The organism is Cellvibrio sp. QJXJ (assembly GCF_024452345.1).
In the GTDB taxonomy this organism is placed as follows: Bacteria; Pseudomonadota; Gammaproteobacteria; order Pseudomonadales; family Cellvibrionaceae; genus Cellvibrio.
Genome location: NZ_CP101663.1, coordinates 57,672 through 115,342 on the forward strand (window position 1 = coordinate 57,672; position 57,671 = coordinate 115,342).

Annotated in this window: 52 protein-coding genes and 6 pseudogenes (2 of these 58 cut by a window edge); 24 read left to right on the top strand and 34 right to left on the bottom strand. The window is 48.1% G+C overall.

Going from position 1 to position 57,671, the window contains the following annotated elements; translation table 11 throughout:
• From silA to silC, 4 genes are all read right to left on the bottom strand, one after another.
• Positions 1-213 carry the 5' portion of a Cu(+)/Ag(+) efflux RND transporter permease subunit SilA gene (gene silA, locus NNX04_RS21135; protein ID WP_261948459.1) on the bottom strand. The gene continues 2,934 nt to the left of window position 1, outside the view, so only the first 213 of its 3,147 coding nucleotides appear in the window; the start codon lies at positions 211-213; its stop codon lies off the left edge, out of view.
• A gap of 10 nt (positions 214-223) precedes the next feature.
• Positions 224-1,516: a Cu(+)/Ag(+) efflux RND transporter periplasmic adaptor subunit SilB gene (silB, locus tag NNX04_RS21140; RefSeq protein WP_261948460.1), complete on the bottom strand. Its 1,293-nt coding sequence runs from the start codon at positions 1,514-1,516 to the stop codon at positions 224-226.
• A gap of 113 nt (positions 1,517-1,629) precedes the next feature.
• Entirely contained in the window at positions 1,630-1,983 is a 354-nt protein-coding gene (gene cusF / locus NNX04_RS21145; protein ID WP_032716633.1) for a cation efflux system protein CusF, read from the bottom strand.
• A gap of 29 nt (positions 1,984-2,012) precedes the next feature.
• Entirely contained in the window at positions 2,013-3,398 is a 1,386-nt protein-coding gene (gene silC / locus NNX04_RS21150) for a Cu(+)/Ag(+) efflux RND transporter outer membrane channel SilC (RefSeq protein ID WP_261948461.1), read from the bottom strand.
• A 189-nt stretch (positions 3,399-3,587) separates the two neighbouring features.
• Here silC and silR point away from each other — a divergent pair, with 189 nt between their 5' ends.
• A complete protein-coding gene (silR, locus tag NNX04_RS21155; protein ID WP_261948462.1) occupies positions 3,588-4,268 on the top strand; it encodes a copper/silver response regulator transcription factor SilR in 681 nt (226 codons plus the stop codon).
• Positions 4,261-5,736: a Cu(+)/Ag(+) sensor histidine kinase gene (gene silS, locus NNX04_RS21160; protein WP_248441415.1), complete on the top strand. Its 1,476-nt coding sequence runs from the start codon at positions 4,261-4,263 to the stop codon at positions 5,734-5,736. The genes silR and silS overlap by 8 nt, the downstream gene beginning before the upstream one ends.
• A gap of 191 nt (positions 5,737-5,927) precedes the next feature.
• Here the strand turns inward: silS and NNX04_RS21165 are convergent, their stop codons facing one another.
• Complete coding sequence (locus tag NNX04_RS21165) at positions 5,928-6,980, bottom strand: DNA-binding protein (RefSeq protein ID WP_261947586.1); 1,053 nt, start codon at positions 6,978-6,980, stop codon at positions 5,928-5,930.
• Positions 6,981-7,183: 203 nt separating this feature from the next.
• Between NNX04_RS21165 and NNX04_RS21170 the strand changes: the two genes are divergently transcribed.
• The 7 genes and pseudogenes from NNX04_RS21170 to NNX04_RS21200 all read left to right on the top strand — a co-directional run bounded on the left by NNX04_RS21170 (position 7,184) and on the right by NNX04_RS21200 (position 14,418).
• A complete protein-coding gene (locus NNX04_RS21170; protein ID WP_011711679.1) occupies positions 7,184-8,191 on the top strand; it encodes a site-specific integrase in 1,008 nt (335 codons plus the stop codon).
• Between the two features lie 157 nt (positions 8,192-8,348).
• Positions 8,349-9,287, top strand: coding sequence for a chromate resistance protein ChrB domain-containing protein (locus tag NNX04_RS21175; RefSeq protein ID WP_007645340.1), 939 nt, complete (start codon positions 8,349-8,351; stop codon positions 9,285-9,287).
• Positions 9,280-10,647 (top strand): chromate efflux transporter, encoded by a 1,368-nt coding sequence (gene chrA, locus NNX04_RS21180; RefSeq protein WP_261948463.1) that lies wholly within the window; start codon positions 9,280-9,282, stop codon positions 10,645-10,647. The genes NNX04_RS21175 and chrA overlap by 8 nt, the downstream gene beginning before the upstream one ends.
• A gap of 191 nt (positions 10,648-10,838) precedes the next feature.
• Positions 10,839-11,450, top strand: coding sequence for a superoxide dismutase (locus tag NNX04_RS21185; RefSeq protein WP_173391458.1), 612 nt, complete (start codon positions 10,839-10,841; stop codon positions 11,448-11,450).
• A gap of 200 nt (positions 11,451-11,650) precedes the next feature.
• A pseudogene (locus tag NNX04_RS21190) lies at positions 11,651-13,729 on the top strand (DUF4158 domain-containing protein); the annotation flags it as partial.
• Positions 13,711-13,971 (top strand): annotated as a pseudogene (locus tag NNX04_RS21195) (BREX protein BrxB domain-containing protein); the annotation flags it as partial. The pseudogenes NNX04_RS21190 and NNX04_RS21195, both read left to right, overlap by 19 nt.
• Positions 13,972-14,025: 54 nt before the next feature.
• Positions 14,026-14,418: a diacylglycerol kinase gene (locus tag NNX04_RS21200; RefSeq protein WP_040393925.1), complete on the top strand. Its 393-nt coding sequence runs from the start codon at positions 14,026-14,028 to the stop codon at positions 14,416-14,418.
• A 276-nt stretch (positions 14,419-14,694) separates the two neighbouring features.
• On the opposite strand, the gene NNX04_RS21205 is transcribed toward NNX04_RS21200, so the two are convergent.
• The 4 genes from NNX04_RS21205 to NNX04_RS21220 form a co-directional block, all read right to left on the bottom strand.
• A complete protein-coding gene (locus NNX04_RS21205; RefSeq protein ID WP_040393927.1) occupies positions 14,695-15,771 on the bottom strand; it encodes a calcium/sodium antiporter in 1,077 nt (358 codons plus the stop codon).
• 97 nt (positions 15,772-15,868) lie between these two features.
• Positions 15,869-16,831, bottom strand: a complete 963-nt coding sequence (locus tag NNX04_RS21210; RefSeq protein WP_007646336.1) for a TerC family protein — start codon at positions 16,829-16,831, stop codon at positions 15,869-15,871.
• Positions 16,831-17,703, bottom strand: a complete 873-nt coding sequence (gene htpX / locus NNX04_RS21215; RefSeq protein ID WP_040393929.1) for a protease HtpX — start codon at positions 17,701-17,703, stop codon at positions 16,831-16,833. Before htpX ends, NNX04_RS21210 begins: the two co-directional genes overlap by 1 nt.
• 20 nt (positions 17,704-17,723) lie before the next feature.
• Positions 17,724-18,053, bottom strand: a complete 330-nt coding sequence (locus tag NNX04_RS21220; protein WP_040393931.1) for an HPF/RaiA family ribosome-associated protein — start codon at positions 18,051-18,053, stop codon at positions 17,724-17,726.
• A gap of 115 nt (positions 18,054-18,168) precedes the next feature.
• On the opposite strand from NNX04_RS21220, the gene nhaR reads away from it, so the two are divergent.
• Positions 18,169-19,086: a transcriptional activator NhaR gene (gene nhaR, locus NNX04_RS21225; RefSeq protein ID WP_007646338.1), complete on the top strand. Its 918-nt coding sequence runs from the start codon at positions 18,169-18,171 to the stop codon at positions 19,084-19,086.
• Between the two features lie 132 nt (positions 19,087-19,218).
• On the opposite strand, the gene NNX04_RS21230 is transcribed toward nhaR, so the two are convergent.
• From NNX04_RS21230 to NNX04_RS21245, 4 genes are all read right to left on the bottom strand, one after another.
• Positions 19,219-20,007 carry a GGDEF domain-containing protein gene (locus NNX04_RS21230; RefSeq protein ID WP_261948552.1) on the bottom strand — a complete coding sequence of 263 codons (789 nt, stop codon included), beginning with the start codon at positions 20,005-20,007 and terminating at the stop codon, positions 19,219-19,221.
• A gap of 28 nt (positions 20,008-20,035) precedes the next feature.
• Entirely contained in the window at positions 20,036-20,494 is a 459-nt protein-coding gene (locus tag NNX04_RS21235) for a phosphate-starvation-inducible PsiE family protein (RefSeq protein ID WP_007646340.1), read from the bottom strand.
• A 148-nt stretch (positions 20,495-20,642) separates the two neighbouring features.
• Entirely contained in the window at positions 20,643-21,563 is a 921-nt protein-coding gene (gene cysD / locus NNX04_RS21240; RefSeq protein WP_261948464.1) for a sulfate adenylyltransferase subunit CysD, read from the bottom strand.
• A 36-nt stretch (positions 21,564-21,599) separates the two neighbouring features.
• Positions 21,600-22,535: a sodium-dependent bicarbonate transport family permease gene (locus NNX04_RS21245; protein ID WP_040393937.1), complete on the bottom strand. Its 936-nt coding sequence runs from the start codon at positions 22,533-22,535 to the stop codon at positions 21,600-21,602.
• Between the two features lie 110 nt (positions 22,536-22,645).
• On the opposite strand from NNX04_RS21245, the gene NNX04_RS21250 reads away from it, so the two are divergent.
• The 4 genes and pseudogenes from NNX04_RS21250 to NNX04_RS21265 all read left to right on the top strand — a co-directional run bounded on the left by NNX04_RS21250 (position 22,646) and on the right by NNX04_RS21265 (position 27,327).
• Positions 22,646-23,596, top strand: a complete 951-nt coding sequence (locus tag NNX04_RS21250; RefSeq protein ID WP_007646343.1) for a LysR family transcriptional regulator — start codon at positions 22,646-22,648, stop codon at positions 23,594-23,596.
• Between the two features lie 80 nt (positions 23,597-23,676).
• Positions 23,677-24,237 (top strand): annotated as a pseudogene (locus tag NNX04_RS21255) (helix-turn-helix domain-containing protein); the annotation flags it as partial.
• 261 nt (positions 24,238-24,498) lie between these two features.
• Positions 24,499-26,235, top strand: a pseudogene (locus NNX04_RS21260) (transposase); the annotation flags it as partial.
• Positions 26,236-26,703: 468 nt separating this feature from the next.
• On the top strand, positions 26,704-27,327 hold the full coding sequence (locus tag NNX04_RS21265; RefSeq protein ID WP_007645951.1) for an HAD family hydrolase: 624 nt from the start codon (positions 26,704-26,706) through the stop codon (positions 27,325-27,327).
• A gap of 109 nt (positions 27,328-27,436) precedes the next feature.
• On the opposite strand, the gene NNX04_RS21270 is transcribed toward NNX04_RS21265, so the two are convergent.
• From NNX04_RS21270 to NNX04_RS21350, 17 genes are all read right to left on the bottom strand, one after another.
• Positions 27,437-28,051 carry a hypothetical protein gene (locus NNX04_RS21270; RefSeq protein ID WP_040393726.1) on the bottom strand — a complete coding sequence of 205 codons (615 nt, stop codon included), beginning with the start codon at positions 28,049-28,051 and terminating at the stop codon, positions 27,437-27,439.
• Entirely contained in the window at positions 28,051-28,632 is a 582-nt protein-coding gene (locus NNX04_RS21275) for an AHH domain-containing protein (protein ID WP_050977141.1), read from the bottom strand. The genes NNX04_RS21270 and NNX04_RS21275 overlap by 1 nt, the downstream gene beginning before the upstream one ends.
• 419 nt (positions 28,633-29,051) lie before the next feature.
• Positions 29,052-29,270 carry a hypothetical protein gene (locus tag NNX04_RS21280; RefSeq protein ID WP_261948466.1) on the bottom strand — a complete coding sequence of 73 codons (219 nt, stop codon included), beginning with the start codon at positions 29,268-29,270 and terminating at the stop codon, positions 29,052-29,054.
• Positions 29,267-32,413, bottom strand: a complete 3,147-nt coding sequence (locus tag NNX04_RS21285) for an efflux RND transporter permease subunit (protein WP_261948467.1) — start codon at positions 32,411-32,413, stop codon at positions 29,267-29,269. Before NNX04_RS21285 ends, NNX04_RS21280 begins: the two co-directional genes overlap by 4 nt.
• A 4-nt stretch (positions 32,414-32,417) precedes the next feature.
• Complete coding sequence (locus tag NNX04_RS21290; protein WP_261948468.1) at positions 32,418-33,575, bottom strand: efflux RND transporter periplasmic adaptor subunit; 1,158 nt, start codon at positions 33,573-33,575, stop codon at positions 32,418-32,420.
• Positions 33,575-34,993, bottom strand: a complete 1,419-nt coding sequence (locus tag NNX04_RS21295; RefSeq protein WP_261948469.1) for a TolC family protein — start codon at positions 34,991-34,993, stop codon at positions 33,575-33,577. The genes NNX04_RS21290 and NNX04_RS21295 overlap by 1 nt, the downstream gene beginning before the upstream one ends.
• Before the next feature lie 84 nt (positions 34,994-35,077).
• Positions 35,078-35,443 carry a hypothetical protein gene (locus tag NNX04_RS21300; RefSeq protein ID WP_261948470.1) on the bottom strand — a complete coding sequence of 122 codons (366 nt, stop codon included), beginning with the start codon at positions 35,441-35,443 and terminating at the stop codon, positions 35,078-35,080.
• Between the two features lie 114 nt (positions 35,444-35,557).
• Entirely contained in the window at positions 35,558-35,971 is a 414-nt protein-coding gene (locus NNX04_RS21305) for a MerR family transcriptional regulator (protein WP_261948471.1), read from the bottom strand.
• A 405-nt stretch (positions 35,972-36,376) separates the two neighbouring features.
• Positions 36,377-36,835: an ATPase gene (locus tag NNX04_RS21310; protein ID WP_261948472.1), complete on the bottom strand. Its 459-nt coding sequence runs from the start codon at positions 36,833-36,835 to the stop codon at positions 36,377-36,379.
• A gap of 68 nt (positions 36,836-36,903) precedes the next feature.
• Positions 36,904-37,149 carry a DUF2933 domain-containing protein gene (locus NNX04_RS21315; RefSeq protein ID WP_261948473.1) on the bottom strand — a complete coding sequence of 82 codons (246 nt, stop codon included), beginning with the start codon at positions 37,147-37,149 and terminating at the stop codon, positions 36,904-36,906.
• Between the two features lie 265 nt (positions 37,150-37,414).
• On the bottom strand, positions 37,415-37,945 hold the full coding sequence (locus tag NNX04_RS21320; protein ID WP_261948474.1) for a c-type cytochrome: 531 nt from the start codon (positions 37,943-37,945) through the stop codon (positions 37,415-37,417).
• Positions 37,946-38,008: 63 nt separating this feature from the next.
• Entirely contained in the window at positions 38,009-38,275 is a 267-nt protein-coding gene (locus NNX04_RS21325) for a hypothetical protein (protein WP_410004097.1), read from the bottom strand.
• A gap of 87 nt (positions 38,276-38,362) precedes the next feature.
• Positions 38,363-39,079 (bottom strand): copper resistance protein B, encoded by a 717-nt coding sequence (locus NNX04_RS21330; protein ID WP_261948476.1) that lies wholly within the window; start codon positions 39,077-39,079, stop codon positions 38,363-38,365.
• A 10-nt stretch (positions 39,080-39,089) separates the two neighbouring features.
• Complete coding sequence (locus tag NNX04_RS21335) at positions 39,090-41,153, bottom strand: copper resistance system multicopper oxidase (protein WP_261948553.1); 2,064 nt, start codon at positions 41,151-41,153, stop codon at positions 39,090-39,092.
• A 72-nt stretch (positions 41,154-41,225) separates the two neighbouring features.
• Entirely contained in the window at positions 41,226-41,738 is a 513-nt protein-coding gene (locus NNX04_RS21340) for a DUF411 domain-containing protein (RefSeq protein WP_261948477.1), read from the bottom strand.
• 113 nt (positions 41,739-41,851) lie between these two features.
• Entirely contained in the window at positions 41,852-42,244 is a 393-nt protein-coding gene (locus NNX04_RS21345) for a hypothetical protein (protein WP_261948478.1), read from the bottom strand.
• Between the two features lie 171 nt (positions 42,245-42,415).
• Positions 42,416-42,772, bottom strand: a complete 357-nt coding sequence (locus NNX04_RS21350; protein ID WP_261948479.1) for a hypothetical protein — start codon at positions 42,770-42,772, stop codon at positions 42,416-42,418.
• 236 nt (positions 42,773-43,008) lie between these two features.
• Between NNX04_RS21350 and NNX04_RS21355 the strand changes: the two genes are divergently transcribed.
• The 7 genes and pseudogenes from NNX04_RS21355 to NNX04_RS21385 form a co-directional block, all read left to right on the top strand.
• Positions 43,009-43,704, top strand: coding sequence for a heavy metal response regulator transcription factor (locus tag NNX04_RS21355; RefSeq protein ID WP_261948480.1), 696 nt, complete (start codon positions 43,009-43,011; stop codon positions 43,702-43,704).
• Positions 43,685-45,094: a heavy metal sensor histidine kinase gene (locus NNX04_RS21360; RefSeq protein ID WP_261948481.1), complete on the top strand. Its 1,410-nt coding sequence runs from the start codon at positions 43,685-43,687 to the stop codon at positions 45,092-45,094. The genes NNX04_RS21355 and NNX04_RS21360 overlap by 20 nt, the downstream gene beginning before the upstream one ends.
• Before the next feature lie 506 nt (positions 45,095-45,600).
• On the top strand, positions 45,601-46,131 hold the full coding sequence (locus NNX04_RS21365) for a TonB-dependent receptor plug domain-containing protein (RefSeq protein ID WP_315973098.1): 531 nt from the start codon (positions 45,601-45,603) through the stop codon (positions 46,129-46,131).
• Positions 46,132-46,217: 86 nt separating this feature from the next.
• Complete coding sequence (gene istA, locus NNX04_RS21370) at positions 46,218-47,759, top strand: IS21 family transposase (protein ID WP_261946239.1); 1,542 nt, start codon at positions 46,218-46,220, stop codon at positions 47,757-47,759.
• Positions 47,749-48,537, top strand: a complete 789-nt coding sequence (gene istB, locus NNX04_RS21375) for an IS21-like element helper ATPase IstB (RefSeq protein ID WP_261946238.1) — start codon at positions 47,749-47,751, stop codon at positions 48,535-48,537. The genes istA and istB overlap by 11 nt, the downstream gene beginning before the upstream one ends.
• A gap of 434 nt (positions 48,538-48,971) precedes the next feature.
• Positions 48,972-49,169, top strand: a complete 198-nt coding sequence (locus NNX04_RS21380; protein WP_261948554.1) for an HAD family hydrolase — start codon at positions 48,972-48,974, stop codon at positions 49,167-49,169.
• Positions 49,170-49,511: 342 nt separating this feature from the next.
• Positions 49,512-51,470: pseudogene (locus NNX04_RS21385) on the top strand (efflux RND transporter permease subunit); the annotation flags it as partial.
• Positions 51,471-51,509: 39 nt separating this feature from the next.
• On the opposite strand, the pseudogene NNX04_RS21390 reads toward NNX04_RS21385, so the two are convergent.
• The 4 genes and pseudogenes from NNX04_RS21390 to ytfE all read right to left on the bottom strand — a co-directional run.
• Positions 51,510-51,788 (bottom strand): annotated as a pseudogene (locus NNX04_RS21390) (NADP-specific glutamate dehydrogenase); the annotation flags it as partial.
• A gap of 115 nt (positions 51,789-51,903) precedes the next feature.
• Positions 51,904-52,350, bottom strand: coding sequence for an azurin (azu, locus tag NNX04_RS21395; protein WP_261948482.1), 447 nt, complete (start codon positions 52,348-52,350; stop codon positions 51,904-51,906).
• A 133-nt stretch (positions 52,351-52,483) separates the two neighbouring features.
• Positions 52,484-54,814, bottom strand: a complete 2,331-nt coding sequence (locus tag NNX04_RS21400) for a nitric-oxide reductase large subunit (RefSeq protein WP_261948483.1) — start codon at positions 54,812-54,814, stop codon at positions 52,484-52,486.
• Entirely contained in the window at positions 54,807-55,487 is a 681-nt protein-coding gene (gene ytfE / locus NNX04_RS21405) for an iron-sulfur cluster repair protein YtfE (RefSeq protein WP_261948484.1), read from the bottom strand. The genes NNX04_RS21400 and ytfE overlap by 8 nt, the downstream gene beginning before the upstream one ends.
• Positions 55,488-55,667: 180 nt before the next feature.
• Between ytfE and NNX04_RS21410 the strand changes: the two genes are divergently transcribed.
• The 3 genes in view from NNX04_RS21410 to NNX04_RS21420 are tightly spaced (at most 12 nt apart) and all read left to right on the top strand, a layout consistent with a single transcriptional unit that may run on beyond the window.
• Positions 55,668-56,153, top strand: coding sequence for a YbaN family protein (locus NNX04_RS21410; RefSeq protein ID WP_261948485.1), 486 nt, complete (start codon positions 55,668-55,670; stop codon positions 56,151-56,153).
• Positions 56,146-57,330: an NnrS family protein gene (locus NNX04_RS21415; RefSeq protein WP_261948486.1), complete on the top strand. Its 1,185-nt coding sequence runs from the start codon at positions 56,146-56,148 to the stop codon at positions 57,328-57,330. The genes NNX04_RS21410 and NNX04_RS21415 overlap by 8 nt, the downstream gene beginning before the upstream one ends.
• A gap of 12 nt (positions 57,331-57,342) precedes the next feature.
• A protein-coding gene (locus tag NNX04_RS21420; protein ID WP_261948487.1) for an Rrf2 family transcriptional regulator crosses the window boundary here: on the top strand, positions 57,343-57,671 show its 5' portion. Its footprint extends 109 nt past the window's final position; 329 of the gene's 438 nt are visible here — the first part of the coding sequence; the start codon lies at positions 57,343-57,345; its stop codon lies beyond the right edge, outside the window.

Sequence of the window (57,671 nt, forward strand, 5' to 3'; positions counted from 1 at the left end):
GGTGGTAAGTGGATAGGTGACCTGGTTTTCTACAATCTGCGGGGCCTGTCCGGGATAGCTGGTTTTAATAATGACCTGCACATCTGACAGGTCAGGCAGCGCATCGACCGGCGTGTTAATTATCGTCCATGTGCCCCAGATGCTGAGAAACAGTGTGCCCATCATGACCAGGAAACGGTTGGCGACAGAGCGCCGGATAATCCATTCAATCATCGTCGTCTCCTCAGTGCCCTGAATGCATATTTACAGGCTGCTCAGACTTTGCTGGCATACTGTTTTCTGTTTTTTCAGGGTGGCGCATACGTTCCAGCGCGCCCGTAATATTGGCTTCGGAGTCAATGAGGAACAGGCCACTGACCACCACGGTATCACCTTCATTCAGGCCGGAGCCAATGCCGGACTGTTGCTGTGATTCATGCAGAACGTGGATCTGTTTCGGCACAAACTGGCCTTCATCATCAACAGTAATCACGCGCTGTTCTTTGCCGGTATCGATAACGGCCTGGCTTGGTATCAGCAGCATCTCCTGGCTTTGGGTATTCAGTTTCAGATAGGCATTCATGCCCGGCTTGAGAAACTCATCCTTATTAGATACCTGGAGACGGACCTGAAGCGTACGGGTTGTCTGATCCACGCTGGGAAGAATGTTCCATTTTTCGACATGGAATGTTTTATCCGGATAAGCCGGTACCGAAATTTCAAACTGCGACGTATCTTTCAGCAGATAGGCGATAGATTCCGGCACTGCAGCGCTGATCCAGACTGGGTCCATCCCCTGAATCTGAGCCACCACCTTATCTTTCGAAATATTCATGCCGGTGCGCAGGTCAAATGCAGTAATGACACCATCAATAGGTGCTTTAATGGTAAAACGGGTCTGGATTGTGCGGGTTGAACGCAGCCTTTGAATATCCTCTTCCGGCATACCAGCCAGACGAAGTCGCTCCAGCACCCCTTTTATCTGGGTTGGCGTACCGCCTGTACCGGATAACAGCAGGAACTCACTTTGCGCCTCGACCCATTCAGGAATGGTGATATCGATAAGCGGTGTTCCTTTCTTCACATGATCGCCAATCGTCAGGGGGTAGACTTTTTCGACAAACCCGTCAGAACGCGCCTGCACAATGGCAAACTGATACTCGTTATAACTGACATTAGCCGGGATCGTCTGAGAATAATTCAGCATTCCGCGCGTGACTTTTTGCGTTTTTAATCCCAGGTTCTGAACCTGCGTTGGATCAATACGGATCCCGCCACCGCTTTTCTCGCCACTTTCATCAGCATATTTTGGCACCAGGTCCATATCCATAAAGGGCGATTTTCCGGGTTTATCAAATTTGGTATCCGGTTTCATTGGGTCATACCAGAAAAGCACCTTTCGTTCCGGTGCCTTTTGTTCTGTTTTTTCTGTCTTTTGTGCTGAGTTTACATACTGCCAGGCAGTAACCGATATCAGCCCCCCTGCTATGAGGCTGCTGATAATTATTGCAGCATATTTTATCTTTAAAGAAGCCATACAATTCTCCGCTAAAAAATCAAAACACCTGGCATATGTGCCTGACGGTTAACTCACACATATACCTATGTGAATGTACAGGCGCACAGGATGTAATCGCTCCGGACAGCCAATCAGGATTGCGTAACGTTAATGCTTTTGAGTAAGGAGATATTGCCCTGCTGAATAAACGAGAAATCGACATGGTTGCCGGTTTTCAGGGCATTGATAGCGTCGTCTGCATTAACAAAAGTGAAGCGCATGGTCATTGCAGGCCAGCCCACCGCAGGGATTGCTTCGTGCGAAATGGTGATTTTTTTACTATTCATATCAATGTCTTTAACGACACCGGTGCCCTTGATAACCTGCTGTACCGAAGCATCACTGGCAGCATTCATATCGCCATGCTGATGTGTTTCAGCATGAAGACCGGCAGAAAACATGACAGAGAAGGCACTAAATAAAACGGCTTTAAGTGAGTTACGCATTTTTAATTTCCTGATATGTTGAATATAATTCACTCTATCCAACCGCCACCCAGCGCGGTGAACAGATTAATTTCGTTAACCTGCCGGGAATAGGTAAGATCGAGAATGGTTTGCTGCGTAGCGAAGAGAGAACGCTCTGCATCCAGCACTTCAATGTAACTGACAGCACCACTGGAATATAATCCTCTGGCACGCTGGAGAGTTATCTGAAGTGAATCAAGATAACGCTGCTGTGCCTCGAGTTGCTGGCTAAGACTATCGCGCAGGGCAAGCGTGTCGGAAACATCCTTAAAGGCTGACTGAATTTTTTGTTCGTAATTAACCACCGACTGTTGCTGGCGAATTTCAGCCAGTTTCAGATTGGCTTTATTCCTGCCAGCATTAAATATAGGAATTTCAATTTTAGGGATAAAATTCCACATTCCACTTCCTGACGTAAACAGGCTGGACAGCTCCGTACTGCTTGCGGAGAGACCACTGGTCAGGGTAATTGAGGGGAAAAAGGCCGCTCGCGCTGCGCCAATATTGGCATCAGCCGCTTTCAGCTGATATTCCGCTTCCATAATATCCGGTCGCTGCAGCAAAATTTGTGAAGACAGATTTGGTGGCAATTTTACTGGGGCTATCTCCCCGCCTTTCATCCCTTTTTCTGACGGAAGTGCGCGGTACGTTCCCAGCACCAGTTGCAGGGCATTGTTTGCCTGAGCCAGATCGCCTTCTCGTTTGGCTATTTCGGCGCGGGTACTTTCGATTTGTCCTCGCGCCTGTTCAAGTGCCAGAACGTTCGTACTCCCGGTCACGAGCTGCTGCTCAACGAAAGCATAGGACTGTTGATAATTTTTCAGCGTTTCCCGCGCAATACGAAGTTGTTCGTACGCCAGTTGCTGGCTGAAATAGCTTTGTGAAACGTTGGATACCAGCAGGATGTGTACGGCCCGACGGGCTTCTTCGCTGGCAAAGTAGTTCTGGCGATCAGCATCACTCATGTTCTTAAGTTTGCCGAAAAAATCGAGCTCATAACTGAACTCCAGACCTGCGTCGTACTCCTGTGTGGTCGGCTTGTCACCTTTCAGACCACCGCTGTATGTGATCCCGGATGAGGCATTCAGCTGGGGATAACGATCTGCATCCGTGACGTTGAACTGGGCCCGGGCCTCTTCAACCTTCAGTGCAGCCATTCTCAAATCACGGTTATTAGTCAGGGCTTCAGTAATCAGCCGGGTGACCTGGGGATCGACAAAAAAGTTACGCCAGCCCGTATCCTGATAGCCATTCACCGCTGGCGTCAGGCTGTTACGGGATAGTGAAAACTGTTGGGGTACCGGTGCTGCCGGACGCTGATATTCAGGCGCCAGAGAGACACAACCAGCCAGAATGAAGATTGTGCTGATGCTGAGTAGTTTTAATTTGAACATATTGCTTCTCGTCCAGGCAGACCTGGTAAATGGTTCAAATGAAGTTCAGAGTATTACCAGGGTTACTTTACAGAATGCACTCTGTTTGTCGGGTGACAGAATAATGACAATGTTGTCATTTTTACGGTAATTCGTTGATTACGATCGTGTGCGCAATAGAATGACATTAGCAGCCAGACGGGGAGCAAGATGAAAATATTGATCGTCGAAGACGAAATTAAAACAGGTGAATATCTCAGCAAAGGGCTTACAGAGGCAGGGTTCGTAGTGGATCACGCTGATAATGGTCTTACCGGATATCATCTCGCCATGACAGCCGAGTATGATTTAGTCATTCTGGACATCATGCTGCCTGATGTGAACGGCTGGGATATCATCCGCATGCTGCGCACTGCCGGAAAGGGTATGCCGGTCTTACTACTGACGGCCCTCGGCACGATCGAACACAGGGTCAAAGGACTGGAACTGGGTGCGGACGATTATCTGGTTAAACCCTTTACGTTTGCCGAACTGCTGGCCCGGGTGAGAACCCTTCTGAGGCGGGGAAACACGATGATCACGGAAAGCCAGTTTAGGGTGGCTGATCTCTCGATGGATCTCGTATCCAGAAAAGTCAGTCGCGCCGGAAACCGCATTGTGCTCACCAGTAAAGAGTTCAGCCTGCTGGAATTTTTCATTCGCCATCAGGGCGAGGTTCTTCCCCGCTCCCTGATTGCCTCTCAGGTCTGGGACATGAATTTTGACAGCGACACTAACGCGATTGATGTCGCCGTAAAGCGACTCCGCGCTAAAATAGACAACGATTACGGGACAAAGCTGATCCAGACTGTCCGGGGCGTGGGCTATATGCTGGAGGCCCCGGATGCATAGCAAACCTTCCAGGCGCCCTTTCTCACTCGCCCTGCGGCTGACCTTTTTTATCAGCCTGTCCACGATACTGGCTTTTATCGCCTTCACCTGGTTTATGCTGCATTCTGTTGAAAATCATTTTGCCGAGCAGGATGTCAGCGATCTTCAACAAATCAGCACTACCCTGAACCGTATACTGCAGTCCCCGGTGGATCCGGATGAAAAAAAAGTAAGCAAAATAAAGGAGTCGATTGCCAGCTACCGCAACGTTGCCCTTTTGCTCCTCAATCCCAGGGGGGAAGTGCTCTTTAGTTCAGCGCAGGGGGCGGCACTACACCCGGCCGTGAATTCCGCAGATTTTAGCGAGCACAGCCGCGCACGGGATGTCTTTCTCTGGACGGTGGAGGATCCTGCGAGACCGATGGATACCGGGTCTGAAATGAAGATGGAAACATACCGGATTATCGCCTCCTCTGGCCAGGCGATATTTCAGGGCAAACAGCAGAATTATGTCATGCTGACTGGCCTCTCCATTAATTTCCATCTCCATTACCTCGATGCGCTGAAAAAAAATCTGATTGCGATCGCCGTCGTGATAAGCCTGCTGATTGTTCTGATCATTCGCATCGCTGTCCGTCAGGGGCACCTGCCCCTTCGTAATGTCAGCAATGCCATTAAAAACATCACCTCCGAGAATCTTGATGCGCGGCTGGAACCGACACGCGTTCCCATTGAGCTGGAGCAACTGGTTATCTCGTTCAATCATATGATTGGAAAGATTGAGGACGTCTTTACCCGCCAGGCCAATTTCTCTGCCGATATCGCGCATGAGATCAGAACGCCCATCACCAATCTGGTGACGCAGACTGAAATCGCACTGAGTCAGGATCGAACCCAGAAGGAACTTGAGGATGTCCTCTACTCCAGTCTTGAAGAGTATAACCGGATGACCAAAATGGTCAGCGACATGCTGTTTCTGGCACAGGCGGACAATAACCAGCTTATACCTGACAGGGTCCGTTTTGACCTCAGAGCAGAAGTCATGAAAGTCTTCGAGTTTTTCGAAGCCTGGGCCGAAGAACGCAATATCACGCTCAAATTTAACGGGATGCCCTGCCTGGTTGAGGGAGATCCACAAATGTTCAGAAGGGCGATCAATAATCTGTTATCCAATGCCCTGCGTTATACCCCGGAGGGACAGGCAATCACCGTCTCAATAAGAGAGCAGGAGAGCTTTTTTGACCTTGTGATTGAAAATCCGGGGAAACCAATCCCTGAAGAGCATTTATCAAGGCTGTTTGACCGTTTTTATCGGGTAGATCCGTCCAGACAACGAAAAGGAGAAGGCAGCGGCATCGGCCTTGCGATTGTGAAGTCCATCGTGGAAGCACATCACGGAAGAGTGCAGGTGGAATCGGACGTACGTTCAACTCGTTTTATCCTATCCGTGCCCAGACTGGAGAAAATGATTCCGGAAACCCAGTACTGAGAATAAAGATTTAAATGACAAAGATGTCATTAGCCTGTCATGCAGCAAACAGAAGCCATTCGATATAATTAGTGCAACTTATCAGGAAGGCATTATTACTTCATCGAGGTCCGGCCGGTAAAAGCGTTGAATTTAGCCACTTCGCAGATAACTTATTGATATACTTCATTATTTAGGTGACCGACCCCTGCCTACGGCAAAGAACTTTGGAGCTGTTTAAACTGCCCTTGAATCACGGCTTTTTCCAGAAGAATCACCTTGTTCTCGTCGGACAGAAGCTCCACTTTATCTTGGGAGGCTTTGAGTCTGGTATTGGCATCTTCCAACGCTTGCGATAATACGGCCACGTTTTTCTCCGCTTCTGCTTTCATGCTCGTAATCACTGCCACTTTTTCAGTTAGCTCGTCATTTTTATGTTGGTATTCTCGCATCCCTTTCGAGGCTTCTTCAGCATTACGTGTCAGGCTTTGAATATCCTCAATTTTTCGGCTTACTTCACTGCTTAGGGAAGCGTTAGTCTGCTCAAGTTCATCTACTGCTCTTTGGAGCTTCGCGTTTGCATCAGACAGTCCGGATTCTCTTGACGCAGCTTGAGTGAGCTGGCCCTGGAGGTTGTGGACTTGATCGTGCAACTGCTGGTTGGTCGCTCGGAATTGATCGCGTTCCTGTTGACGGTCTTCGGCGGTGCGCTGTTGGTAGTGCTCAAAATGATCGCGAATGTCCCGGTTTTCCTGCCTAAGCTCAGTGACGGTTTCTTTCAATTCAGTGAATCGTGTGATCGCTTCATCCCGCTGGGATTCCGTCTTGGCAAGGTTGACTCGGGTATCTTCCAGAGACTGACTTTGCTGACGTTTTTCTTCGTTAAGCAGTTCTATCTGCTTTTCCATGTCCTGCTGCCGCGAAGACAGCTGCACTAGGGTGCTGTTTGCTTCGGTTAGTCGCTCCTGACGTTCGTCATTCAACGTTTCAAATTCCTGCCGGGCCTGCTCGATGCGTTGGTCGGCCATTTGTTGCACCCGTTCGTGCAGGGATTTCACTACGTCCACCAAGTCATGTGGCAGTCCACTGACCTCGGCATCACCGTCGTTGTCTGACCGCCAGCGCTTCAATAACGGAGCGATGGTGCTTCTGCTCCCCGTACCCAGTTGCTCGCGCACCCGATCAACCGTGGGCTCTTGATCCCCGGCTTTGATGGTTTCTGCGGCTTTAGTAACATCATAGTAAGTCACTCCTGCACGGGCCATTGTAGTTCCTCTTAGATTATTTAGTAACGTAATACGTATTACATAATATTACATTATATTTGTCTATTTTGATACAACTTGAATTGCTAAACATAACCTTCGATAATGAATGTTATCGTGGGTTATGAGTGAGAAATGAAAAATTGATGTTTGTAACACCAGTACATTGGTGCCTTCCAGCGACCCACAGAAAAGGGATAACCATGGATAACTACACACCCAAACTCACATCGGATTCGCCATTGCGTAGTGAGCAATCAGTTTTGCCGTCGCTGGCAGAATCCGACTCACTGCGCCACTATCTGCAAGCGGCGACCTCCAATAACACGCGAACAGCCTACCGTTCAGCGATTCGGCAGTTCGAAAAATGGGGCGGGCGGTTGCCCACGGATCGGGATACCCTGGTGCGTTACCTGGTGGCCAAGGCCGATGTGCTGAATAGCCGGACTCTCGCCCTTCACCTCACGGCCGTTAGCCAATGGCACCACTACCAAGGGTTGACTGACCCGGTTCGTGATCCGCTGGTATGTAAAACCATGGAGGGCATTCGCCGCACCCATGGACAGCCCAAGCGCAAGGCCAAGGCGTTGCGCTTGGAGCACATCGCCCAACTAGTAAATTACTTGCGGCACTTACCGGACAACAAAAAGAAATACCGGGATATTGCCTTGGTACTCACCGGGTTCTTCGGCGCCTTGCGTCGCAGTGAGCTGGTTGCTCTTCAGGTCAATGATCTGGTTTGGGAGCCGGAGGGGCTGCTCATCCGGTTGCCGCGCTCCAAGACCGACCAGCAAGGCATGGGTTTAATGCGAGCTTTACCTTACGGAAAGGCCGCTTGTTGTCCGGCTACCGCCGTGAAAACTTGGTTAGATGCAGCGGGCATCACCAGTGGTCCGGTGTTTCGTCCCACCAACCGCTGGGATCACATTCAGGAAAAAGCGCTGGCTCCAGGTGCGGTCAATGCTTTGCTCAAAACGCTGGGGCAAGCCTGTGAGTTTGATTTTGTGCCTGAACTCAGTAGCCACAGTTTCCGTAGAGGGTTATCCACATCGGCAGCGCGTGAGCGAGTGGATTTTGAGTTGATCAAGAAACAAGGCGGCTGGAAGAGCGATGCCACCGTCTGGGAGTATATCGAGGAAGGCCAGCAGCTCAGCAATAATGCGTCAATTATCTTAATGGAGAAGATGGCAACCCTGATGGATGCTGAATGATTCGGTCAACATTCGGGGCAGAATCAATGTATCGGGCCAAACCCAAATACCAAAGCTGGTAATGTTACCGCCACGATCATGGATCATTCTGGCCGCTGTACACCATCGATAAAATATTGTAGACTTTCCTACCTTTGTGTAACTAAATCTACAATATATGAAATGGGTATTACTGATCTTATCCCTGCCCACCCAAAACGCGACAGTGCGTATGCGGGTATGGCGAACCCTCAAGTCCTCCGGTGCAGCAGTATTGCGTGACGGCGTTTATCTGCTTCCCCATCGACCAGAACATCAGCAATTGTTCGATGGCTTGCTGCAAGAAGTAGAGGCAAGTGAAGGCTCAGCCTATGTGCTCCTGGTCGATACCGAAGATGCTGGCCAATTCAGCGGCCTGTTTGATCGTCAGGATGATTACGCCCATCTTTTACACGAGCTGCCCCCAATAAAAGAATTGGCCAGTAGTTCCCTGCAAGAAGCAACCAGACAGCTGCGTAAACTGCGCAAAAACTTCACCGCTATCGCCGCAACGGATTTTTTCCCCGGTGAAGCGCAGGCACAAACCCAGCAGGCGCTGCAACAGCTTGAACTTCAGCTCAATCGCCAGTTATCGCCCAACGAACCCCATGAGCACACCGGTGAAATCCCACGGTTGGATATCAGCCTCTATCGCGGGCGGTTATGGGCAACCCGTCAACGTCCCTGGGTGGATCGCCTTGCCTGTGCCTGGCTAATCCGCCGTTTTATCGATCCGGAGGCTCGCTTTGTGTGGTTGCAAGCACCGAAGGATTGTCCCGCCGATGCGCTGGGCTTTGATTTTGACGGAGCCAGTTTCACTCACCTGAATGGCAAGGTCACTTTTGAGGTTCTGCTTGACAGTTTTAGGCTCGATCACCCCGGCTTAACGCGCTTGGGGGCCTTGGTGCATTTTCTGGACGTAGGGGGTATCCAGCCCAGTGAAGCCAGTGGGCTGGAGCAAATCCTGTGGGGATTGCGCAACAGTATTCATGACGACGATCAACTCATCGCCACGGCTAATGGTGTCTTCGATGCCTTACTGGCTGCTTTTACAGATAAGGAAACACACCATGAGTAACACCACCGAATTAATAGCTCACCAGCCGGTTGAAGCGCCTGCGCCGGTCAGTTTTTGGGAAGCCTTCCGTTTCTGGTTAAAGCTCGGGTTTGTCAGCTTTGGTGGCCCGGCAGGCCAAATAGCCATCATGCACCAGGAGCTGGTGGAGCGCCGGCGCTGGATCAGCGAAAAACGGTTTTTGCATGCGCTCAATTACTGCATGGTGTTGCCTGGTCCGGAGGCGCAACAACTTGCCACTTACATTGGCTGGTTAATGCATCGTACCTGGGGCGGTATAGTGGCGGGTGTGCTGTTTTTGTTGCCATCACTCTTCATTTTGATTGGACTCTCGTGGGTATATATCGCTTACGGCGACGTAAGTTGGGTAGCCGGTTTGTTCTACGGTATCAAACCGGCGGTGACTGCCATCGTCGTGCATGCCGCCCATCGCATTGGTTCACGCGCGTTGAAAAATAATGTGATGTGGGCGATTGCTGCCGCCGCGTTTGTGGCCATTTTTGCACTCAATATCCCATTCCCTTACATCGTGATTGCAGCGGCACTGATTGGTTATTTGGGTGGGCGGTTTCTACCTGACTACTTCAACAGCGGCGGTGGCCATGGCAAGACTGATAAATCCTTCGGCACCGCGTTATTCGATGATCACACACCCACGCCCGCGCACGCCATGTTCCGCTGGTCGCGTTTCAGCATGATCTTGGTCTCCGGTGCATTACTCTGGGCTGTTCCGCTGTTTGCACTTTGGAGTTATTTCGGTTGGGATCACACACTGACACAAATGGCCTGGTTCTTTACCAAAGCGGCACTACTCACTTTCGGTGGTGCCTATGCGGTATTGCCCTATGTTTATCAGGGTGCGGTCGGCCACTATGGTTGGCTCACGCCCACGCAAATGATCGATGGCCTCGCGCTCGGTGAAACCACACCAGGGCCGCTGATTATGGTGGTGGCCTTTGTCGGTTTTATTGGGGGATATGTACAAGCCGTATTTGGCACCGACATGGTATTTCTCGCGGGCGCAGTAGCCGCCACCATTGTCACCTGGTTTACCTTCTTGCCCTCGTTTATTTTTATTTTTGCGGGTGCCCCCTTTATTGAAACGACGCACAATGATTTGAAATTCACTGCGCCACTCACGGCCATCACGGCGGCGGTGGTAGGTGTGATCTTGAATCTCGCCCTGTTTTTCTGTTACCACATTTTGTGGCCAGAAGGCTTTGATGGGCGGTTTGAATGGATATCAGCGGTAATTGCTGTTGCAGCGGGTATCGCATTATTTCGTTACAAAATGAATGTGATGAAGGTGATTGGCATGTCGGCGCTTGTTGGGCTTGCGGTGTCGTTAATGGGGATTAATTAAGTCATCTTTCGATCTGCTCGAACTCATTGCTTACACTTAACGGAGGAAAACCAATGAATGATTTTAACCAAAACAAACGTGATTTCCTGGCTACCAGTGCGACCGCTGCCGCAGGGTTGCTTATTGCATCGGCATCAAATGTTAGCGCAGCTGAATCGTCGTCTCAGGCAGCACCTAAAGGAGCAAATTGGATGATCACCGAAATAAAACCAAAACCTTTATCCTTCAATGCCGCAAAATTAAAAGGCCTTTCTGCCAATTTGATCGAGTCGCATTGGACTAACAATTACAGCGGTTCGGTAAAAACATTGAATGCGGTGAATGATCAGTTGAGTCAGGCACTCGCAAACCCCGACACGCCAGCGTTTCTCTACAATGATCTCAAGCGGGAGCATTTGATTCGCACAGGCTCGGTCATTTTGCACGAATTATATTTTGATAACCTGGGCGGTAATGGCAAAGCCGATGGTGAATTACGCTCAGCTTTCGCCAAACAATTTGGTACTTTTGATCGCTGGGAAACCGAATTCCGCAAAATCGCTCAAGGCTTGGGCGGTGGTTCCGGGTGGGTTGTTCTGGGGTATAACACGCATTTCAATAAGCTGGAAAATTATTGGATGGGTGATCACGCACATTTCCCGGTAGGCACAGTTCCGTTGTTGGTCATGGATATGTATGAACATTCTTATCACATGGACTTTGGCGCGGCTGCCGGTAAATATATTGATGCTTTTTTCAATAATATTAATTGGGATGAGGTTGCTCATCGGCTCCAAGCCACTCACACGAAGACAACATCCTAAAAACGCTATTGGTATGCCTTCTCTTAGGGGGCATACCATTCGCTTCGGCGCAACCAATCAAGGACACGGACGTTATTGATCCGGCGCTGAGTGACGTGTGACTAAATTAAGAGAAAACCAAATGGCGACCAGAAACCTGCAACTAGCCCACCTGCGAAAACTGTCCCAACTGAAACTGCCATTAACAAAGTAGCGGATCGATGGCGGCCATTTACCAGACAGCCTATCCGCGGATCAAGTCAGATATCACGCATGTCGAGTTAGGGGATGTCTACACACCGACACCGGAAGAGCAGCAGTTTGCTGTGAAACATTGCAAACGGGCGAGCACTTCCTTTCTGGGATTACTAATCCAGTTAAAGACGACCCAACGATTAGGCAGATTTGTCACATTGGGTGAAATTCCAAACGTCATCATCGCACACATCAAAAGCCAGTGTCGTTCAAGAGCATCATTCAAGGATCTTCAAACCTATTACGTGTCAGGGGCAAAGGATCGTCATGTAAAACTGATTCGACGTTATCTCTATATAAAACCCTACGATGCAGCCAAGACCTCCGGATTAACAAAGAGTTGGGCGCAAGAGGCGGCAACAACTAAAGAAGCCCTGCCGGATATCATCAATGTCACGTTGGAATACTTGGTCAAGGAGCGATACGAGTTGCCAGCGTTCAGCGTGCTTGAGCGAATCTGCCAAACAGCCAGAGCGGAAGTCAACACCCGGTATTACGGTCAACTGTGTGAATTTTTGACGGCTGAAAGTCGCCAGTGCATCACGGATATTCTCCGTTCCAGCACCGGGCCGAATGGTTTTGGCTGGAGCACGCTGAAAAATGAACCGAAACGCCCAACTCCTCGCAATATCCATGTGTACATCCACTACCTGGAATGGCTGACCTCCCTGCAAACACTACTGCCTGCGGATTTGGGGTTGCCACCGGTGAAACACCAGCAGTTTATCGACGAGGCCAAGGCCCTGGATTACGCCGAATTGATGAAGCTAAAGCTGAACAAGCGACTCGCTCTGGTCATCGTTTTAATCCGACACCAATACGCACGAACTCTGGATAATGCCGCCGATATTTTTATCAAACTGCTGTTAAAAATGGATCGCTCGGCGCAGAAACTGTTGGAGAAATACCTTGCAGACCATCAAAAGCAAACTGATCATTTGATTTCTGTGCTGACTGGAACGGTCAAGGTTTATTTGGATAAACCCGAATCGGTGTCAGCTTTTGATCCTGTCCTGGGAAAGAACAGCGATCAGTTGCTGCAAATGTGTGAACACTACATGGCGTTCGCGGGTAACAACTACTTGCCGTTCATGGTTCAACTCTACAAAAAGCAGCGATCAACGTTGTTTCGCACGATTGAAATACTCAATCTGGCTTCGTCCACGGAAGACAAGGATCTGCTGAATGCATTTCAATTTATTTTGAAATACAAACAACGGCGCGCCGAGTTCCTGTCCATTCAAAGTGATCCAAACGATCCATCCTCCAAAAATGTCATCAACATTCGCTGGATTCGCGAAAGCTGGTGGAAACTGGTCACAGGAAAATCGACTAAATCAGCGCAAGTCACCGAGGTCAATAAAACCTGTTTTGAGCTGTGTGTGTTTGAACGGATCGCCGAAGAACTGAGTACCGGTGACTTGTTCATTCCCTACAGTGAAACCTTCGATGATTACCGGGAGCAAATGATCACCTGGGAAGAATACGAGGCGCAGCTGCCTACCTATTGCGAGGAGGTAGGACTTATCGCCGGTGATACTGAATTTGCAAGAACACTGAAGGAGTCCATGGAGGCGAGCTGCCAGAAAGCTGATAGCCAATTTCCAGAGGATGAACTGGTCCGTATAGAAAACGGGAACCTGATTATCGGTAAACCAAAACCGGATCAACCTTCGCCAGAGGTCGAAGAAATTGGAGCGCTCTTGCGCGATCGCTTGGACAAGATCAACCTGCTCGATGTAATCATTAATGTCGAAAAATGGTTGAACTTGAACAAACATTTTGGCCCGTTGTCGGGTTTCGAGTCACGTATCAGCGACCCGGTGTTACGTTTTGTTCTGACGGTGTTTTGTTACGGCACCAATATTGGCCCTACCGAAACCGTGCGATCCGTGCAGGGTGTGTCGCGCAAGCAAGTTGCATGGCTTAACTTAAAGCGCACTACGGAAGCCCGTCTCGATAAAGCGATTGCTAAGATCAACAGCGAGTACAAGAAATACCGGCTCATTGAGTGTTGGGGTTCGGGCACCAAGGATTCAGCGGAGATCATGCCCATATTGCACATATGGAAAGACACCTATCATCAAAAGGCGTATATGAAAAATTTAAGTCCTGCTTCGAGCAATCTAGCGGACATCGCTGGGTTGATGAGCGTGATGGCTACCAGTTCTATCAAGATGAGCTTGGACCATATTTAATAGAGAAGTATTCCGCTTCTGAGAAAGACCTAGTTTTTATCTCGGGAGTAGGTTCCGTGTGGCCATTACTGAGAGCACACAATCGATAGTCAACTTAAACAACGCCACAATGGCGTTCAGCTAGTTACACATAGAGGTTGCCAATGAAAAATAAAGCGCTAAATACCGGTGTAGTTGGATTTCACCCGATAAGAAAAATATCTGTAGCAATGCGCGGCATTTATTACGCAATTATTTTAGATGCTGCAGTCGCGTATAAAGTTGTTTTATCGACGATTTTGCTCGCAGTATTTTTTTACCATAGACAATGGATTGATTTTAGTTTGGTTTTGGTGGTTACGGGGATGGTTATAATTTCAGAGATATTTAATACAGCGATAGAATCGCTGTGTGATTTTATTGAAAGTCATCAAAATGATAAAATTGGAATCATTAAAGATATCTCAGCTGGAGCGGTTGGCGTTAGTATATTTACATGGTTAGTTGTAATTATTATTGAAATCTATCGTGCAAGTACAATATTTTTTCTATCATGAACACGTTAAATACGACGTCTAATGTAAATGAATTTTTTTAATAAACACTTCAAAATAATTTTGTGAAATACAACCAATAACAGCAACTCTATTCCTGTAGAAGCAGGATAAGTATCGAGAATACCGGAAAATATAAAAAAGCAAGAAGCAGTGAAACAATAGCTTGACAGTATTTAGTTAATTAACATTGAGTATTATATTTTAACCAGCCCCCTCCAGGGGCTGGGCGGCCTTTACCTAACAGGCTTGAAAAAATTCATGATTGAATATAGAGCTTTAATTTACGGTGTCATTTGTAGTCTTGTGCCGTAAAAAAACTACCGTCACAGCAATAATTGTCAAGGGTAGAATAAAACTCAACATAATTGAATTTAGCAAATCCATTGAATAATTTTGTGACATTAATATCAAATAAGTGGTGTAGGCAACGTAGTAGAATAAAAACACAATCCCATTAACACGTGAGATCTGGTGACCAGCAGCAAAAATGGGTAAGCAGGCCAGAGCGACGGCGATCATAATCCAAATATCAAAATTGATAACATTTTCAGAAACCGCCAAACCTGTATTGCCAGATACAATAGCAGACAACCCTAAACACCCCAAAATATTGAATGTGTTGCTTCCAATGACATTTCCTACCGCAATATCGCGCTGGCCTTTTATTGCCGCCATTATAGATGTTGCTACCTCCGGCATGGATGTTCCGGCAGCAACAATGGTTAACCCAATAACCAGGTCACTAACTCCAAAATATTTTGCAAAGGTGACAGAGGCGCTCACTAACCATTGAGAGCCAAGTACGAGCAATACCAGCCCAGCAATAATATGTAAAATTTGTACTGGTTTTTTGTCGCTCCACGATGGGCGATTAGATAATTCTGAATACTCCTGTTTGGTAATACCGGTTTCCTTGCGTGATTGATAAATTAAAAATGCGGTGTAAGCGATGAGTATGATAAACAAGAGTAGTCCATCAACAATGCTCAAACTGCCATCCAAGCTAACTGCCAGAAGCAGAAAGGATGCACCGATCATAATCGGGACTTCCTGACGAATAATTTGTGCATTCACAAGCAGTGGCGTTATGAGCGCTGAAATGCCTAATATAAACAACACATTGAAAATATTACTCCCGACAACATTGCCTATTGCAATATCGGTCTTATCTTGCAGTGCGGCGCCAACTGATACCGCTACTTCGGGTGCGCTAGTGCCAAAGGCAACAATGGTTAAGCCCACTACTAAGGGTGAAATTCCAAAAGACATCGCGAATTTTGATGCACCACGCACCAAAATATCTGCACCGGCTACCAATAAGACCAGCCCTGCCACAAACATGAGTATTGTCATTTTTGCTCCATAAAACTTTTATTTTGGTTATTGCCAGCATGCATTATCCGATGATGTGTGGATCACGCATGACTGGCAAGTTGCACCGCTGTCGTAGTTACTCTACGGCCTTTTTTCGAGTTACCCACAAGCTTGCAAGAATACTCCCACCAATTAGAGTAACAATAACGAGTAGTGACCACATCACAGGGACATGAAACCAATTCGCTACCAGCATTTTGCAACCAATGAACACTAGTACCACTGACAAGCCATACTTGATTAAATGGAATCGATCCGCAACATCAGCCAGCAGGAAATACAGCGCTCTTAGCCCCAAAATAGCAAAGATGTTAGATGTTGCAACGATAAACGGATCAGACGTAATCGCAAAAATTGCCGGAATCGAGTCAACCGCAAAAACCAAATCTGATATTTCGATTAATATCAGGACTAGAAAAAGTGGAGTGAAGTAGCGGGCACCTTGCTGAACAATCGTGAACTTTTCCCCATGAAAACCAGGCGTGATCCGAAGGTGCTTTCGAGCAAAAACAACAATCCAGTTCTTCTCTAAATCGGGTTTTTCATCGACTGCGAGCAGCATGCGAATGCCGGTAATAATAAGAAATGCACCAAATACGTAAAGAACCCACGAAAACTCTTTTACCGCCCAACTGCCGATCAAAATCATGATAATGCGCATCACTATCGCACCCAGCACCCCGTAAATCAGCACTCGGCGTTGATACTCTGGCGGGACTTGGAAAGCAGAAAATATGAGCAGGAATACAAAGACATTATCGACTGAAAGCGACTTTTCAATCAGATAACCAGTAAAAAACTCCAGTGCTTTTTGGTCCGCAAAAGTTTCACCATAATCTTTTTTAAGATACCACCACAGGCCGATATTGAAAATAACGGCCAGTGAAAACCAAACCAACGACCATGATGCTGCCTCTTTGACGCTTACCTTGTGGGCCTTATTGCCGCCAAATACAAAGAGATCCAGTAGCAATATAATCACTACGAATATAATAAATCCTGTCCAGAGCTCCCATCCAGCGAACTGTATGTTTTCCATTAAACATTACCTTTTTGTAATTTTGAAATTCGCTCCGCAAGCGGCGGATGACTCATAAACAGCTTGGACAATCCGCCACCGCCTGCAATACCAAAGGCTGCCATACCGCCAGGCAATGGTTGAGGTTGTGATGATTGCAAGCGTTGTAGCGCAGCAATCATATTGCTGCTTCCTGCAAGGTAGGCACCGCCTTGATCAGCCCGAAATTCGCGCTGGCGTGAGAACCACATTACGATCACTGATGCCAAAATTCCCAACACTAGCTCCGCCGCAATGCTGGTAATCCAAAAGGCCGGTCCATGCCCTTCTTCGGTTTTAAAAATGACCTTATCAACGAAATTGCCGATGATTCGTGCGAAAAAGATTACAAACGTGTTCACCACACCTTGGATCAGGGCAAGCGTTACCATGTCACCATTTGCGACGTGCGCAACTTCATGCCCAATAACAGCTTCAGCCTCCTCCTTGGTCATAGCGAGCAGGAGCCCACTGGAAACGGCGACCATTGAAGAGTTTTTTGTCATGCCAGTCGCGAATGCGTTTATGTCGTCCGATTCGAATATTCCGACCTCCGGCATTTTGATGTGAGCTGTTTCTGCATAGCGCGCGACGACATCGATTAGCCAACGCTCTTGGGAGTTGCCTGGGTCGGAAATAATCCTGACCCCCATACTTTTTTTTGCCATCCATTTAGAGATGGCGAGCGAGGCAAACGAGCCGCCAAATCCCATAACAGCTGCAAAAATTAACAGCGAACCAAGGTTAAGTCCCTTGGCATTTAAGTAGGGTTCCACTCCCAATAAACGCATACTCAGAGATAGAACTAACACAATCGCAGCGTTGGTTGCCAAGAATAACAATATGCGCTTCATAAAAATCTCCGATTACCTATTTAGACCCTTATCCGTTGGTGATCAATTTCCCGATGGCGGGCAATTTGCCTAGATACGGAACGTGCTCCCCTTTCTATAGCTCGGTCGATAGCGACATACAAATCCGCTTGTACATCCTCGATGACAAGCTGTTTTTTACCTTTGAGTACGATCAGGAGATGACAGGATTTGTCAGCGCCCCCACGTGGTCCGTTAATATCAGCCAAGCGAACAGAAATTTTGGTTACATCATCCCGGTTCCAACTCAACGCCAGAGCCAACTTTTCTTCGACGTAGTCTTTAATAGCATCGGTTAATTCAAACGCATTTGTATGAATATGAATTTGCATGTCTAAACCTCTCGTGTGGGTTGATGAGATTCCAATGTAGCAACATCCAAAACATCCAACAAATCGAATATACTTTGCAGACAGTTCGAAAAAAACTAATTGTTAGGCGGTACCAGTGAATCATCTAAATTATAAACATCTACGCTATTTCTGGGCGGTAGCAAAAACAGGAAGTGTTACCAAAGCGGCGGAACAACTTCACTTAACGCCTCAATCGATAAGCGGGCAGTTAACTGAATTCGCCAACACTTTGGGGGTTGAGTTGTTTCACAAAGTTGGCCGTAATCTTGAGTTGACCGATGCGGGAAGGCGAGCACTGAGCTATGCGGACGAGATTTTTTCTGTTGGCGATGAATTAATGGCAGTTCTTCGCGACCAACGCAGCAAGAAATCTCTTCCTTTACGAGTTGGTCTGGCCGACTCTGTATCTAAAACGATTGCCTATCGGCTGCTTGAACCGGCGTATGAAATGCAAGAGCCAACACGTTTAATTTGCCGGGAAGCAAGATTAGTATCGCTGCTATCTGATTTGGCCGTGCATCGGCTAGATTTAATTATCGCCGATAGGCCCATGCCACCTAATTTGCATGTCAAAGGATTCAGCCACCTCATTGGTGAAAGCCATATGGGTTTATTCGGCGTTGCGGCCCTGGTAAATAAATTAAAACGAACGTTTCCTGAGTCGCTGAATAACGCACCTTTGTTAATGATTGGCGAAGATGCGGCGGTGCGGGGGAGAATTAATCAATGGCTGGCGCAAAAAAATTTACATCCTGACATTAAAGGGGAATTTGACGATAGCGCGCTAATGAAAGCATTTGGTCGAGCAGGCGAAGGGTTGTTTTTCGCACCTAATGCCATCGCTAAAGACATTTGTAGTCAATACAAAGTGGTAAAGTTAGCAGACATTCCATCGGTAAATGAACAGGTCTATGTCATAACCACGGAGCGACAGCTAACTCATCCGCTTGTAAAAACCATCTGTAAATTTGGGCGGGATGACTTGTTTTCTACGAATCGTGAAGATGGTTAGCAAGACACGCCAGGTTAAATAGTTTTTGGCATCAGAAAATAATGTGCTTAATTAATGAGCACACAAGGGCTTTATGGATAATATTCTTGCGAAAATCCATTCCGACCATTTGTCTTAACTCGATACATTAGCTTATCGGCTATCCTCGATAGTTCTTAAAAAATCGGGTGGAGTTACAGCATAAGTTACAATACCCATACTAAAAGTTGTTTGCCATTTGTGTTTCAACATTCGTTCACTTAATTTATTTTTCAAATTAATGGCATACATTCGGGCATGCTCTCTATCAGCATTCAAAAGAACTAAACAAAATTCATCTCCTCCCAAACGACCGATGACATCATTTTTTCTGACATTTTCGTTCATTACTTGGGCTGCTTCAAATAAGAGTTTGTCACCAATTTTATGTCCATATGTATCATTTATGGATTTAAAGCTATCAACATCAATGAAAACAATGGTTATTGGCAATCGCTGACGATGACCGGTTGAAAATGCAATCTCTCCATTTTCATAAAATGATCTTCTGTTGGGGATTTTTGTAAGACTATCTTCGCGCGCTAATTGCGACTCCCTGATTAAAAGTCGACGAATGTAGCGAAGCAAGTAAGTTATATAAGCCAAAATTAGCGCATGAACTGTTGAGTTAAACAGAAATGAAAATAAATCAATGTTGTTATGTGCTATTAAATAATCACCAATAGTCCATGACAAAATTGCCAAGACCAAGATAAAGCAGCAAAATAATGCACTAGTAAACCAAGAGGCAACGATAATCGGAATCAGAAAAAAAAGATGAAATTCAAGTGATGGGCCAACTATAAAATGCAAATAACCAATTAAAATCACACTCGAAAGGGAAAGTGCTTTAAGCAAAAAGTTCACTTTCAAGTTTGGCCTAGACAATACTAGGTCGCTCATATTCACAAGACAGTCCCCCCATATAACATTATTCGTTACTCGGCTGGCTTTGCTTCTTGTTCGATACTATAACAATATAGTAATAGGCAACAGATAGAGCCAGAATCACTGCTCCCGTTGCATAGACATAATTGTAATCCATCTCGTTGTAGTCAAATATGATGACTTTTCGTGCTGCGGCCATAAGCGCAGTACCTAAAACGATCTCCACCGCAAGTCTCGAATTGTGGCTATCGCGCACGTAAAGAATTAGATTGTGATAGATTTCGATCGCAATCAAAACAGCCATAAAGGCACCAAACGTTGCAAAGATGTCTTTTATTTCCAATAGCATAAACGGTGGAGCCATCAGTCGCTGGTAGAGAATATACAGTATGTCTGCAACCCCCCACATAATGACAAACACCATGATTACGGCAATTACTTTTGCAACATACTGAATTACCAACCCCATTGCTTTAATTAATTTCGAATCTTCGATTTCCATTTTTATCTCCTTTTATAATCTGACTGATCAAACAACAGCGTGCCGAGGTAGGTTTCCACTTTCAACTTATTACGAATCAACGGATAGCCCCAAAAAGTTAGTTACGCATACACAGGATAGAATAGGCTATCTGCGGTTGCCTGAAAATCTAAAAATATCCCTCACGCTTTTTCTTTTCCATAGAGCCAACCTGATCTTTGTCCAAGGTTCTTCCCTCACGCTCGCTTGTTTTGCTTACCAGCAGCTCCTGAATAATTTCCTCCACCCGGATTGCTGCACTCAGTACCGCACCGGTTTGTGGGTAGCAACCTAATGTTCGACAGCGTAACGGGCGATGCGCGATACTTTGCAGTTCGTTCTTGCTAAGAAAAGGCCGCATTCGATCATCGTCGAGCACAAAGTGCTGGCCATTTTCATCACTTTTCCAGCTTAAGCGTGGAGCAGAGAAATATAATGAAACCAATTCAATTTTTTCTTTGAGAATGTACTGCCAAATATCCAACTCAGTCCAGTTAGACAATGGGAATACCCGTATTGACTCCCCCTTGTTAATTTCGGTATTGAATATGTTCCATAATTCCGGGCGTTGGTTTTTAGGATTCCACCCCTGATGTTCATCGCGCACCGAAAAGATTCTCTCTTTCGCACGAGATTTTTCCTCATCACGTCGCGCTCCACCCAAAGCTGCGTCAAATTTGTAAATACTCATGGCTTGCTTGAGCGCTTGCGTTTTCATTTGGTCATTATATTTGACTGAACCACTGGTAATAGGGTGAATACCGCTGGCAAGCGCAGTGTTATTAGTATGCACGAGGATGTTGAGATTGTGCTTTGCGGCCATATAGTCCCGGAAGCGCCCCATCTCTGCGAATTCCCAGGTTGTGTCTACATGCAGCAGTGTGAATGGAACCGGCGCTGGCCAAAATGCCTTGCGAGCTAAATGCAGCATTACCGTAGAATCTTTACCAATCGAATAGAGCAAACAAGGCTTATCAAAACATGCGGCAACCTCACGAATAATAAAAATGGCTTCTGCTTCTAATTGCTGTAAATGGGTTTGTTGATGCACAGTGTTTCCTCAAATAATCAACCGTCGGATAAGTTGTTAGCTACTGAGCCAGACAAGCATTTGGTAATACAGTGGAATACCCACCAACACATTGAAGGGAAATGTAACGCCTAATGCAGCGAAAATCGCCACGCCTACATCCGCCTCTTTTATTGCTGTCCGTATGGCCGCAGGCGCTGCAATGTACGACGCACTAGCAACCAAACAGCCAAGGATGAGAGTAGTACCTGGGGGCATGTTGAACATCAGACCAACCGATAAACCAACCATGGCCAATAGGATCGGCGAGAATGTTGCAAAAACGATAAGTCGCCAATGATGAAAGGGAAGTGGATAAAGGTGTTTTGATGCGCACAATCCCATCTCTAATAAGAAGAGTGCAAGCAACGCTTTGAATGCGCCGAGAAAGAGCGGAGCAATGTCCGCACTGCCCGCCGGACCGTAGCAATATCCAATTACAACACCGCCAGCAAGAAGTAAGACACCCCGGCTTGTAAGGGCCTCATGCCACATCGCCGCTGCATTACCTGAACCACCGCTAACATGACGATAAAGTACAATCGCAACGATAATCGCTGGAAGCTCTAAAAGGACTAAAAAGAGAGTGGTTTGAGGTGCTATAACAAGGTTATTACTTTCTGCAAACGCCAGCGCGACGGCAAAGGTACCCGCACTTGCAGAGCCATAATGTGCAGCGATGCTGGCACTATTAGCCGCACTCAACTTTACCGCTCTGCGTAAAAAAGGGTACAGGGCTAACGGGATCAAGGCTCCCAGCAGTATGACGGCAAGCGCCTCATTTACTAATTCCCAGGTTACTTGGCCATGCAGGGCTAATCCTCCTTTCAGGCCAAGCGTTAGCATTAATAAAATGCTGAGGGTGTCGTAAGCCGCTTTAGGCACCGACAAATCAGACTTTGCGAGCCCTGCGAGAACGCCCAATAGAAAGAATGCGACAACGATATCAGGCATAAGTATTACCAAGTCTACGTTTGATAAGCCTATTATCGCGTTAAGCAACCATATAAGATAACTAATGTTTATGGGTCGCAACATTTACGATTATCTATAATGGGCATCAAATGAATATCCGCCACCTTACCTTCAGGCTTCTTCAGGTATACATCGCTGTCGTTCGAACCGGCTCAATTTCACAAGCAGCGGCGCATCTGCATCTCACACAACCCACAGTATCCCTTCAAATCAAGCGTCTCAGCGAGGCGGTCGGTCATCCTCTACTCGAAAGCCTCAACGGCGCGTACAAGCCGACCCAGATTGGAACAGAGCTTTATCACGCGGCGCTCGATTCACTTACGCGGTTTGAGGACTTTGATAGTTTTCTGGCAGACACGGCACACGGTATTAAAGGTCATTTCAGCTTGGGCATTGTGACCACCGCTAAATATGTACTCCCGCGTTTGCTTAGTCCTTACGCCCAACAATATCCGGGAGTAGATGTCACGTTGAATATCGGGAACAGGCAAACCGTACTGAAAAGATTTGAAGATCAGCAAGACGATTTGTATCTATTCAGTCACCCACCTACTGGCGACAACGTGTTGAGCGGAAAATTTTTGCGCAACCCGTTAGTGTTGATTGCTCCGCGAAATCATTGGGCCGCACAGCGTGAAAAACTGGATTTTTCCGAACTGATACGTGAGCGATTTTTGATGCGCGAACCGGGGAGTGCCACTCGTATGATGATGGAAGCCTGGATGCTGGACAACAACTACCAGTTGAATAAAACATTACAAATTGAGAGCAATGAAGCAATTCGTTTGAGTGTAGAAACAGGTTTGGGGTTAGCGGTGATATCTGAACATACATTGGCGCAAGCTCAGGCAAATGTAGCTATCCTGAACGTTATTGGCTTTCCATTACTTAGCCACTGGTATCTGGTTCGACATCTTGACAGGCGTCTGCCTGTCGCTGCACATCAATTCATTGAATTTATGAGCGCTAACATGAGCGCTTGGATCGAAGAGAAATATATTAAAAACGAACTTTCAGTAATGTTCAGAATCGATCCGTAGTCAAGGTGGATGGAATTCGTAGATACAAAATAGGCCCGATATATCCGGCGACTCCTGACTCAAAACCACCGAGGCAACTCATGCTACATACTCCCAATCCCATTATTAAACACAGAGAAGGTTTAATGAATCTGGCTGAGGAGCTTGGAAATGTTTTTAAAGCTTGCAAGATTACGGGCTTCTCACGTGACACGTTTTGCCGTTATCAAGAGCTGGCTCAAGATGGCGGTACTGATTGATCGCAGTAAACGCAAACCGAACGTAAAAAATCGCGCAGATGAAGCCATAGAAAAAGTCGTCCTGGATTACGCCGTCCATCAGCCTACACACGGGCAGCACCGCACCAGAAATGAATTACGCAGCAAGGTATCTTCGTGTCTTGCAGCAGCGCTCGCTTTATCTGGGTTAGGTATGGCGTCAAGAACTTCAAAAAGCGCCTGCAAGCATTGGAAGCCAAAGTTGCATCCTTGGAGCGGAAAAAGCTAAAGCTGGATGTGAAGCTTGCAGTGAAATCGAAACCCATCACCCCGGTCAGCTCGGTTTGCAAGACACCTTTAGTGGGCAACCTCAAAGGCGTAGTCAGGATGTATCAACAAACCGTTGTGGACACTTACAGCAAAGTGACTTTTGCGAAACTCTTTAACGGTAATGCCAGCTTATTTTCGCCTCCTCGATCCGGCAACAATCGGCAGTGATCCAGCGTGGGGGCATATCTTATGTGACGCTCAAAGCGGTCTAGCGAACGATACTAACCTGGTTCTTGCTGTAGAGTTTTGGTGTAATTCTTTCCGTCAATCACACAATGCTTGCTCACTGCCTAGGAAACTTAAATCATGCCAGCCGTCCTTAAAGACAAAAAAATATCTCGCTCCCCTGAGCTGAAGCCAAAAGATGCAATTGCACGGCGCGCCGAGTTCCTGTCCATTCAAAGTGATCCAAACGATCCATCCTCCAAAAATGTCATCAACATTCGCTGGATTCGCGAAAGCTGGTGGAAACTGGTCACAGGAAAATCGACTAAATCAGCGCAAGTCACCGAGGTCAATAAAACCTGTTTTGAGCTGTGTGTGTTTGAACGGATCGCCGAAGAACTGAGTACCGGTGACTTGTTCATTCCCTACAGTGAAACCTTCGATGATTACCGGGAGCAAATGATCACCTGGGAAGAATACGAGGCGCAGCTGCCTACCTATTGCGAGGAGGTAGGACTTATCGCCGGTGATACTGAATTTGCAAGAACACTGAAGGAGTCCATGGAGGCGAGCTGCCAGAAAGCTGATAGCCAATTTCCAGAGGATGAACTGGTCCGTATAGAAAACGGGAACCTGATTATCGGTAAACCAAAACCGGATCAACCTTCGCCAGAGGTCGAAGAAATTGGAGCGCTCTTGCGCGATCGCTTGGACAAGATCAACCTGCTCGATGTAATCATTAATGTCGAAAAATGGTTGAACTTGAACAAACATTTTGGCCCGTTGTCGGGTTTCGAGTCACGTATCAGCGACCCGGTGTTACGTTTTGTTCTGACGGTGTTTTGTTACGGCACCAATATTGGCCCTACCGAAACCGTGCGATCCGTGCAGGGTGTGTCGCGCAAGCAAGTTGCATGGCTTAACTTAAAGCGCACTACGGAAGCCCGTCTCGATAAAGCGATTGCTAAGATCAACAGCGAGTACAAGAAATACCGGCTCATTGAGTGTTGGGGTTCGGGCAACAGTGTGTCCGCTGATGGCAAGCTCTGGGATCTCTACGAAGATAATTTACTATCGGAATACCATATTCGTTACGGCAGCTATGGCGGCATTGCCTATTACCACGTCTCAGATACCTACATTGCGTTGTTCAGCCGGTTTATCCCCTGTGGTGTCTACGAGGCGATTTATATCCTGGACGGTCTGCTCAACGACGAATCAGATTTTAATCCAGACACCGTTCACGGTGATACGCAGGCGCAATCAACACCGGTATTTGGCCTGGCGTACCTACTGGGCATCAAGCTCATGCCGCGTATCCGAAATATCAAAGATCTCAGCTTCTACAAGCCTGACCGCGCTATGGTGCTTAAGCATATTCAGTCCTTGTTCAAAGAGCCTATCAAGTGGGACCTTATTGAAAAGCACTATGCGGATATGATGCGAACAGCTATGTCCGTTAAAGCAGGAAAAATTACCGCCTCGACAATCCTGCGCCGGTTCGGCACCAAGAACCGGAAAAACAAGCTGTATTTTGCGTTCCGCGAACTCGGGCGAGTGGTCAGAACTATGTTCCTTTTGGAATACATCACCGATGTTGATCTACGCAAAACGATCCAGGCAGCGACCTGTAAGAGTGAGGAGTTCAACGAGTTTGCACGTTGGTTGTTTTTTGCGAATGCCGGAAAAATTCCCGCTAACCTAAAGCATGAGCAAAGCAAAATCGTGAAATACAATCATTTGCTGGCGAACTTCACAATCCTATACAACGTGAACGCGATGACGGAAGTGTTTAACCAGTTGAAGTCGGAGGGCCACAATATCACCCGCGACCTCATGGCCGCATTCTCGCCGTACCATACCGAGCACTTGGGCAGATTGGGAAGCTTTGAGCTGGATTTGACCAAGCAGGTTAAACCAATGTCATTTGAGTTGCTGGTTGATTAAATCTTTATTATTCAGTTAGTTATACTCGAAGTGGCTAATTCCAACACTTTTACCGGCCGGACCTCGCCTACGGTGGAGCCGCACACCATATGTGGAAACCCAAGGCTTTTTCTTTTGGTTTATGGGATTGGCTCGTCGGCACAGATCTTCCTCCCTTTATTGCATCCGAATTTCCTACCATCTCAATTCCGAACGAAGATTCAGAGTCTGCACGTGAATTAATCATACGATTGGATCAGGAATACTATTTCAAAAAATATGGAAAAAAGCATCCCCGATACCAGTGGGGGCGCAGCGAGAAAAACATTTCATGGTTCAGGAAAACTCTCGCTATCAATTTGGATTGGAGCCAGATAGTGAAAACTTAACCATACGCGCCGCATACGCAAGCGCACGAGGCGCGCAGTTTGAATTTAAGTAATGCAGTGCGTTTTATTAATCCACCTAGTCATTGTGCACAGGTTTACGATGCGCCCCAAATTGGTAATTTTTGATTTGTATGGAACTCTCATCAAGTTTGGAGTGAAACATCATCCATTTCGCAAAGTGTTGCAGTGGGCGCGACAACAAGGCCGCTCACCCGGGCCGGGTGATGCCCGATTCTTGATGACGCGCTCGGAAGATCCGGCCGAGCTATTCTCAGCGATGGGGATTGTTCCACCGACACAGATGATCACACAGCTTCAGATTGACATTGAGCAAGAACTTGCCAGCTTGGCATTATTTGAGGACGTGATTCCCACAATACGCCAGTTATCGGATTGGCATATTCCCATAGCTGTATGCTCCAACCTCGCAAAACCCTATGGTGCAGTGCTCGAACAGTTGTTGCCTGATTTTCCACTCCTCAAATGCTTGAGCTATGACGTTGGTTATATAAAGCCTGAGCGAGAAATTTACCAATGGGTTGTAGATAGAGCGAAAGTGGATCCGGCTCAGTGTCTCTTCGTGGGCGACACCTTGTTGGCCGACTATGAAGGTCCAACTCAATTTGGTTTTCGCGCAAAGCATTTGATAAGAGGAACAAAATGCTCCACCGAAACGATTGGCTCTCTTGCTGACATTTTGGCGCTCAAGGAGATTATGTGTTAGCACCCGGTTATAAAGGAAGAAGTGCTGCGGAAATATTGAGCGACCGCGTAAACCCATTATTAATTGGGTTCCATCAAACAAACATACCGCCTGAAAACGACTTCACAAGCTAATTTAACTTTGAAACTTCGGCTCGGTCTACAGCGAAAACTGAACCTAAATTTGAAGTGATATATAAACCCTTTAAATCATTTTTTTTAATGGCATCGACGAACGCTTGCGTTACTTGTAGTGTATGAAATGCGTTAAATTCCGCACGAAAAACTACCCAATCTTTCAATTTTTCTTCGTGAAAAGAAAGGTTTTCTAGATCGCCCAATTCGTTTTTTTTGCTTAATTTTAAATCTAATGCATCAATTTTTTCCGCAACATTAAACGGAGTAAATATGAAGGCCTCACCTTCACTGTAAGTCGCAGGTATAAATTCGCCATCATTCTTTATTAAATCTTTAAGTGCGTTGTAAGCCTTTTTATTAAGAAAGAGGCGACCTTCAGAGACAGCAATATCGGGCACTAGCAGTTTGGCCTTTGCTTTCTTAAAAACTGGAAAATCAATTTGCAATGGTTCACTGAATACGCCCGCAAACGAGCGAGGTGTATTGTTCAGCTCAATTCTATTTGCCACTGTTTCGCCATTAAGAGTCCCGACAAGCCTATCTAACTGGTCGCTGTTAAACATCGGATCGAGGTAGCTTTTGTTGTCAAGTAAGACTGTGTAAAGCATTATTTACGACCTGTTTGTGGCATGACCTCGGGCGGAACTGCGCCAGATTGTAAAGCCCTACGAATTTGATTGAGTGCAAATATTAGTTTCTCCGCCGTATTAATCTGCATGAAGTTTATGCGGCCGCCTAGCCAGTCATAGTAGTGTTCATGATGAATACGCTTGTGAGGCACTGCACCTTGTAAGTGCTTCGGCATGTATGCTCTATCTTCCCAATCTCTAGGAAGCCAGCACCCGTTCCACGGGTCGTCAATACGCAGCTTAAGCCAGGCCATCACAGCCCTCACCAAAATCGCTTTCTTGTGCCCACCCGAAATAATTGCGTGACAATCGCATCGTGAAGAAGGTCTGCCTTCGCCACCCAATGCCATATGCTCAGCGAGTCGAGATGATTTGTGTCGTTCAGATTTGAGAACCGGATCGCTCATCGTATTAGCCTCAACTCGATAATTGTCCAGCTTATCGTAGAAGCTACCTAACGCCTGAACTGCTGCAAAATCTGCACTTGTTGGCTTATCGTTTTTGGCAAAATCAGCTAAAACACGCTCCACACGTGAGAAAATAGGGGCTTGTACTGCCATATAAAATATCCATTTCTAAGTTATCAGCTTACGATTATTACAAAGTTCAGATACTACAGGTAGTAGATGTTTGCGCCAGTTCGTCAATATGGAATACCGTTCACTTTGTTGTGTTAATTTTAAGCGCCATGGATCGTGACAGTCATCGATGAGGTATTGAAGGTTCGGTACTTATTTGATGAAGCAACGACATAAAATAGATTAGCTAGGAGACCGGGAAACTCGACAGGATGGTCACTGGAGAATGTAGACATGCATGCCCCAGAGTCATTCTATATACAAAAAGGGAGTTCTAAAATTAGCTAAAAACTATCCCGACATGCAAGTAGATGTGCCAAATTATCGCTCTGTTTTGTCGTGAAAGCCTTGCGGCACGTGGGCTTCGACAGGTTTATGTAATCCATGGCGGGAAGTTCCTGCTACCCCTGTAAGGTATTAGCGCCTTCACTGCTTAAATACCCAGCGGCCTGCATCGCTGAAAGCCCATTTTCCGTGCTGCTCAATTGCTGAAATAGACTGGCCGGTTCCTGTTGCCAAGGAGCAGCCACCGAGCGTGACGCTTTCGCAGTTTGGGGTGCTGGTGGTGACGCGGGCGTAGCTGCGTGTTCAGGTTTATTAAAGGGGGTTTTCAAGATCATGGCGTGAGCACCGGTGCCGGTTTTTCAGTGCTTGCAGCACCAGGCAAGTGGCGGCCATAAATCTGCCGATATACACAAGGAACCACCAATAACGTCAACACAGTGAGTGACAGCAATCCGCCAAACATGGGCGATGCCAGCGTTTTCATGACATCGGCACCGATACCGGTGGCGAGCATGACTGGCATCAGCCCAAATACATTCATGGCAACAGCCATCAATACCGAGCGCAGACTATTTTTAGCACCCTCGACGACCGCAAGTTGACCATCATTTGCCGTGAGTAGTCGACCGTCCGCTTGCCAGCGCTGCCATGATTGATCCAGAAATACCATCATGATTGAGGTGGTAGATACGGCGACCCCGATCAATGCAATGGCACCGGCCCATACCGCCACACTGATGTTGTAGTTTAAAAACCACATCAAAATAATGCCGCCACTTAATGATAGCGGCACGGCCACCATGACAATGAGTGCGCGGGAGGTGGAACGCATACTGAAATACAAAAATGCAAATACCAACAAAAGGGTTACTGGCAATACGATGGCCATACGTTCTTGCATGCGTGCCAGATATTCATATTGGCCGGTCCAGGTGATGAAATAGCCCGGCGGAATGTGTACGGTGCTGGCAATCGCCGCTTTGGCATCATTGACGTAACCTCCCGCGTCGCGCCCCAGCAGGTCGATATACACATAACCGGCCAGCGAGCCATTTTCATCCAGCACCATAGGTGGGCCGGTGCGCGTAATTACCTTGCCCAGCTGCCCCAGAGGCACCTGTGTTCCGGTTGGTGTTGCCACCAGAATGCGTTCAATTTTTTCCACGCTGTCGCGCAGCTCACGCGGATAGCGCAAATTAATGGAATAGCGTTCGCGCCCCTCAACCGTTTCGGCAATATCCATGCCCCCGATGGCGGTTTCGATGATCATTTGTACGTCGCCCAACAGTAATCCGTAACGCGCAAGAGCGGCTTTATCCGCTTCAAAATCCAGATAGTAGCCCTCATTGATTCGCTCGGCGTAAGCGCTGCGAGTGCCGGGTAAGGTAGAAAGAACCTGTTCAATCTGCTGACCGATATGCTCAATAGTGGCAAGGTCTTGCCCAAAAATTTTTATGCCTACCGGCGTGCGAATACCGGTGGACAACATATCAATACGACCGCGCACCGGTTTCGTCCAGGCGCGGTTTAACCCCGGCACAGCCACTGCGGCATCAAGCTCCTGGATTAATGCTTCAGGTGTAAGTCCCTGCCGCCACTCCGCTTGCGGTTTTAAACGAATGGTGTATTCAAACATCGACAAAGGTGCGGGGTCGGTTGCGGTTTCAAAGCGTCCAGCTTTACCAAATGAGCTAAGCACTTCGGGGATGGCTTTAATCGCAAGATTCTGTCGGGTGAGAATATCCTGCGCCGCCGTTACCGAAATACCAGGCACTGTGATGGGCATGTACAGCAAATCACCCTCCCATAGCGGCGGCATAAACTCAGAACCCAGTCGCAGAAATAGCGCGGCAGACACCGCTATGAGTAACGCCGTGCTCGCAAACACAGTTTTAATGTGGGCAACAGCCCAGCTCACCACTGGGGTGTAGATCGCTAGTAGCCAGCGGTTTAACGGATTGTCGCTGGCTTTACGGATTCTCCCCTTAACAAAAAGCGCAATTAAAATGGGCACCAAAGTGATAGTGACTAATGCCGCCGCGAGCATTGCAAAGGTTTTTGTGTAGGCGAGCGGGTGGAACAATTTGCCCTCTTGCGCCTGCAAGGCAAAAATCGGTAAAAATGAAATGCTGATAATCAGCAACGCGGAAAATATCGCGGGCCCAAGCTCGCGACACGCCTCCAATGCGAGTTCTTGCCGCGTTTTTTTGCCATCAGAATTGGCAATTTTGGTGTGGGTGTTTTCGATGAACACTACGACCCCATCCACTATATCGCCGACCGCCAGAATGATCCCGCCGAGTGACATAATGTTGAGGCTGATATCAAAGTAGTACATGGGGATCAACGATATCAGCAGCGATAAAGGAAGCGTGATAACAACGACCAACACACTGCGGATGTGAAATAGAAAAAAGAGAATAACTATGCAAACCAAAATAATTTCTTCAAGCAAATTTTCCTGCAGGGTTTGCACCGCTTCGGAAATTAAATCCGAACGGTCATACACCAACTCCAGTTCCAATCCTGGCGGAAAAGCGCCTTTCACAGCCGTTATTTTTTCCTTCACTGCGGCGATCACCCGCGACACATCCTCCCCCTGGCGCATGACAATCACACCACCCACGGTATCGCCTTGACCGTTCAAATCGGAAATACCACGACGAATGTCAGGGCCAAGTGTAACGCGAGCCACATCGCGCAGGAGCACAGGCGTCGCATCGGCGTTGATTCCAAGCGCTATGTTTTCCAAATCCCGCGGATTTTTTACGTAGCCTAAACCACGGATGTAATACTCACGTTCAGAGATTTCCAACGTACGGCCACCCACATCGTTATTACTATTTCGGATGGCACTGATCACAGCCTCCAAAGGAATGTTGAGTGCAGACAATTTGTTTGGATCTACTTCCACCTGGTATTGCTTATCAAACCCGCCAACACTGGCCACTTCGGCCACGCCGGGTACCGCACTCAGCCAATATTTCAGGTACCAATCCTGAAACGTTTTGATCTGCGCCAGATTATATTTTTTCTCCGGATCAACCAGTGCGTATTGCAACACCCATCCGACGCCCGAGGCATCAGGACCCATACTCGGTGTGACGCCTTCCGGCAGTTGCCCGCTGATTTTGGAGAGGTATTCCAACACGCGTGCGCGTGCCCAATAATTATCTGTGCCATCTTCAAAAATAACGTAGACAAATGACATACCAAACATGGAAAACCCACGCGCAACTTTTACTTTAGGTGCGGAGAGTAAAGTGCTCACGAGAGGATAAGTGATTTGCGCCTCGACCAAATCAGGGCTGCGTCCCATCCATTCTGAATAAATGATCACCTGGGTTTCAGATAGGTCTGGAATGGCATCGATTTTAATATTCATAAAACAATAGCCGCCCCAAAGACCCAGCAATACTGCCGCTGCTATGGTTGCTTTGCTATGGTTCCAACACCAGGTAATGATGGCGCCAATCATAGGGCTACTCCTCGCCGTTTTTGTTGGCGGTGTCGCCATGACCGCTGTGGCCAGCTGTGGAAGGTTTGCCCTTACGTAACGCCGCTTGCAAACGACTTTCGGCGTCGATCAAAAAGCTGGCACTGACAACAACAGCTTCACCCTCATTTAATCCCGCCAAAATTGTCAGCTGCTCACCCACGCGTTGACCAACGGTGACCTCACGTGGCACGAACGCCTGATCACCCATTTTTACAAAAACAATTTTTCGCTGGCCGGTATCGAGCACGGCATCCTCCGACACCACAATTTGCTCGGTTAATGTTTTTTCAATTTCAGCATTGGCAAACATGCCTGGACGCAAAAAATGATCCTCATTAGCAATCTCAACACGCGCTTTAGCTGTGCGGGTTTGAAGATCAATGTCGGGATAAACATAACTGATAGCGCCCGTATAGGATTTTCCGGGAGCGTAAGGCAAACTTAAGGTTACTTTGTCATCAGGTTTGATTAATGCAACATCGGCTTCATAGAGCGTTAGCAATAGCCACACCTGGTCGATATCGGCGAGATAATAGAGTTCGGTATCGGGTGTCACATAAGTACCCATGATCGCCGCTTTGCGGATGACCACGCCGCTAACCGGGGCATAAAACGTCAGCGCTTTTTTTGCGGTTTTTGCCCTGCGCAATGCCTCCAATTCCTGTTCCGCCACACCCCACAAGCGCAGACGCGTAAGTGCTGCCTCGGCAACCTCAGCGGCAACCTGACCTTGCCGTTTTGCAGCAAGGTATTCTTCCTGTGTACTGACCAGATCAGGGCTGTACAAATCGAATAAGGGTGCACCTTTAGCAACCAGCTTGCCCACATAATCGACATGAACTTTCTCAATCCACCCGCTGAGACGAGTATGTATGTGTGCTTCTCGTGTCTGATCAGTAGCAATGCTGCCTACCGTACGTATTTTGTGAACCAGCCGTTCGCGTTTCACAAATTGCGTTTGTATACCTGCGTTTTTTTGTTGCTGAATCGGAATCGCAACTTCAGCACGATCATCCATGACGTTTTTTTCTTGCGAGGGGTCAGCGTTCGAATGATCGTGGGCTGTTTCGGCCCCTATCACCAGCTGTGCCTGCAACACCAAAATCGCCAGCACTATCAGGTAACCTCTGTACATTGCCATTACATACCACCCATGCCGGAATTTCCGCCTTGATCAGTTGGAAGGGATTTTTTAGCTGAATTGTTAGGGGTAGACATGCCTCCGCCCATATTCACTGTGTCGGACACGGACATACCGTCACCCATATTGCCCGCACCAAAAACAGTGGGGCGCGATGGAGCCAACTTGAGCAGAGGTGGTGAAGACAACAATTCATTTAAACGCGTTTTAGCAAGTTCAACGTCAATGCGCGCGGCGACTAATTCCAGTTTTTGAATCGCATGAATTTTTTCCAGCGCCAGGTATTGCGAAAGCGCCATGCGTCGGGTTCGATACGCTGATTGTGCATTTTCCAGTGCCAGCTGTGTGCTCGGTAATACATCGGTTTCGTACACCCTCAACAAATCCTGCGCAGAAGCCAGGGATTGACTTGCGTTCACCAGCTCAGTCTTTAATTTGTTATTCAAGTAAAGCTTATCCATCGCTGCGGCTTGTTGTTCATGCCTGGCTGCTGCCGCCAGCTTCGACTGTTTTCGTCCAAAATAGAGGGGAACATTCATTCCCACCATAACGCCCCAGTTGGATTGTTCGTTTTCCATCTCACCCATAGCGCGAGGTTCCATTGCCATGACTTGCACAACAAAGTCAGGGTAGTAGGAAAGTTTCGCCAATTTGTATTCGGCGGCCGCTTGTTCCACCTGCGCATCGAGCGTTGCAAGTTCAGGTTGGCTGTTGAAATTCACATCGATAATCGGCTCGGGAACCCTTGGAAAATCCATCGTATTAATCTGGAACTGGGTTTCTGCGGGGTAACCACGCAATTCATTCAACGATGTATGCAGCCATACCTGTTCACGTTTAAGTTTCTCCTGCTCAATGGCAAGTGTCGCCAGCTCCATTTTGGCGAGTAACCAATCGTGGTGTTCAGTACCTCCAGCTTCATAGCGTGCTTTAGCGCTTTGCATGGCTGAACGCACAACCCGTTGTAATTGGAGATTAAGGTCTATCGCATGGCTGTTATAAAAGGATCGGTAGAAAAACTGTATGGAAGTGACTTTTAATTCCCGGCGCTGTGTTGCTGTTTCCTGCTCGGAAGCTTCTGCCCTCAATGACGCAATTTTTTCGCGTGTGCTGAGCTTTCCTGGGAAGGGTAAGGACTGGCTAATTTGGTAGCGGTAGGCTTGCGGACTCTGTTCACCATAAGGTATTTCATCCATGCCAAATGCAATAAAGGGATCATCAGGAAGCCCTGCGGGTGCGATACGATTTTGCAGCGCTTTGTTGTATTCTCTCGCTGCTGATAATCCAGGATTGGATGAGTCGACCTGCTCCAAAAGTTCGTTCAGTGTAAGTGTGGTTGATGAGGCAACTGCATGCACCGATGCAAATGAAGAAAGTATGACCAGTGGTAGCCAAAAAAAGGGAGATGACTTGTTCATAAACCCCATTCCCTATAAGTTCAGGAGCCACTACAAATTGGTTAGGTCGCGCGTGCACAGAGAGTCACACGCGACCAAGATAAGTTAAGGTTTTTTGGATGCCAAAGCTTCGTGTTCAGTGACCAGAGCTTCATAGGCTTTAATACTTGACTCAGTATTTTTGATTAATGTATCGCAGTGTTTGCGCATGCCAGCCATTGTGTCCTGGTTTTTGACATACCCCACTTCATAAGCCTTGCGCATTTTGGTATGCATGGCTAAATCTTTTTTAGCTTCAGCAATCTTGTCCTTGTAATAACTTGCAATAGCCTGATGTTGCTCAGGCTTGTCAGCTATTTCTGAAATTAGTTTCTCAATGGGGGTTGAATGGGTGTCGGCAGCTATTGCAAATGCTGGCAATAGTAATGCGGTGCTTAATATGAATGCAGAAAATACGGATGATTTTTTCATAAAGTTTTCCTTGGAAAGGTTAATGGTTGGATAATTACATGTGCTGTCTATCGTTTACTTCTATGTGATACTTTTTTAAAGCGATCTATGATTCCAAATAACAAAAGAATTTCTCTATTCATTTGCGAATGAAAACCCTTCGATTAAATGACATATCTCATGTCCGCTCGGCTCTTGGTTTGGCTTGTTTTTCCAGTCTTTCATCGCATTTTTAATATGCTTTCGCAACGCACGCTGTTGGTTAAAACTTTGCTCTGTTTCCTGTAGTCGTTTTTCGAGAATTTGGCGCACGAGAGGGCACGCCATCTTGCCCTTATTCGCTTCACGAATGATTTCTTTAATGTCATTGAGCGTGAATCCTAATTTTCGTGCACTGAGTATAAATTGCAGTCGCCTATGATCTTGTTCGCGATACTCTTTGTAATTATTTTCCGGGTTACGTATCGGTTTGATAAGACCTATAAGCGTGTAGTAGCGAACAGTATCGGCAGAAATAGCCAATTCACGCGCCAATTGAGCCACCCGCATACTTACTCCAAATAATTTCTTCGACGTTTTTAATTTACTCCTTTCAATACTCTCGATCTTGATCTATATCAAACCCAAGAGTTAAACCTAGGTTTAGATAGTGAATTCACTACATCCTAAATCTGTGTGCGGCTCACAGGTCAAGTGAGCATTTAATATTTGTCGTCAGATCGCGTATTTTTTAAATCTTGTTAATAAGACTCTAGCGACGCCAAATGAATATTGAATTTGAATAGCAGTAGCTGCCTTTACCTGCGGATGGTCTGTTCGCTATACAACATAGGAAGGGGGAGTACGTTGGGCGGGCGGGTAAGGTGGGACAAAGCTACTCGCGAAGCAAGTTCTTAGAGGAGGGAGTAAATTCGAAGCCGCGTAGGCGGCGCTAGAGAATCGAGGTATGTGTTTTTACATATCACTCATTCGTCCTGTTTGTCGGGATAGTCGCATAGCCTCATGCTCTTCCATCGCCAGTAGTGAACCAAGCAATGCCTTCGCCTCAGGAATGTCAGCCCTTTCTTCAATATCGCGATAAAGCTCAATAATTTGCTGGTGATAATCAAAGACCTCTTGGCAGATATCATCAAAACCAAGTTCCGCGTAGGGTGCATCGCAAGTCCGATGTGATTTGATAGGCTGGTGTGACAAGTAGTCGTAAATGTACGTTTTCATTACCTTGGGCTCCGCCTGCGTTTCGAACGCACTTACCATTTTCTCCATTTTGCCTTCATGCTCAGCCAGGTAATCAAGTAGTAATCGAGCACGCTCTTCTTCGTTTTTTGATGCACAATGCGCAAGACATTTTGACAAATGCCCATGCAACTGCCGGGTCCAGTCGATTAAGTCTGAGAAAGTTTTAATTTCCATACCATGCACCTAATATGTTTACTTGCTTATCTGACTTATTTAGGAAGTTACGAACGTTTTGTGGACTATTATTTTTCCTCTTCCACGCTATGGCCTGTATCCCGATCTGGGCGTTTGTCTTCGCCATGATTGTGGCTCCCGTGCCCCTTGTGCATAAACAGATGCATCAATGGACACAGCAAAATGATGAGATAAGGCAAATATGGCAGGGTGTGGTTGCCATGCTCTACCAACAAAAAATAGAGAGCTGCGCCGATCAGAGTGAGAGTCGCAAGCCCATGTAGGCTAGACCAATATCTAGGTGTATTTGCCATAACGGTTTTCCTATTTCGACTCTGCGTTAAAAGTTTGAGGCGCTAAACTCAGGTTATATACCAAACATTTTGATACGGTAACCAGACTAGTCCGATTGTTGACGTTATCAGTTGATACAGATCAATCGTTCATGCAACGACAATCCATATCTGCCAATGGAGTGAAGATAAATACTTATCTTGCATTAGCGAACTATTTGTAAGGCAATCTCTGTACGTTGACCCACATAGACTTCTAAACTTTCCGGGTAATTTCTTAAACATATCAGTGGTGATTACTTTCACCCGACGCTCGGGTAGTCAATATCTGGTATTGCTCCGGTGTTAATGACGGAAGCTTTTGAATAAATGCCACCATTGCCCAAATACGTTGGTCATCGTGTGTTGGCCCCCAAGCGGGCATACCGCTGGCTTTTATCCCATGTTTGATGATCCAGAATTGACGGCGCGCGCTGTGGGCTCGCTCATCTTCCGGCAGTGTCAAATTCGGTGGGCTTGGATAGAGTCCAATACTCATATCGCTTTGCGTGCGCCCCGGCTTTAAATGACACTGGGCACACATATCGTTGTAATCCGGCCCGCCGCTCAAAAGCAATTCGGCGTCGTTTAGATCAGGCGTCTGGATGTCTGCAGCGGCGCGCGCAATAGATCGTTCGCGCACCGTTTCCAACAACCAATAAGTGATCCTGTTGTGCGGCACATCGGCACCCATGGGATAAATGCCGGTATAAATAAATGCGGCTACTGCCAGAAGTGCGGCAGTACTCGTCAGCAATAACCCTTTGACCAGTTTCATAACCTGTTCTCCTCGATGTAATGTACAGCGAGGCGGTTAATGCCACCTCGCTGCAAATCAGCCTTAGTGGGCACCATGACCCTCATGGCTTGCACTGGAGCTGGCCTTTTTGTCATCCATCGCTTTCATATCACCATGATCCATGCCCTGATGTTGATCTCCTTCTTTGTGCTCAGCGTGTGCAGGACTGCATTTTTTCATCATGGCCTGCATTACCGGATCGTTCATATCCATCTTGGAGTGATCCATTTTTTTCATCGCTTCACAATCAGGCGCTTCTGCTGTTTTGGCATGTTCAGCGGGATCGTGGGCAAAGCTTGGGGCGACCATCAGCACACTGGATAAGATCAAGGCAGAGTTAAGTAAAAACGTTTTCATCGTATATTCCTCATTAATTAATATTGGTTAGCACTGGAATTAAAACCAGGCACGAACACCGGCGACCCACTGGGTATCGCTGGTAGGCTCGCCATGCTCACGTACAAAATCGGCGGTATTGCCGAAGCTTTTCGTCCAATTCACACCGATATAGGGTGCGAATTCGCGGCGAATTTCGTAACGCAGGCGCAGTCCTGCCTGGGCATCCGCCAAGCCTGAACCTGTCTGCCGGTGCATATCGTTCTGGCCATAAAAGTTCATCGACACTTCCGGAGATAACACCACTTTTTGGGTGAGCATCCATTCGTATTCCGCCGATAAGCGCGCGGCGGTATCACCCGAATCTCCGACAAACAACGCCGCATCGATTTCAAAGAAATACGGCGCTAGCCCCTGGATACCGATCACACCCCATTCGCGTTCCGGTGTAGGTTTCAGGTCTTGCCGCACTCCCAGCTGGACATCCCAGAACGGGGCGATGGCACGACTGTACAGCGCCTGGATTTCGGCTTCCTCCGTTTCACCGTCCACACGCTCCACATCGGTTTTGATCCAGAGTTTGTGTAGGTCTTTACCGATCCAGCCCTGGGCTTCGAGCACATACGGATCGGCCTCGTCATCACCATCGCGCCACTCGAATTGGTCAATCATCACGCGCGTCAGCAAGGGATCATCCCCCTCATGGGCTATCACGGGCAGACTCGATAGCGTGGTTGCCCAAAGGGTCAGGGTCAGTTTTTTTGATAGGTTTTTCATTGGCATTCTCCTAAACAACCCTGACTTCACGCATCATGCCGGGCATGTGGTAAAGCAAATGGCAGTGATACGCCCAGCGCCCCTTGGCATCGGCAGTCACGAGGTAACTGATGCGCGAACCGGGCTGGACAAGGATGGTGTGTTTACGCGGAATGTACTGTGGATCGCCGGTTTCCAATTCGCTCCACATTCCGTGCAAATGAATGGGATGCGTCATCATGGTGTCATTGACCAGAATGATACGCACACGCTCGCCAAAGCTCAGTTCCAGCGGCTTGGCATCGGCAAAATTGAGGCCATTGATCGACCACATATAACGGCGCATATTGCCGGTGAGGTGCAGCTCAATTTCCCGTGAGGGCTCACGCTTGTCGTAGGTGGGATGCAGGCCCCGGATATCCGCGTAGGTCAGCACACGGCGACCGTATAATTTCATGTGGTCACGCAGACCGATACCCGGATCGGCCAAGCCGCTTTGAGGTGCGTCTGAACGCATATCCACGTGTGGGCCAAATTCCGTATCAACATGGCTTATCTTGGTGAGCGGATCAAAATTGCTGCCAAAACCTGCTTTGGCCAGACGCGATTTGCCGGTGTGCTGGCTGTGATCCATTTTCGACATATCGTGCCCGCTGTGATCCATAGCGCCCATGTCATGGCCGGAGTGATCCATACCTTCCATTGAGGGCTTCGAGTGCTGGCTATGGTCCATCTTCATGGCTGACATATCGTGCCCGCTATGGTCCATCGCGCCCATGTCATGGCCGGAATGATCCATGCCTTCCATGGCGGGCTTCGAATGCTGGCTGTGATCCATCTTCATGGCCGACATATCGTGGCCGCTGTGATCCATCGCTCCCATGTTATGGCCGGAGTGATCCATACCACTCATGTCGTGTCCACTGTGATCCATGCCGGACATATCCATCCCCATTTCGCGGTGACCTAATGTCGGAGCTGGGTCCATCGCCGGTATCTCGGCACGCAAGGCAATGTCTGTCGTCAGGGTGCCACGGGCATACCCGGTACGGTCATTACTCTGGGCAAAGATCGTATAGGCGCTATCGGCGGCGGGTTCTACTATCACGTCGTAGGTTTCCGATACCCCGATGCGAAACTCATCAACTACCACGGGTTGGATATTCTGGCCATCAGCGGCGACCACCGTCATTTTCAATCCCGGAATCCGCACATCGAAAATGGCCATCGCTGCGCCGTTGATAAACCGCAGGCGCACTTTTTCGCCAGGTTTGCAGAGTCCCAACCAGCCTTGAGCCGGTGTAACGCCGTTCATCAGGTAGGTGTAGGTATATCCGGTGACGTCCGAGATGTCGGTCTCGCTCATGCGCATCTGGTTCCACATGGCACGCTCATTCCAGGTGGCTGATAAACCCTTGGTTTTGAGGTCACGCACCAGATCACCGACTGTCCGCTCACGGAAGTTGTAGTAGTGGCTCATCTTTTTCAGGGTGCTATACACCTTTTCCGGCGCGGTGTCCGTCCAGTCAGACAGCAGCACAACCATATCCCGGTCGTAGGCAACCGGATCAGGATCTTTGGGATCAATGACGATGGCGCCCATCAACCCGGTCTGCTCCTGAAATCCGGAATGGCTGTGGTACCAATAAGTCCCGTTTTGATTCACATCGAATTCGTACACGAAGGTCTCGCCCGGTTTGATACCGTCAAAGCTCATGCCCGGCACACCATCCATTTCCGAGGGCAAAATGATGCCGTGCCAGTGGATGGAACTGTCGTGATCTAGCGTATTGGTGACTCGCAATGTCACGCGTTCTCCTTCTTTCCAGCGAAGGATGGGCGCAGGCAAGCTTTGGTTAACCGTGGTGGCGATGCGTTGTTTGCCGGTAAAGTTAACCTTCTGGAAGCCGATCGAAAGATCAAACTGGTTTCCGGTCAGGGTTTGGGGACCATTGGTTGGCCGAGGCGCGTCGGCAAATACCTGGCTGGATAACGGTAATGCACTCAGGGCTACCAAGGAGGAAGCACCGAGTACAAAGCGGCGGCGTGACTGGTCTGATGGCAACAGATCAGGTACCACTGGATAGCGATCCATTGCGGCAACCAACTCCGTTGTTGTTTGTATCCCCGCTGTGCGGGTATCGGGAATTTTCATGCCCATTTCTCCTTAGAAGGTTTGCGTCAAACTGGTGATACGGATGTATACCTCGCTGCTGCCGTCGCTTTTCAGCAAGAGCACATCGTAGGGTGTGAAGCGTTCGCCCATTTCCATACCGGGGCTGCCCACAGGCATACCGGGAACGGCCAGTCCTATGGCCCCTTGAGGTTTTTCGGCGAGGAAACGGGTAATGACCGGAGCCGGAATATGCCCCTCAAATACATACCCCTCCGGGGAGATGGCGGTATGGCAGGACTGGTATCGGGGGCTGATCCGGTAGCGGTTTTTAATTGCATTCAGATCATCGGGATGATGGATATTGGATTGCAGCCCGTGGGATTGCAGGTGGGAAATCCATTCTTCACAACAGCCGCAGGTCGGGCTTTTGTATACATCCAACTGCACGGGTTTATCGGTAGCAGTGGCTGTCGATGGGGTGGATGAGGCGTGTACCGTATGGCTTATCAATAAAAAAATAACCGCCAAGCTGCCGATAGCGCCCATAAAACGCTGGAAAACCATAAAAGCTCCAAAACAACGCGAGGTTGTTAAACATCAACGGAGGGAGCTGATTTCACTCCCGCGAATACGATTGGTTGACCGATACGCCAAATTTCAGGCGTAACTGTCCTGTATCAGCGGAAAATGGGGGGACGATAAAGGGATGAAATGGGCGAGCTGGGGATATGCTGGTGATACGCGTTGGTATTCAATGAGGTATCAGATTGGACGGCAAACGCCAGGCTATAGCTCGACGCCGACGCTGAACAACTGCTGGAGGAGCAATGCCCCATGGTTTTGCAACAATCGTGGGTGGTTTTGATATCCATGACTTTGTCCTGAGTATCCATTTGGTTCATATCGTGATGCATACCCATCATCGAATGATCCATGGATTCCATGTCATGACTCATTGGCGCAACGTCCATCAACTGGCATGGCATCGCCGTCACCGCTAACGATTGACCTAAAAAGGCCAAGGTAAGCAGTGCGATTAACCACGTAGGATGGCGTTGTTTATTGGCCATAAGAATAAGTACCTGAAAATCTCACAGAAGCATAATCCATCACACCAATTATCGTCCACTTCTGATCGCTATAACTGGCAGTTTGCATCAATAACTTGACACTGCCTTTCGTATCATTTGCAATTCAGTTATGTGTAAACCTCACCCGTTCGCCAGAGTAAGGGCGCTTCATCAGCGCTCCAATGCAACGATATCATTCTTCAGAACATGACCTTCCACAACGCCAGCCGTGGCAAAATGTTCGTCAATAATTCCATTGATTCTCACCTTCCCAACCCATTTGCGCGCCCAATACGATTCACCTTCTTCCACGACATCCTTTCTAAATTCGACACGGTAGGCACTCAATACCTGACCCACTTCAGCGCCCCCAGGTTCACCAATGCATACTATCACTGGCCCTTCGATGGAGGCCTGTACCACTTGACCCGCCATGACCTGTCGATGATAAAACGGACTATTGGCACATCCGGCCACCAGTACGATGGTCAAAACCAGCCCTATGTTTCGCAGAAATCGAGTGTTCATTACACACCTCCAAGAGTTATTGGCATGACGTATCACGCGGACATTCTCACAACCGCTGAAACGGCATGTCAGAGACAGCGATTGACTCAGAACTACTTTCCTACGCAGTTCAAGAGTAGCCGTCCTGCGCTGTCAGCCACATGACCCGCACATTACAATGATGTAATCTGAGGGTCATCTTATCGTCGGTACTCTCGCTGTAAACTACATCAATAAACGAAGTTGCGAGGTTGATTATGCGATTGCTGCTGGTCGAAGATGAAATCAAAACGGGGGACTATTTGCGGCAAGGGCTATCTGAAGCAGGATTTATAGTCACTTTGGTTCGCAATGGGTTGGATGGCCACCATCTGGCTATGACCGAGTCCTTTGACCTGATTGTTCTGGATGTCATGCTTCCCGATGTAGATGGCTGGCGCATTGTACAGTCCCTGCGTGAGGCGGGTCGCCAGACATCTGTGCTGTTTCTTACTGCGCGCGACAGCGTGGATGATCGTGTCAAGGGGCTGGAATTGGGCGCCGATGACTACCTGGTAAAGCCTTTCGCTTTTACTGAGTTATTGGCACGAGTGCGCACGCTTTTGCGCAGAGGTTCGGCACCACCCCTGTCGGATCAGCTCAAAGTAGCCGACCTGATTCTGGATCTGCCCAGGCACCGGGTTACCCGTGCCGGCCGAAAAATCAACCTCAGCCACAAAGAATTTTGCCTACTGGAACTGCTTGCGAGACGCCAGGGTGAGGTGTTACCACGCTCGCTCATTGCCTCGCAGGTATGGGATATGAATTTTGATTCTTACACCAACGTGATCGACGTAGCCATTCGTCGCTTGCGCGCCAAGCTCGACGATGATTTCGAACCCAAGCTAATTCACACAGTGCGCGGCATGGGTTACAAGCTCGATACGGAAGCTGATGATGACAATGACAACTAAGCGGCGTCCATTATCACTGACTGCCAGGGTCATGGTCTTTGTCGCACTGGCCATCGGTATCAGCCTGATATTGATCGGCAACCTGGTATTGGGTACTGTGCAACGGCATTTCGCCGAGCAGGACGCTGGCGAGTTGACAGTGATCAACCAGGCAGTCATGAAGGCGTTGAAGAATACCGATAACTCGCTTTTGCTCTCGGATTCCCTGTCGCGCGCGGTGTCGGGACACCATGGTGTTTATTTTCAGGTATGGGATAGCCGTAACCAATTAGTGTTTGGTACGTCAGGTGCAAACTTCGCGCAGGCAATAGAGGTGGTAACCGCTGTTGAACAGATTAACGCCGAGACCTTGAGCATCTGGCATAGCGGCGAAAATACCTACCGAGGAGTCGTCACAAGGTTTGTTGATAGCAGTGAATATCGTATTATCACCGCTATAGATATGGGATTTCATCTACATTTTTTGGAAGAGTTCCGCCATAGCCTGTGGCTTATTATGATGTTCGCTGGCGGCGTGACTATGCTGGCAGCGTGGCTCGGTGTGTATCAGGGGCACGCGCCTTTGCGCGGCCTGTCGGAAAAGGTGGGCAATATTCAGGCCGACCGATTGGATGTGCGGCTTGATCTTCTCACGTTGCCTCTTGAGCTACAGGACCTGGCTACCGCTTTTAACCAGATGATTGGCCGACTGGAAGATAGTTTCACACGGCTATCACATTTCTCCGCTGACATTGCCCACGAACTGCGAACCCCGCTCACCAATCTCATTACCCAAACCCAGGTTACATTGGGGAAGGCGAGAACACTGGACGAATATCGTGAGCTCCTGTACTCGAATCTGGAGGAGCAGGAGCGATTAGCCAAAATGGTTAACGATATGCTATGGCTGGCTAAGAGTGACCACGGCTTGCTTAAACTGGTGCAAGCACCGCTGGATCTGGCCAGTGAAGCCAAGGACTTGTGCGACTTCTTCGAGGCATTGGCGGAAGAAAAAGACATTATCTTGTCTCTGGAGGGCACTACCCCCACTATCAGTGGTGATCGCGCCATGGTACGCCGTGCCATTTCAAACCTGCTGTCTAATGCCATTCGTTACACGCCAGGAGGTGAACGAATACGGATTCGACTAAGTACACCTAGGAGCGACATCGCATCGATAAGTGTGATCAACCCAGGTCCTGAGATCCCGCCAGAGCACTTGCCAAACGTATTCGATCGTTTTTACCGTGCCGACCCTTCCAGAGTACGGCAGAGTGAGGGTGCTGGGCTTGGATTAGCTATTGTCCGTTCCATTGTTGAAGCCCATGGCGGTAGTGTCGAGGCGCGTTCTGATCAGCGCACCACCACTTTCACGCTCTTTCTGCCCTGCCGGAAAGGGATAGGAGACTAGGCCTATGTCTTTTATTCAAGCGTCTTGAACACAGGATAAAACTGCAACCTTACGGGTAGAATAACGTCATAATAAAGCGTTATGGTATAACACCCGTGCATGCCGCAACTTCATCAATTTGGTCTCTATGCATACCTTTGCCAAAAAACAGTCCCGACAACTAAAACTGTGGTTACTTGCCGCCGCAACGGTTTTGTTGTTTACGTCAATTATCAATGCCAACCACATTCACGGCACCTTCGATGACCATGACAGTCACTGCACACTTTGCCAACATTCAGTAGCGCTGGATAAAACCCTTTTTGCTGCCAGCAGTTTCTTGATTCCCCTGTTAATAACAGTACTCGTTTCAATCTTCATTGTTCAGTTCCATTCAAGTACCGTCCTCCGTTCAACCGCCATTCGTGCTCCACCCATAACTCTTCCGCACCATTAATTTCGTTGATGAATTAGAAATTTTCTGTTGGTAGCCTCATTGCTGCCACATAGTGATCTGTGGAGTTTTTATGAAAACCTTTTTGAAATATCGCTCCCTGGCGGTCGCGATTGCAGCGGTGTGCCATCCTGTTTTTGCTGAAAATATTGAAGAAGTTGTAGTGACTGCCTCACCACTCGCCAAGAATGCGGAAACGGTAAGCCGTCCTGTCAATGTGTTAAGTGGTGATCAGTTGCACGCCGCCGCCTCAGCGACATTGGGAGAAACGTTGAGTGGTCAACTTGGGGTGAGCTCTGCCAGCTTTGGCCCAGGTGTTGGCTTGCCTATCATTCGAGGCCAAAGCGACAACCGGGTAAAAGTTATGCGCGACAGTATTGGCTCTATGGACGCGTCAGCCGCTAGCCCTGACCATGCTGTTACCCTTGAACCTTTACTGGCGACCAAAATAGAAGTGCTGCGCGGCCCCGCCGCGTTGCGCTATGGTAGTGGCGCGATAGGCGGCGTGGTGAATGTGCTCGATAACCGCATTCCAGACACATTGCCTGATGGCATTGATGGTGGTGTCGAACTGCGTAACAACAGCGTGTTGATTTGCGTTTAAAACTGACCCACTAAACCCGCATATTTGCGTCGAAAATTGACCCACGTAACCGACTATCCTGCTTGTTTTTTGAGCGGGAGATAGGAGTGATTAACGTGGCCATTTTGAGCAAGATCAGACGTTGGTATTTCCGTGACAAACTCTCGTTACGGGAGATTGCACGACGTACCGGATTTTCCCGCAACACCGTTCGCCGCTACCTGCGCAATGAGATCAGCGAACCGGTTTATCCCAAGCGACAAACACCCAGTAAGCTTGATGCCTTTGCCGATAAGTTGCGGCAGTGGTTGGTCGATGCTGCACGCACCTCCCGCAAGCAGCGTCGTTCACTCAAACAGATGCACGCTGATTTACGTGCGTTGGGGTTTGAAGGCTCCTATGATCGCGTTGCTGTCTTTGCCCGCGATTGGCGCCGCCAGCAGTTGGAATCGAGTAAAGGTGCGAGCAAGCACACCTATATCCCATTGCAATTCAAACCCGGTGAAGCATTCCAGTTTGATTGGAGTGAAGACTGGGCGGTAATTGCGGGCGAACGGGTAAAGCTGCAAGTCGCTCACTTCAAATTGAGTTACAGCCGAGCTTTCTTTGTCCGCGCTTATTTGCTGCAAACCCACGAGATGTTGTTCGATGCGCACCATCATGCCTTTATGGCTTGGGGTGGCATTCCGCAACGCGGGATTTACGACAACATGAAGACGGCTGTCGATAAGGTAAAACGTGGCAAGCAGCGTGATGTGAATGCGCGCTTTGCAGCGATGGTGAGTCACTACTTATTTGATGCAGAGTTCTGCAATCCTGCTGCGGGTTGGGAGAAGGGTCAGGTCGAGAAGAACGTGCAGGATGCGCGAAGAAGGCTTTGGCAACAGGTGCCCGCCCAACCTTCATTGATTGCTTTGAATGACTGGTTACACGAGCGCTGCGTTCAACTCTGGAGTGAATCCACCCATCCCACTGAAGCATTAACCATTCAAGCGGCATTGGATCATGAGCGATCTTTCCTGATGCCGGTGGGGCAACCGTTCGATGGTTTTGTCGAGCAGCCCAAGCGCGTATCGCCCACCTGTTTAATCACCTTCGAACGCACGCGTTACAGCGTACCGTCTTCCTTCGCTAATCGACCGGTGAGTTTGCATACCTATCATGATCACCTGGAGGTGATTGCGGAAGGCAATATCATCGCGGTGCATACCCGCGTGTTTAACCGCAGGCATGAGCAGGTAACGACAGTGTATGACTGGCGACATTACCTCTCGGTGTTGCAGCGCAAACCCGGAGCCATTCGCAACGGTGCTCCCTTCGCAGAATTGCCCAAAGCCTTTCAATCACTGCAAACCATTTTGTTAAAGCGTGTCGGTGGTGACCGCGAGATGGTGGATATTCTTGCACTCGTGCTGCTGCACGATGAGCAAGATGTTCTCACCGCTGTAGAACTTGCATTGGAAACCGGTTCACCCTCCAAACAAATCGTGATCAATATCCTGAGTCGATTAGTAGAGGGAACACCCATCCCACCGATTGAAGTACCGCCTGCATTAGCACTGAGAGTGGAACCACTGGCTAACGTCACTCGCTACGATAACCTGCGCGCTCAAACCATCAGTACTCAAGGAGGACACCATGCACACTAATCCCATGATCCCCGCACTGAAGTCACTCAAACTCTACGGCATGGCCCATGCACTGAACGATCTTGCTGAACAGGATTCACCAGCATTCCAGGCGAGCACCGGCATCCTTGATCATTTACTCAAAGCAGAACTGGCCGAGCGCGAAGTACGTTCGGTGGCTTATCAACTGAAGACTGCCAAATTCCCAGCGTACCGGGATCTGAGTGGCTTTGATTTTACGAGCAGCATGGCCAATGAAGCATTGATCCGGCAATTGTGTGCCGGTGACTTTATGGATAACGCGCAGAATGTCGTGTTTGTCGGTGGCCCTGGAACGGGCAAAACCCACCTTGCCAGTGCCATCGGCATTCAAGCGATTGAGCAACTACATCGCCGCGTTCGTTTCTTCTCGACCATTGAATTGGTGAATGCATTAGAGAAGGAAAAACAGCAAGGCAAAGCCGGACAAATTGCATCACGTTTAATGCATACCGATTTAGTGATTCTGGATGAGATGGGCTATTTACCCCTCAGTCAAACTGGTGGGGCTTTGTTGTTCCACTTAATGAGCAAGTTGTATGAACGCACCAGCATGATCATCACCACCAACCTCAGCTTTGCTGAATGGTCGAATGTATTTGGTGATGCAAAGATGACTACAGCGTTATTGGATCGAGTCACCCATCATTGCCATATTGTTGAAACCGGCAATGATAGCTATCGTTTCAAAGAGAGTTCAGCACAACCGAAAAAGGAGAAAAAGACGACAACTTATCCACAACCCAAACCTGTAAAATAAACCATTAAGGGTGGGTCAAAATTCAACGCAAAAGGTGGGTCAGTTTTAAACGCAAATCAACATACTTGCCTCAAAATCGAGGATGGGCGGGATGTGTTTGAGATAATCAACTGGGATCACATTAAACGTCTTGTTTGATCAATAGCTTGTATGAGCATACATGCCTGGTCAGTTTTACGAAAGTGGACTGGTGCCAGGAGTTGAGGGAAACGTTCTATGCTGACTGCGTTGATTCTCGCGCCCAGTAACAAGAATCATTCGCTATGGATAAAATCGGGGTTTTGTTTAAAGTTAACCTTACAAATACCAATAGGTTTTGGCCTCAAACCCTTGTGGCATAAGGCCTGCAAGAGGTTTATGTAATCCATGGCGGGAAGTTCCTGCTACCCCAACATGTTGATTTAATACGGTGCCTGAGTTACGAGGTAGAAGCGATTAAACCAGAGCGAGAAATTTACGATTGGATTGTGCGTGAGAGCGGCATACCGGCGGATCAAACGCTTTTCATCGGAGATACCCGTTTAGCGGATTACGAAGGGCCACTAAAATATGGGTTCCGCGCCCTGCATCTTGTCCGCCATCAACCACCCAGAGGCGGCACAATAGCTTCTTTGGCGGAAATCCTGGACTAACGATGAGGCCGCCAGCAACTTGAATCATTAACAGGACTTCCTCCCACCAGTATTGAACGATTAACGGCCAAACGATCCAATATATACCAACTATTAAAAATGTCTAACGGCTATTTATTAGACATTTTTAGTTATCAATCTCCCAAATTTAGTTGCAGTTTGCGGAGTATTTTAGTTAAACAAACGGGCACGCGGTTGTCATACCCCCCCTAATTTTTACAATTTAACATAATAATGATTATGCGCAGCCATAGATGGAGCATGGTGTTCTTTGTTTTTGCAAGCAAAGTCTGGCACTATTTAAGTTATTGATTAATAAGAAAAAATAACCTTGAGTGTCATAACGCCAACATCATGTCGCTCGGCGGTATTGTGATTGCCATAGGCGCCATGGTGGATGCCGCCATCGTTATGATTGAAAACGCGCACAAACATATCGAGCGTTGGCAGCAACAACATCCCGGGCAAGAACTTGCTGGGGAACAACGCTGGCAAGAATTAACCAAAGCCGCCGCCGAAGTCGGGCCTGCGCTGTTTTTCTCGCTACTCATCGTCACACTCTCCTTTGTTCCAGTGTTTACCTTGGAGGCACAGGAGGGGCGACTCTTTGGACCATTGGCCTTTACCAAAACCTATGCGATGGCCGCAGCGGCTGGTCTGTCGGTGACGCTGATTCCGGTGCTGATGGGTTACTGGATTCGCGGCCGGATTCCGCAGGAGCACCAAAATCCCATCAATCGCTGGCTAATCCAGGGCTATCGTCCACTGTTGACCGGAGTTTTGCGTCACCCGAAAACGACGCTGGGTTTTGCGCTGGGGGTATTACTGAGCACCGCTTGGCCAGTGATCCAGTTAGGCAGTGAATTCCTGCCGCCGCTGGACGAAGGGGATCTGCTGTACATGCCCAGTGCCCTGCCTGGGTTAAGTGCCCAACAGGCCAGCCGCTTACTGCAACAAACGGATCGGCTGATTAAAACCATACCGGAAGTGGAACGGGTATTTGGCAAGGCTGGTCGCAGCAATAGCGCCACCGATCCCGCACCGCTGGAAATGTTTGAAACCACTATCCAGTTCAAGCCGCGCGACCAGTGGCGGGAGGGAATGACGCCGGAAAAACTCATGGCGGAGTTGGATACGAGAGTCAAAATACCCGGGCTCGCCAATATCTGGATTCCGCCCATCCGCAACCGTATTGATATGCTGGCCACCGGGATCAAAAGCCCCATCGGTGTCAAGATCGCAGGCCAGAACCTGGCCGATATTGACCAGGTCGCGCAACAGGTAGCGCAAGTTGCCAAAGCCATCCCAGGTATCTCCTCGGCAGTTGCCGAACGCGTGAGTGGCGGGCGTTACCTGGATATCCAGTTCGACCGCGCTGCACTCGCGCGCTATGGTTTGAGCATTATCCAGGCACAATCAGTGGTGAGTAGCCTGATTGGCGGCGACAATATTGGTGAAGTGGTTGATGGACGCGCGCGTTTCCCAATCAACCTGCGTTATCCGCGCGATTGGCGTGACAGTATTGGCAAGCTGCAAAACCTGCCCATCATCACTCCACTGGGCAGCCAAATCACACTGGGTACAATTGCCACCATCAAGGTCACCGATGGTCTCAGCATGCTCAAAAGCGAAAATGCCCGCCCCACCAGCGTGGTTTACATTGATGTGCGCGACCGCGACTTGGGTTCAACGGTGAAAGATCTGCAACAAACTATCAACCAACAAGTAACCTTGTTACCGGGCACCAGTATCAGCTACGCGGGTCAGTTTGAATTTATGGAACGTGCCAATGCCCGTCTGCAGTGGATAGTTCCAGCAACCCTCGCCATTGTGCTGCTGTTGTTATTCCTCACTTTTTCCCGCCTGGATGAAGCCTTGCTAATCATGGGCACCCTGCCCTGTGCGCTAACGGGTGGCATCTGGCTGTTATACCTGATGGACTACCCTTTTTCGGTAGCCGCGGCGGTCGGGTTTATTGCCTTGGCTGGGGTGTCCGCTGAGTTCGGGGTGATTATGCTGCTCTATCTGAAACAGGCTTGGCAGCGGCGAATTGAAGCAGGCACGACAACCCAACAGGATTTACTCGATGCCATTCAGGAAGGTGCTGTGTTGCGCATTCGCCCCAAAATGATGACGGTGACAGTGATTGTTGCGGGGCTAATGCCGATTTTTCTAGGTAGTGGTACCGGCTCGGAAATCATGAGCCGTATTGCGGCACCGATGGTGGGCGGCATGATAACGGCGCCATTATTGTCGTTATTTTTATTGCCGGTGGTTTATCAAATGTTGAGAAAACGCTGAATGTATTAATCAGCGTAAATATAAAATTTTTTATTTCTTTTGATGAGGGCTAGCGCGCCCTCGTTTGACCACACGAAATCCGCGATTGATTTGCACTTCCCCACGATCATCCATCCAGAGAACCCTAAAAATTATCTGGCGCTCCGGCTCACAGATCCGTTCGATAATTTTCTGGTCAGCATATTCAGGATGTTTGCGCAGCACCGGGCCGAGAGTTTCAATAACCTCCTTTACTGCCTGATGAAATTCGTTCTCTCCTTGATTATGCCTCACCACATGATCAATTATTTTTTCCAGACTTTGCTCTATTTTTTTCATGAACGACTCCACCAGGTTATGTACGACGGATAATGTTTAACGTCAAACTGCTCTTTAAAACCGGTTTATATTTACTTCAGTGACAAAAAATGGAGCAGTATATTTTCCATAACAGCTACTTCAACGTGACGGTACCTTTCATCAGAGCAATATGCCCCGGGAACGAGCAAAAGAAAGTGTAAGCTTTGTCAGTTTTTAATTTATCCACTTTAAAGGTAACCGACGTTTTTTCCCCGCCGCCAATAATGTCGGTGAAGGCAACTACACGTTCATCTTCAGGTTTGACGTATTGATTATTTAAACCAGCCGCTATTCCATCATTCGCAACAGCACGCGCATCCTCAGTAGTGGTGATTACAATATTATGACCCATTACGTTTTTGGCAATTTTTCCGGAATGCGTAAGGTTAACCGTAAACTCTTTGCACGATTTATCTATCACAATTTCACTTTTGTCGAACTTCATTGCATCGTTACTATCGACGGTAACATTACAATCATCTGCCAGCGCTTGCATTGCAAAGGCAGAAAACATAACGGGTATCAGGTATTTTATGTTCATAATTAAATTTCCACATGGATTGAAAAATGTCTTTGAGAACCCTGCTAATGGGTTCTCAAAAAACGTTTATTACTACGTTGGTTTCGAAAACACTTTTACGACTAACCAGAGCGAAATTCATCCGCAGCTTGTTTTACGGGTGACTACTGCCCCCACAACTGCCACAACAAACCTTTTCTTCAGGGGTAGCATCGGTTAATGGATTAATTACATTGACACCAGTCGGCGTATTGCGTTCATACAAGCCCTTCACAATCTGCCAAGTTACCGCTAAAGCACCCACGATAAATACAACATCACCAAACGTGCGAACCCAGCGCAAGGTCACTAGCAAATCGGATTGCATAAACGATTCACTACGTGCGTACCACAGCCCCTCCGATGCGCTCGCGACAAACTGAATAATCCCAACCGGTAACAAACTGGTGAACAGCATTAGCGCCAAACCTATGTTCATCCACCAAAACGCCACCTTCATCAATTTATCGCTAAACACTAATTGCGGGCGAATATAGCGAAGAATTAATAATGAGAAACCCAGCGCCAGGAATCCATACACGCCGAACAACGCCGCATGGGCATGTGTCGGTGTAGTATTTAAACCTTGCACGTAGTAAAGCGCGATTGGCGGGTTAATCATGAAGCCAAGCACACCTGCACCGAGCATGTTCCAAAACGCAACCGCGACAAAGAAGGTCAATGGCCATTTTATTTGTTGCATCCAGAGCGCGCGATTTTTCAAACGCCAGTTTTCCCACGCTTCGTAACCCAACACTACAAGCGGCACGACTTCGAGCGCACTGAAGGTTGCACCCACGGCCATCACCGGTGTGGTGGTGCCAGAAAAATACAGGTGATGGAAAGTGCCCGGCACGCCGCCCAGCATGAAGAGGGATGCTGATGCAAGTGTGGCCGCCGTTGCCATGGGCCGCGATACTAACCCCATACTGCAGAAGATAAATGCGAGTGCAGCGGTTGCAAAAACTTCAAAAAAACCTTCAACCCAAAGATGCACAACCCACCAGCGCCAATACTCCATTACAGAGAGATGTGTGCGTTCACCGTAGAACAAACCGGCACCGTAAAATAATCCGATGGCGACAACAGAAGCGGTTAGCAAGGCTAATAAATTTTTATCTCCAGGTTGCCTTAACGCCGATGTAATACCGCGCATCATCAAAAATAACCAGAGTAAAATTCCAACAAACTTTCCTATTTGCCACACCCTACCCAAGTCAACGTACTCATAACCTTGGTGACCAAACCAGAAACTTAGATTGGTCGGTATGATGTGTGCGATGGCAAGGAAATTACCGATAAACGAACCAACTACCACCGCAATCAAAGCCCAGAAGAGAATATCCACCCCTAGCTTTTGATACTTAGGATCTTTGCCGCCGTTAATAATTGGCGCAAGGAATAATCCAGCCGCGAGAAAACCAGTGGCAATCCAAAACATGGCTGACTGAATGTGCCAGGTACGTACCAACGAATACGGAAACCAATCAGACACATTAATGCCATAAAACGTTTGACCTTCCACGGTGTAATGCGCGGTGAACCCACCCAGGAAAACTTGAAAGGTAAACAGTGCGACTACTACAAATAAATATTTTCCCAATGCGCGTTGCGATGGTGTGACAGCAAAAGTTGTAATCGGGTCAACGTCAGGCGCAACTGTCTCTTCCTCATTTTCTTTGCGCAGAAAAGCCCACGCCCATACGAGTGCACCTACGCCTAAAATTAACAGCACCACGCTGGTAATTGACCAAACAATATTTTCCGCTGTGGGTTTGTTGTCGATCAGCGGTTCATGGGGCCAATTATTGGTATAAGTGGCTTCGCCAGACGTGCGCTCGGTAGATGCTGCCCATGCGGTCCAAAAGAAAAACTCTGCCATGCGTTCGCGTCGCTCCGGATCTGGCAGCGTGTTTTCTTTCATCGCATAATTTTCACGCGTTTTTTGCAACTCTGGGGCAGCACTGAATAACCGCTGATAATAGTCTGTGGTTAGCGCAATTGCCTGTGCGCGTCGGGCTGAAACCAATACGCTGTCTGTATCTGCACTATAGGTATTCGTGCGATAAGCAACTTTTAAATCGTATTGCAGCGCATTTTGTTGCGCGCCATCCAAGTCTGCATAGGCTTTACCAAAAGTATCTTGTGCAGCTAATTCCAGCCAGTTCAGTAATTCGCGATGCAACCAATCAGCCGTCCAGTCCGGTGCCTGATAAGCACCGTGCCCCCAGATCGAACCCAATTGCATGCCGCCAACAGATTGCCACGCGGTTTGCCCATCCAGAATGGAATCGTGAGTCATCAATACCTCACCACCTTCACTAACAACCTGTGCTGGGATCGGTGGTGCGTTGCGATAGACCTCGGTACCAAAATATCCGAGCAGTGAAAAGGTAATGGCGAGCACACCAATTAAGATAAACCACAGTTTGCGATACTCACCCATGATTCACCTCCAAGGCACCATCAATACGATCAAATAAAATATTATTTTCAAGATGAATATGATCCATCAGATCCGCCTTTAAAGTTTCTAACCCCAGGTAGAGTGCGCGCCAGGTATTACATGCCCCCTTGGGTATAACAATACCGTGTGTGATATGAGCAATATCCGCGAGTGCGGCACCATGATCGTCGTGTTCGCGGCGCATCATCGCGATGGGTTGGACAGCCATGCCGGTAATGCCACGGCTAATCATCGGAAACAGAATTTGCTCCTCTTTCTGCATATGGCTTTCCAGCTCTTGCAGCATGGTTTCGAGAAGTTGCGCCAACCCTGCAGGGCACTCGGTATGCCCGCCATGAACTAGCTCTACCCGCTGAGCAAGACGAATCAGTTCTGGAAGTTGTTGGCGATGAACATCGTGATAACGCGTGAGTATGTGCTCGATCAATTCAATGTCCGGTACATTTACCCACTCTTGCTCCGCTGGTTGCAGTGATTGCAGCACCTGTAACTCAGCGGCAAGCATATCCAAATTCAGCTCGCGGTCATTTGCTGCATCGCGCAGGCTTTTCTTTCCACCACAACAAAAATCCAACTGATGCTTGTGAAATATCGCGGTAGCTCCCGGAACACTCCGGGCAAGTTGGCCAAGGCTTTGATCGAGAATACTCATTATTTCGCTCTCCGGCTGCAATAAAACGACGGTAATTAAAGGGAACCCGGCAACTCTGCCAAATAACCTCGTTAAGATGCATTGTAAATGCATCTTATAAAGATGTAAAATGAATACATGTTTAAAGGTAAAGATTTTATTACCGTCCACTTCGCGCTATAGATGAAAGAGGAACTGAGAATGCCTGCCCACTCCACACTGTCGCAGCCTGTAAAAGCCGGTTACCTCACGCTTGCATGCTTATTGTTGCTGATCGGTGTGGTTGGCATAGTGACTCCACTACTGCCAACTACTCCGTTTCTATTATTGTCAGCATGGTCTGCTGCAAAGGGCTCACCGCGCTTACACCAATGGTTAACAACTCACCCAGGGTTAAGTAAGCCGTTGCGCGCATGGCAACATGAGCGGGCAATTCCCTCCTCTGCTAAACGGTTGGCAATATTGATGCTTGCTTCCAGTTGGCTGTTATTAATATTTTGGGGAGTTCACTGGGCGATTATCAGTGTCACCCTGTGTTTATTTTGCGCGATCGGAGTTTTTATTTTTACGCGTCCCTCGCCACAAGATGAAGATTGCATAACTCCCGACAACATTATCATGTACAAAGGATGCAAGGTTTACAGCGATATTCGCGCCTATGCCGATCCAGAGGTTTTTCATGAGTAATTTTTTTCAATCACAATCGATTCTTGCACATCCTTTCCGCCCATTCTTTTTGCTCACGGGTGTTTATGGAGTTATTACTGTTATTGCCTGGATGAGCTTTTTGTTTGGCGGACTTTCACTGCCATTGGGATGGTCGCCGGTACACTGGCACAGCCATGAAATGTTATTTGGTTTGATTCCACTGGCTATCGCCGGTTTTTTGTTGACGGCAGTATGCAACTGGACCGGTGCAGCGCCGTTACACGGCAAAGCATTACTCGCGCTGATAATAATCTGGTTCGCAGGCCGCGTTGCCATGTGGACAGCAAGCTGGTGGCCAGTGGGTATAGCAGCGGCGGTTGATTTATTATTTATGCCCGTGATGGCTATCTATATGACCCGCGTATTATTGCGGCATGGAAATAAACGCAATTTACCCATTGCGGCAATTTTGTTATTGCTGAGCCTCGCTAATGTAATGATGCATATCGGATTTATCACGAGTGACCCACTATGGTTACGGCGTGGTGAATTAGTGGCACTGGGTTTAATTACCCTGATGATGATTGTGATTGGTGGCCGAATTATTCCTCTCTTTACGATTAACTGGCTGCGCAATCAAGGCATTCAAATTGAGTGCGTAAAATCATTCGCTGTTCTGGATCGCGCCGCACTCATCGCTACACTGTTGTTAATTCCCGCCGACTTTTTCACCGGCACTTCCTGGTTAACCGGCGTTATGGCCTTAATTGCAGGTGCACTCAATGCCTTGCGTTTGATCGGCTGGTCAGGCTGGCGCACTGCGCGGGAACCGCTGTTGTGGATTCTCCACCTCGGCTATGGCTGGATTGTTGTCGCACTCTTGCTCAAGAGCGCCGCAGCCTTTAATCTCGCCGCCCCTACCGCTTGGCAACATGCACTGGGAGTCGGCGCCATGGGAGCCCTGATTCTGGGAGTAATGACCCGTGTAGCCCTCGGGCACACCGGCCGCACACTCACCCTACCCCGGTTTGCAATAGCGATTTACGTGGCTATTACACTAGCGGCATTGGCTCGTGTATTAGCCGCATTACAACTACTGGATTACCGCATAGGATTGTTAGTGGCCGCTACAGGCTGGTCGCTCGCCTTTGCCACATTTACCTTGATTTATTGGCCAATACTCACCCGCCCACGCGCAGATGGCCGCCCCGGATAAGAAGAGAAATCTATGCACATAACCCGTTATACCGATTATTCACTGCGTGTACTTATGTACGTAGCACTCAAGGGTGAAGAAATTTCTACTATTGGCGAAATTGCAGAGAGCTACGACATTTCCAAAAACCATTTGATGAAAGTGGTTCAAGAACTCAACGCCAAAGGTTATTTGATCGCAGTGCGGGGGAAGAATGGCGGGCTGCGGTTAAATGGTCGCGCTGAAGATATTAATATCGGTGGCCTGGTGCGTGACACTGAACAGGATTTAGCAATAGTAGAGTGTTTCACTGGAGCCCAGGGCTGCACCATCACACCCGCATGCCATCTTAAAAGTGTATT

Coding starts and splice junctions, on each gene's coding strand:
- silB (WP_261948460.1), bottom strand. CDS start 1,516: ATGGCTTCTTTAAAGATAAAATATGCTGCAATAATTATCAGCAGCCTC.
- cusF (WP_032716633.1), bottom strand. CDS start 1,983: ATGCGTAACTCACTTAAAGCCGTTTTATTTAGTGCCTTCTCTGTCATG.
- silC (WP_261948461.1), bottom strand. CDS start 3,398: ATGTTCAAATTAAAACTACTCAGCATCAGCACAATCTTCATTCTGGCT.
- silR (WP_261948462.1), top strand. CDS start 3,588: ATGAAAATATTGATCGTCGAAGACGAAATTAAAACAGGTGAATATCTC.
- silS (WP_248441415.1), top strand. CDS start 4,261: ATGCATAGCAAACCTTCCAGGCGCCCTTTCTCACTCGCCCTGCGGCTG.
- NNX04_RS21165 (WP_261947586.1), bottom strand. CDS start 6,980: ATGGCCCGTGCAGGAGTGACTTACTATGATGTTACTAAAGCCGCAGAA.
- NNX04_RS21170 (WP_011711679.1), top strand. CDS start 7,184: ATGGATAACTACACACCCAAACTCACATCGGATTCGCCATTGCGTAGT.
- NNX04_RS21175 (WP_007645340.1), top strand. CDS start 8,349: ATGAAATGGGTATTACTGATCTTATCCCTGCCCACCCAAAACGCGACA.
- chrA (WP_261948463.1), top strand. CDS start 9,280: ATGAGTAACACCACCGAATTAATAGCTCACCAGCCGGTTGAAGCGCCT.
- NNX04_RS21185 (WP_173391458.1), top strand. CDS start 10,839: ATGATCACCGAAATAAAACCAAAACCTTTATCCTTCAATGCCGCAAAA.
- NNX04_RS21200 (WP_040393925.1), top strand. CDS start 14,026: ATGAAAAATAAAGCGCTAAATACCGGTGTAGTTGGATTTCACCCGATA.
- NNX04_RS21205 (WP_040393927.1), bottom strand. CDS start 15,771: ATGACAATACTCATGTTTGTGGCAGGGCTGGTCTTATTGGTAGCCGGT.
- NNX04_RS21210 (WP_007646336.1), bottom strand. CDS start 16,831: ATGGAAAACATACAGTTCGCTGGATGGGAGCTCTGGACAGGATTTATT.
- htpX (WP_040393929.1), bottom strand. CDS start 17,703: ATGAAGCGCATATTGTTATTCTTGGCAACCAACGCTGCGATTGTGTTA.
- NNX04_RS21220 (WP_040393931.1), bottom strand. CDS start 18,053: ATGCAAATTCATATTCATACAAATGCGTTTGAATTAACCGATGCTATT.
- NNX04_RS21230 (WP_261948552.1), bottom strand. CDS start 20,007: ATGAGCGACCTAGTATTGTCTAGGCCAAACTTGAAAGTGAACTTTTTG.
- NNX04_RS21235 (WP_007646340.1), bottom strand. CDS start 20,494: ATGGAAATCGAAGATTCGAAATTAATTAAAGCAATGGGGTTGGTAATT.
- NNX04_RS21245 (WP_040393937.1), bottom strand. CDS start 22,535: ATGCCTGATATCGTTGTCGCATTCTTTCTATTGGGCGTTCTCGCAGGG.
- NNX04_RS21250 (WP_007646343.1), top strand. CDS start 22,646: ATGAATATCCGCCACCTTACCTTCAGGCTTCTTCAGGTATACATCGCT.
- NNX04_RS21265 (WP_007645951.1), top strand. CDS start 26,704: ATGCGCCCCAAATTGGTAATTTTTGATTTGTATGGAACTCTCATCAAG.
- NNX04_RS21270 (WP_040393726.1), bottom strand. CDS start 28,051: ATGCTTTACACAGTCTTACTTGACAACAAAAGCTACCTCGATCCGATG.
- NNX04_RS21275 (WP_050977141.1), bottom strand. CDS start 28,632: ATGGCAGTACAAGCCCCTATTTTCTCACGTGTGGAGCGTGTTTTAGCT.
- NNX04_RS21280 (WP_261948466.1), bottom strand. CDS start 29,270: ATGATCTTGAAAACCCCCTTTAATAAACCTGAACACGCAGCTACGCCC.
- NNX04_RS21285 (WP_261948467.1), bottom strand. CDS start 32,413: ATGATTGGCGCCATCATTACCTGGTGTTGGAACCATAGCAAAGCAACC.
- NNX04_RS21290 (WP_261948468.1), bottom strand. CDS start 33,575: ATGGCAATGTACAGAGGTTACCTGATAGTGCTGGCGATTTTGGTGTTG.
- NNX04_RS21295 (WP_261948469.1), bottom strand. CDS start 34,993: ATGAACAAGTCATCTCCCTTTTTTTGGCTACCACTGGTCATACTTTCT.
- NNX04_RS21300 (WP_261948470.1), bottom strand. CDS start 35,443: ATGAAAAAATCATCCGTATTTTCTGCATTCATATTAAGCACCGCATTA.
- NNX04_RS21305 (WP_261948471.1), bottom strand. CDS start 35,971: ATGCGGGTGGCTCAATTGGCGCGTGAATTGGCTATTTCTGCCGATACT.
- NNX04_RS21310 (WP_261948472.1), bottom strand. CDS start 36,835: ATGGAAATTAAAACTTTCTCAGACTTAATCGACTGGACCCGGCAGTTG.
- NNX04_RS21315 (WP_261948473.1), bottom strand. CDS start 37,149: ATGGCAAATACACCTAGATATTGGTCTAGCCTACATGGGCTTGCGACT.
- NNX04_RS21320 (WP_261948474.1), bottom strand. CDS start 37,945: ATGAAACTGGTCAAAGGGTTATTGCTGACGAGTACTGCCGCACTTCTG.
- NNX04_RS21325 (WP_410004097.1), bottom strand. CDS start 38,275: ATGGTCGCCCCAAGCTTTGCCCACGATCCCGCTGAACATGCCAAAACA.
- NNX04_RS21330 (WP_261948476.1), bottom strand. CDS start 39,079: ATGAAAAACCTATCAAAAAAACTGACCCTGACCCTTTGGGCAACCACG.
- NNX04_RS21335 (WP_261948553.1), bottom strand. CDS start 41,153: ATGGATCGCTATCCAGTGGTACCTGATCTGTTGCCATCAGACCAGTCA.
- NNX04_RS21340 (WP_261948477.1), bottom strand. CDS start 41,738: ATGGTTTTCCAGCGTTTTATGGGCGCTATCGGCAGCTTGGCGGTTATT.
- NNX04_RS21345 (WP_261948478.1), bottom strand. CDS start 42,244: ATGGCCAATAAACAACGCCATCCTACGTGGTTAATCGCACTGCTTACC.
- NNX04_RS21350 (WP_261948479.1), bottom strand. CDS start 42,772: ATGAACACTCGATTTCTGCGAAACATAGGGCTGGTTTTGACCATCGTA.
- NNX04_RS21355 (WP_261948480.1), top strand. CDS start 43,009: ATGCGATTGCTGCTGGTCGAAGATGAAATCAAAACGGGGGACTATTTG.
- NNX04_RS21360 (WP_261948481.1), top strand. CDS start 43,685: ATGATGACAATGACAACTAAGCGGCGTCCATTATCACTGACTGCCAGG.
- NNX04_RS21365 (WP_315973098.1), top strand. CDS start 45,601: ATGAAAACCTTTTTGAAATATCGCTCCCTGGCGGTCGCGATTGCAGCG.
- istB (WP_261946238.1), top strand. CDS start 47,749: ATGCACACTAATCCCATGATCCCCGCACTGAAGTCACTCAAACTCTAC.
- azu (WP_261948482.1), bottom strand. CDS start 52,350: ATGAACATAAAATACCTGATACCCGTTATGTTTTCTGCCTTTGCAATG.
- NNX04_RS21400 (WP_261948483.1), bottom strand. CDS start 54,814: ATGGGTGAGTATCGCAAACTGTGGTTTATCTTAATTGGTGTGCTCGCC.
- ytfE (WP_261948484.1), bottom strand. CDS start 55,487: ATGAGTATTCTCGATCAAAGCCTTGGCCAACTTGCCCGGAGTGTTCCG.
- NNX04_RS21410 (WP_261948485.1), top strand. CDS start 55,668: ATGCCTGCCCACTCCACACTGTCGCAGCCTGTAAAAGCCGGTTACCTC.
- NNX04_RS21415 (WP_261948486.1), top strand. CDS start 56,146: ATGAGTAATTTTTTTCAATCACAATCGATTCTTGCACATCCTTTCCGC.